This is a genomic window from Phocaeicola dorei (assembly GCF_013009555.1).
Taxonomy (GTDB): domain Bacteria; phylum Bacteroidota; class Bacteroidia; order Bacteroidales; family Bacteroidaceae; genus Phocaeicola; species Phocaeicola dorei.
In genome coordinates this window covers 461,370-519,040 of the sequence record NZ_CP046176.1, presented here as the reverse complement: position 1 = coordinate 519,040, position 57,671 = coordinate 461,370, and the positions used below count along the sequence as shown (strand labels likewise).

Below are 57,671 nucleotides of genomic sequence, written 5' to 3'. Positions count from 1 at the left end.
TGCCCTAAAGCCTTGGTTTTACCACCAATCCCCCATGCTCCATAGGGCCCTGCAGCAACAAGTATATGAGTATTCCGATCCATTGCAAACCGGGCTGCCACCATTACAGGCAATTCCAAATAAGATACATTTACCTTCGCCTGAGCCGAAATTCCATCTGTTTCAACAGCCGTATGATTAGTCCCTTTGGAAACAAACGAGACGCCTGTTTGTAAAGACCAGACCTTATCAAAAGGGCATTCCAGACCAATGCCTAATTTATACGCCAGCTTTACTTTAGGAGATCCCATATTATCACCTATAATATTTGCCATGCCGATACCGGCCTTTATACTCCAATCCACCTGATTCTGAGCCGGAGCCACCGTTCTTACCATCACAAACAGTGCAAAAAGAAGTAGTTTTATCACCCTTACCCTATCTATTAGTGCCATATCCAAAAAGTTTGTGTCCTTAATCATAATCTGCAAATATAGCTTTTATTTTATAAACCACGTTTCATCTAAAAAAAATGGCTGCTTCTTTCTAAAAGAGAAACAGCCGTTCTTTATATATTTATAAGATTATATCTGTGGTCAGAATTTATAACCGATAGTGGCCAATGCAGAAAGATTATAAGCACTAGCACCACTAGCTACTTTAGTAAAACTTGTGCCAGTTTCAACACCTACGACTATTTTGCCAAATTCAAAAGCAACTCCTAAACCCAAACCGGCATCAAATCTTTTTAAACCATCATCACCGAAAGTATCAGCTTTCTCGGATACACCATCTATTTTAGTTTTTCCGCCAACTCCGTAAGCCAAATACGGACCACCTTTGAAAAGAAGGTCAAAATTACTGGCTGTATGTATCCGAGCACCAACCATCAAAGGCAGTTCCAGATAAAGCTGGTTGATTGTCACATCAACCACGTCCCAAGCATCAGTTACTCCATTACCTTTCACACCTTTAGAAATAAAATTCAAACCTGTCTGGAAAGACCATACATTAGTATTAGCAAAAGGTACTTCCAAACCTATACCCACTTTATAAGCAAATTTAGCATCTGTACCATCCGTATCATCACCATACCAGTTTGACATACCAATACCCGCATTCACATTCCACTTCAGATTTGATTGTGCAGAAACACCTAGTGTAACCAATGACAATAAAATAAAAAAGGCTAGTTTTTTCATGACTGTTTGTTTTTAGTTAATAATAAATTTCAGTTCCCAATTCGTTTGTACCGTCGTTACATTCACAAATATAAGCTTTATTTTGGAAACCAGTCCTAATGTGTAAAGAAAATAAGCGGAATCTTTCATGGAATGAAAAATTCCGCTCACCAAACTATTATATAGTTATATGATTCCTGATTATCAGATACACTTATATATGATTAGAATATATAATGAAAGCCAAAGTTTAACTCATCCGTATCAAAATCTATACCAACATTTTCACTCTCATATCCATGATTCTCTTTTTTGGAATATCCAAGGAAACCATACTTGGCAACCAGACAAAAATGATCAGACAATTTGATGGCAATACCCGGTTTAATACCAATATTCCACGAATTCAAAGCGTCATTTCCCTTCGTTTTTGAAGTAGAAAAGCCAAATCCGCCATCGGCAAATAACCGGACCACATTACTACTCAAAAAGAAATAACGTGCATAAGGAACAATAGTGAAAGTATTAGTTTTCACATCACCGCTTTTATTATATTCATAACCGACTACTGTACCGACAGACCAATCTTCACTTAGTTCATAACCGACTTCCGGCAGAATCTTGAAAGTAGTATTCCTTACTTCTGTTCCTTCTGTTTCCACTTTATCAGAACCTACTCCAAATGTTCCACCTACATACACCTGCGCATTTGCAGTAATAGCAATCAATGCTACAATAACAGACAATACAATCTTTTTCATCTCTTTTGTCATTTTTAAATTAAACTTTTTACCTATTGATTCACGCTGAAGAGGTTTGCCTTCTTTGTGTTTTGCATTGTAAAGGTACTGTTTATTTTATATTTTGCAACATATTTTACACAAGAACGAATAATTCCAAAACAAAAGAGAGGATAATTAGTTAATTATTAATAAAATACTGAATATTAAATTCAATCTACATTCCTATTTATTCTTATGTCTGTTAGCACGTTTTTTACGAAACTCAGCTTTCATCTTGGCAGCTCCCGACCCATGCAACCCTGTTATATAACTTTTCTTTTTAGCCTTGGTCTTCACTTTATCTTCTTGTTTACCATTAGGAGATTTACCACCTTTGAATACAATTCCTTCAGTGATTGCTTTTTCTATATCCATCGTCTCATTTTTTAGGCGTTAAATTCTGTTTTACTATCACTCTATTGCCGGTTTTGGCACAAACAATTTCCGTTTTGCGCAAAGTACGACCTTTCATATCAAAAATCAGATTCGGATTAAAATGTTGTCCATCTATCCGGAATTCCAAATGAAGGTGTTCGGTAGTGGCACGTCCGGTTCTGCCTGTCAGCCCTACTGCATCACCGGCCTTCACGATATCTCCGGATTTTACCAAGTTCCGGGAATTATGACTATAAATACTTTCCAATCCATTATCATGACGCACAACAACTACATTTCCATAAGCAGCGTATGTTTTTGCCATACGTACTATTCCATCAAATGCACAGCGGATAGTATCATTGGCCTTAGTCTTTATATCCGTTCCACTGTGCCCCCGGCGAGCTCCGTATGCAGAAATCACTTTACCACCGGGAAGAGGAAAACAATATTCATTCTCTTTTATACTATCCAGATGAATGGAGAAACTTTTGCGCTCATTAAAGAGCCCGGGGGTATTGACTCTGATATGGTTCACTTCCATCGCGGTAAAATTACTCTTAGCCGGTCCCCCAGCCCATGCTACCACACTTATGAACAATAAAAATAGTAATTGTGTGCTTTTCATTATCTTATTTTAAAAATAAATTAATTCTTCATCCTTGGACGCTGCAAACTCTTTCAAGAGCTCCAACATATAATCTGCCGCTTCCTGCAAACCTTCCTTGCCACTATATCCATTAATAATGGTCAGCAGATGCGTAGTTCCCGCCTCCAGTTTAGTACGCTCATTATCACTGGTTGGTGTACCGATTCCGCCCATAGCATCTCTGTAAACAGGCATTCCTTCTATATTCAACTCTCCACGTCCTATCCCTTCATAAGGTTCTCCGGATTTACCGATACCCAGCACCAATGTATCTCCTTGTATTTTATCCGCATCAAAGCCGCCGATGGAATATCCGTAACGAATAGATACCAAGTTAATCAGATCTACCAAAGTATCTATCTGATACAAGGGAATTCCACGCAGGATTCTACGGCAAAGCGCTTCCCCCGAAGGACGATAACGGCTAGGGTCTTTTCCACATTTCTTATAAGCCTCCCGAGTGGCATGAATCGTAACCATATCCTTAATGGAATCCGTAGTGTACATTTCACGATAGCGTACAGTGAACTCGTCTATCTTTTTCCACAAAGATTCGCTATAAGCAGTGTTTTTTACCGTAGCACGGATGGCTATACCGGCAAACTGCGGACAGGCTTTCTTTATTTCTTTCGATACTTTTATTTCCATATTCATTTTTATACTGCGTTATTCCAATGAGTGTGTTCCTCAGACACCTAAAAGAATGCCCGATAATATCCTTCCCGACCGAATTCCTTGCCGGCGAGCCGAAAAGAAATCATCGTTATTATGATACGTACAAATGCCGGATACCTCAATATGTTCAGGTTTCACACCGTATGTCAACAGCTGCTGACGGTTGGCTTTCCACAAATCAATATGCCATTTTGCTTCTTTACGGGCTATCTGATTCATATCAAACCCCGCCTCATAAAAAGCTTGATAAACTTCATCCCCTACTTCAAAAGCCTCCAATGAAATACTGGGACCGATGCAAGCAATGAGATCCTTCCCTTGCGAACCGTATTGATCGCTCATGACCGAAACTGTCTTCTCTACAATCCGGGCCACCGTACCACGCCATCCGGCATGAATGGCAGCCACTACCTTCTTTCGAGTATCGTATAACAAAACAGGAACACAGTCGGCCGTAGATACACACAAGCAATAACCGGGAATGTCTGTTACCAATGCATCCACTCCTTCCAATTCAGTATTTACATGAATAGTATCCACAACTTTCACATGGTCACTATGGGTCTGGTGCGGAATCACGAGTTCTACCGATTCCCCGGGCAGCAAGCTACGCAGCAATTCCCGGTTGCGGTTCACATCTTCTGCCTCGTCCCCGCAATATCCGTTACAATTGAACGAGGTGTAGTTCCCCTTACTACAACCTCCGTGACGGGTGGTAGAAAAACAAGAAATGTTGGGATATGCCTTCATCAGCTCATATCCCAACATTTTATTATCTGATGTCAGCCATTTCATTTCTTTTCCTCTTCTTCGTCCCAATCCTCATCTTCATATTCATAATCGAAGTCATCATCGGCATCTTCTTCATATTTATATTCAAAGTCCTCATCCTCACCCATGTCTTTCAACTCTTCCTGCAGTTTGGCAACATCTTTGGCGCGATGAACAATTGTTTCCGTACGGACACCTTCCAACTTATTGCTGTCTTTATTCAATTCTGTCCATAAAATATCCTTCAGCTGCTGTATCCCCAGACCAGTCACCGATGAGATAAAGATATGCGGAACATTATCCGGCAATGTCGGTTCCAACATGGCAATCAGTTCTTCATCCAACATGTCACTTTTGGTAATGGCAAGCACACGTTGTTTATCCAACATTTCCGGGTTGAAGGTAGCCAACTCATTCAGCAGGATTTCATATTCCTTACGGATATCATCTGTATCACCCGGTACCATAAAGAGTAACAAAGAGTTGCGTTCTATATGGCGCAGGAAACGAAGTCCCAGTCCTTTTCCCTCACTGGCCCCTTCAATAATTCCGGGAATATCCGCCATGACAAAGGATTTTCCTTCACGATAGGACACGATGCCCAAATTCGGCTCCAGCGTAGTAAACGGATAATTGGCTATTTTAGGACGTGCCGCCGATACAGTAGACAATAAAGTGGATTTCCCTGCATTAGGAAAACCTACCAAACCTACATCAGCCAACAGTTTTAATTCTAAAATAACCATCAGTTCCTGCATGGGTTCTCCCGGTTGTGCAAAACGTGGCGCCTGGCGGGTTGCTGTACGGAAGTGCCAGTTTCCCAATCCCCCACGTCCTCCCTTCAACAGAGTTATTTCTTGTCCGTGTTCGGTGATATCACAGATATATTCACCTGTTTCAGCATTATAAACCACTGTACCACAAGGTACTTCAATAACTTTGTCTTCACCATCTTTACCAAAGCTTTTATTCTTTGAGCCATTGCCACCGTGTGTGGCAAACACGTGGCGGTCATACTTCAGATGAAGCAATGTCCAATAATTACGGTTTCCCCGCAAAATAACATGACCTCCTCTACCGCCATCACCACCGTCAGGACCACCATTGGGTACATACTTCTCACGACGCATATGCGCAGAGCCTCGCCCGCCCTTACCCGAGCGGCAATATATCTTCACATAATCAACAAAATTCGATTCAGCCATAATTAATAATTTACTAATTTTCCAACTTACTAATGTGCCAATGAAACTGTACTCCATGTATCATTATGCTGACTGACACTTTGGTGGACTGCTACATCAGCACATTAGCACATTATTATAATTTTTCGACAGTAGCAACAATGTCGGCAAAAATAGCATCCATCGTACCCAAGCCGTGAATATGCTGATATTTACCTTCGTTCTTGTACCAGTCAATCAGCGGAGCCGTCTGCGAGTGATAAACAACCAAACGCTTCTTTATTGTTTCTTCGTTATCATCAGCACGTCCCGATTCCTGTCCACGCTTAATCAGGCGGGTCATCAGTTCTTCTTCGGGTACATCCAAATCCAACATAACAGATACTTCCTGTCCACGTTCGGCCAGCATTTTCTTCAACGCTTCTGCCTGGGCGATGGTTCTGGGGAACCCATCAAAAATAACCCCTTTGCTTTCCTTGAAACTATCCAGCGTGCTTGCCAGAATATCAATAATCAATTCATCAGGCAACAACTGGCCCTGATCAATATATCCTTTGGCTGTCTTTCCCAATTCTGTACCCTTCTTAATCTCAGCACGAAGCACATCCCCTGTTGAAATGTGATTAATACCGAACTTCTCTACAATACGTTCACTCTGAGTACCCTTACCAGAACCCGGAGCTCCAAAAATTACAATGTTCAACATCTTGTTTTATCCTTTATTTTTATATTTAGTTGTACAAATTTCATTCCATTACGGTGTAAATATCCCGATAGTTACGTCCCAAACCATCATAATCCAAACCATACCCCACAATAAAATCATTGGGAATACGCATGGCCACATAATGTATATCCAGTTCCACCTCCAATTTATCAGGTTTCAATAACAAGGTAGCAATACGGATTTCTTTCGGTTTTCCAGCTTGTAATGTTTCCAACAAGTGCTTCATTGTCACCCCGGTATCCACTATATCTTCCACAATCACCACTGTACGACCCTCAATATTATCATTCAAACCTACTAACTCTTTTACCTTTCCGGTAGAAGAAGTTCCTGCATAAGAGGCCAGTTTCACGAAAGAAATTTCACTAGGAATGGTAAGGTTACGCATCAAGTCGGCAGCAAACATGAACGCGCCGTTCAATACACTTAAAAACAAGGGATTAGTTCCTTCTAAATCCCGATTAATCTCACTCGCTACCCGTGCCACTTCTTTTAAGATCCGTTCTTCAGGAATGAAAGGAGTGAAACGTTTATCTTTGATTTGAATGGTATCCATAACCGCTATTTTATTAAATTGCTGCAAAAATAACATTTTTATTCCAAGTATCGAAGTATTCACATAACCTCTTTTTGTAAATAGTGTTATCTTTGTACGTTCAAACAAAAGAGATTGTCATGAAAATTATTTCGAGCACCCAACTAAAAGAGCTGGACAAGTACACGATTGCCAAAGAACCGGTTGCCTCCATTGATTTGATGGAACGGGCAGCCGAAGAGCTGACTCGTGCCATTACCCACCGATGGGATACTTCTTTCCATATTGCAGTATTCGCCGGACCGGGAAATAATGGGGGCGATGCGCTTGCCGTAGCCCGTATGTTGTCTAAACAAAACTATCACGTAGAAGTCTTTCTGTTTAACACCAAAGGAAAACTGTCGGAAGAATGTCAGACTAATCTTGAACGGTTAAAAGAATGCGGCTCGGTCTACTTTACCGAAGTAAGCACACAATTTGATCCCCCAGTCTTGACAGAAAAGCATCTGGTAGTAGACGGATTATTCGGTTCCGGACTCAATAAACCACTGAACGGCGGATTTGCTGCCGTAGTGAAATATATTAATGCATCCAAGGCACAGGTAGTAGCCATTGATGTACCTTCAGGATTAATGTGTGAGGACAACACTTATAACATCCGCCAAAACATGATACGTGCGGATGTCACTCTCAGCATTCAGTTACCTAAGCTATCCTTTCTTTTCCCCGAAAACGAAGACATTGTAGGCGAATGGCAACTATTGGACATCCAACTGAAAAAAGACTTTATTGATACAGCACAAAGTCCCTACTATATCACAGAGGAAGAAGAAATTCGCAGCCTCATCAAACCGCGGAAACGATTTGCCCACAAGGGAGCTTTCGGACATGCACTGCTCATCGCAGGATCTTATGGCATGGCAGGAGCATCCATTTTATCTGCCCGTGCCTGCCTGCGTTCGGGAGTGGGATTACTGACTGTCCATGTACCTATCCACAACCATGATTTACTTCAGACCACTGTCCCCGAAGCCATTGTACAGACAGACATACACGACCATTATTTTGTCGAACCCGTAGATACAGACCGTTATCAAGCCATAGCCATCGGTCCGGGATTGGGACAAGAAGAAGATACAGCGTTAGCCATGATGGAACAAATACAAGGTTGTCCGGTACCTTTAGTATTGGATGCGGATGCCATTAATATTTTCGGCACTCACCGCAACTGGCTCAGCCGGATGCCGAAGCGTTGTATTCTCACCCCCCATCTAAAAGAACTGGAACGACTGATTGGTAAATGCATGGATACTTACGAACGGCTGACAAAGACTAAAGAACTGGCTGCCTATCTGCAAAGTTATATCATTATAAAGGGATCATGGAGCACAGTTGTCACCCCCGAAGGAAATTGTTATTTCAATCCCACCGGGAATCCAGGTATGGCAACTGCCGGCAGCGGTGATGTGCTGACCGGTATTCTGGCAGCCTTATTGGCACAAGGATATACTCAAGAAGACGCATGCCGCCTGGGGGTCTACGTACATGGTCTGGCAGGAGACATTGCGGCGGAAGAAAAAGGAGAAATAGGGACCACCTCAAGTGATCTTATTGACGCATTACCCGCAGCATGGAAGAAATTAACAGAAACAAAAGGCAGATTTACAAAAGAATAGCTATATTTGCTTACATATATGATAGAATATAGAAATATGAAAAAAGGATTAATCGCAGCAGGGTTGCTGGTTTCATTGAGCGGCACCGCACAAGATGTCAGTACATATACTCCCGGAACCATGGGAGAAGGAGTGGTTTATTATTTGCCTAAGACCGAAATAGAATTGCAAGTCATCGCAACCAAAGTTGTCTACACTCCCGGAGAATTCTGCCAATACGCCGACCGCTATCTGCGCCTGACAGGCATATCATCCCAACCGGAAGAACATTGGGAAATAAACAGTATCAAGGTAAATTCCATAGGCATTCCTGATCCGGACAATGCATACGCTGTAAAACTGAAAGACAAAAGTGCCGCCTCACAAGTAGAATTGACTCCTGAAGGAATCATAAAGGCTATCAACACCACCTCTCCTATAGAAAAAGCACCTGTAACAAAGGTTGCCGATACGGCCAAAAAACGTATTGACCCACGCAGTTTTATGACCGAAGAGATTCTGATAGCCGGTTCTACCGCTAAAATGGCTGAATTGGTGGCGAAAGAAATCTACAATATACGAGAAAGCAAAAACAGCCTAACCCGCGGGCAAGCAGATTATATGCCCAAAGACGGAGCTGCTTTAAAACTCATGCTGGACAATCTGGATGAACAGGAACAAGCCATGATGCAAATGTTTGCCGGCACAACAGACCGCACAGAAAAATCGTTTACCATCCGCATAAAGCCAGAAGCAGGCATGAAAGAAAAAGTCGCTTTCCGTTTCTCAAAGAAACTAGGGATGCTGGATGCCGATAATTTATCCGGTGAACCTTATTATATCTCCATCATCAACCAAGAAACACTGCCACCAGTGGATCCGAAAGGCAAAGAAAAAAAGAAAATGGATGGTGTTATTTATAATATTCCGGGAAAAGCTCAGGTTACCGTATTCACTCCAAACAAACGTTATTTTGACGGAGAACTACCTGTTACACAATTTGGAACAACGGAATGTCTGGTAGATAACCTTTTTAATAAAAAAGTAAACACACGAGTGATCTTTAATCCTAATACCGGAGGAATTGTGAAGATTGATAAAGACTAAAACTTCATCTCACCCCTATATAGCAAAATGAGGGTATCCAGTGCATGGATACCCTCATTTTCACTAAAAGACAATCAATTATTTTTTGATATTTGGTTCCTCCAATCCATACCCCTTTTTCTTATTCTCACCTTTCAGCCACAAAGCAAAGAACAACGCAGCCACACCAAAGCCTGCAAATATCCACATGGGAAGTGTATAATCATAAGTCTGCATCCCATCTACTACCGGTCCTTTGCAATACTCATTCAAGACAAAACCAATCAAGGCAGGCACACCCATCAACCCCCAGTTTTGTACCCAGAAGATCAAAGCGTAAGCTGTACCCAACTGCTTTTCCGGAATAATCTTAGGAACAGAGGGCCACATAGCCGATGGCACCAAAGAAAAGCCAATCCCCAATATAATCATAATGATAGTAGCAAACCACCATACATTCAAGATAGGTAACGCAAACATTGTATGAACAAAAATCAACAGCACAGAACCGATGATCATCAGCGTAGCTCCCTTGCCTATCCGATCATACACATTACCGAAAAGCGGAGTAAGGAACAAAGTTCCCAATGGTAACAGACTAGGAATAGTACCTGCCAATTCCGGATCTACATTATATTTCTGCACCATCAGGTCTGTGGCATATTTCAAGAAAGGGAATACGGCAGAATAAAACAACACACACAGCAACGCAATCAGCCAAAATCCTTTATTGGTTACAATCAACCAAATATCTTTCATACGGAAAGGCTCTTCAGGTTCCGCCCCTTCCTCTTCTAAAGAAGCATCCAATTTCTTGTCATAGAAAGTATAAATAAAAAATGCTATCGTACCAATACAAAGCATAGTAAGGCACAGCAACAATGGAGCAGGGATATTAGGATGGAACACACCCTCATCATCAGTAATTCCAAAGAAAGTAGCGATAGGAACCGTAACAGCCAAAGCCAGCATAGTGCCTAAACGAGCTGTCGCCATCTCCATGCCCATGGACAAAGCCATTTCTTTTCCTTTGAACCACTTCACAATAATTTTTGAGACCGTGATACCTGCAATCTCTACACCGACACCAAATATAGCATATCCCAACGCAGCCATTCCTACCTGGGTTTTCATTCCAAGCAAAGTGCTTCCCTCAGCAAATGTAGTAGAAATAGCATAATATTTTAATCCACAGCCCAACACCATCAAAAGGCATGCTCCCATCCCAGTAAAACGCACTCCCATCTTATCCAGAATGATACCACCGATAATAAGCATAAAGGCAAAAACATTGAACCAACCGTATGCACTGGTAAAAATACCATAATCCAGACTATCCCACAGCAGCTCCTTTTCAAGCATCGGTTTTAAGGGGGACATTACATCGGTCAAAAAATAACCGCATAGCATGGTGAAGGCCACCAGCGCCAACACACTCCACCGAAGAGCCTTGGAGTCATTGAGCTTTTTTTGAATTTGTTCTTTCATTCTTTTATAAGATTTTTGATTAATAGTTTTTCATGTTCAGCTTACAAAGATACAGTTTTTTAGGTAGAGAAGCCTCTTTCCATAAAAAAGTTCTATCTTTGCGTGACGATTAAATCGTTTTATTGTAGGAAATCGTCATAAAATTACTTTTTATAAACTTAACTTTATTGATCATGAAAAAAAGCAAAACATTTCTTGTTTGCGCCACGTTGAGTGGCAGCGTCTTATTTTCATCATGCATCGGTTCTTTCGGATTATGGAATAGTTTGAAAGACTGGAATCAGGGAGTAAGCAACAAGTTTGTCAACGAACTTATCTTTCTCGCTTTCCATATTGTCCCTGTTTATGAAATTGCTTATCTGGCGGATGTATTGGTTTTAAATTCCATCGAATTCTGGAGCGGTTCTAACCCTACAGCTTCTATCGGTGAAGTAAAAACAGTGCAAGGAGAAAATGGCGAATACTTGGTTAAAACCAACGAAAACGGTTATACCATTACCAAAAAAGGAGAAGACAAATCTGTAGATTTGGTCTACAACAAAGAAAACAATACATGGAACGCTGTTTCTGGCGAACAGAGCTTCGAACTTGTGAAAATGAACGAAGACGGGACAGCTACTTTGAGCCTGCAAAACGGAACCTCCATGACTGTCACTCCTGATGCACAAGGTATTGCTACCGCAAGAATAGCTATAGGAAACTCTTTGTTTTTTGCAGCAAGATAACAAACACAACATCATTTAAACACAAAGAAAAGAAGTTGTCCATGCAAACAACTTCTTTTCTTTCATAAAACAATACTACTATGAAGAAGCAAATCATGCTAGGCGGCCTGCTCCTATTATTAGGCTCCTGTGCCCCCCAAAACAAGGCAAATGCCCCGAATGCAATTGACATTGCCGCAAGTCTGGAACACCTCACAGAATTAAAGATCTCCCAATTGGGAAAACAGATCCGTTATATCCCTTTAGAAACAACAGACTCATCCCTGATTGGCAACTCTTATTCCATCAAACTATCTAAAGGCCGTATCTTTGTCTCTACCAACGGACGATGCCTGTCATTCGACAAACAAACCGGAAAATATCTTGGCAGCATCGGGCACAAAGGGGAAGATCCAAAAGGATACAGCAATGCCAGCTGCTTTATTCACCCCCATACCAACAATCTCTACTTTTATCGCCAACCCGACAAGTTGGTAAAATACGACACAAAAGGTAATTATCTAGGGCAAGTAAACCTGCCACAAAAGATTTCCCCATCCCTTTACTTCACTTTTTCCGACTCCCTTATTCTTGCTCATTATGGAGAAGGAATAGGACAACCGCAAGCAAGTGCGTTACTTTACTTCAACGAACAGGGAGAAATAAAAGACTCATTGCCGGAATTTGCCAATCCAGGTAACCCTATGGGCATGGATCAGATATCCAGCATCAACGTATTCAAGCAATTACCCGGCAACGCTAACATAGGAGGATTAATATATATAAATTACCAGAATGGAACAATGACCGTTCTTCCTATAGACCAGCCTTCACTTTGGCTGAGTAACGGCAGCATACGTTTCAGAAAAGCGTTCAATGACACAATCTATGACATCAAAGGACACGAAGCTACTGTCCATACCACCTTCCATACCAGACAATGGCATTTCCCAGCTGAGAAAATGGGACAAAAAGAAGATACAGACAAATACATCGTTATAACCAGTATTCTGGAAACTCCCAAACATCTCTTCTTTATATCTCTACAAGGATTATACGATAAGAAAAAACCGTTCTACGGTATTTACGACAAAGAAAAACATATTACTTATATGAATGATGCCACTGTGGGGCTGACAGATGACCTGACGCATTTCATGCCTTTCTATCCCATCACTTGTACAGAAGAAGGAGAGTATGCCGCTTTATTGGAGATAGGGAAAATAGACGAATGGATGGATAAAAATCCGGGAATTGTCCAAGAAGGAAAGCTAAGCTTTTTACAGGAAATCAATGAAGAATCTAATCCGGTTTGTGTTATAGTAGGACCTTGACAACCATAAAAGAACGCTGCTTTCCTCACGGAGAGCAGCGTTCTCTTTCTTCAACACGTTGAAGATAACAGTATGCTAAATTAGTCACGACCTCCACCCAATGCCTGATAGAGATTGATTACGCCTTGCATTTCAGTAAAACGGTTAGCAACCTGAGTTAACTCCGCATTAAGCAGAGTCTGCTGAGCCGTCAAAACTTCCAGATAAGTTGTATTCCCATGTTGCATCAGCAAAGAGGTACTTTCCAAAGCTTTATTTAATGAATTTATTTGTTTATCATAATAAGCTGATTTATCACGGGCCGTCTGATATTTCACCAAAGCCTCGTTCACTTCACTTCCTGCATTCAACAAAGCCTGTTGAAAACTCAGTTTTGCTTCTTCTTGCTGAGCTTTAGCTATCTTTAGCTGTGCTATGTTCGCACCTTTATTAAAAAGTGGCTGGGTTAACGAAGCTACCGCCGTTGCAATGAACTTGCCCGGATTGACAATCATACTTCCTGCAGAATTAGTCCATCCCGCACTTCCACTTAAAACAATAGAAGGATAAAAGGCGGAACGAGCCTGATTTGTGGCATAGAAAGCTGCTTCCAACGAACGCTCCGCACTGCGTACATCGGGACGGTTGGCAAGCATTTGCACAGGGATGCCTACCGGGAAATGTTCCTTCAACATGTAAGAGCTGTCCCATGTGCCCGTCCTCTTAATAGCATGAGGAGGTTCAGCCAACAACAACGACAAACTGTTTTCTACCTGGTTAATTTGTTCTTTCAGATCAAGAACTGAAGTACATATAGTATAGTATGTAGCTTCCATTTGTGAAACGGCAGCTTCATTTGCCAATCCGGCTTCCATCAGAGCACGGGTCGCATCTACGGTTTCTTTCCAAGACTTTTCAGTCCGGACAGAGATGGCCAGCTGATTGTCCAGCATCAGCAAGGTATAGTAAGTATTAGCTATACCGGCTATCAGCTGTGTCCGGACAGCCTGTTTATAGTCACGGCTCTGTTCCAGCAATGCTTTCGCCTGGCGTTTCGCATTACGGATACGGCCGAAAATATCAATTTCCCAACTTGCCGCGACTGGTAAAGTATAAGTTTGTGCAGCTTTTCCTTTGTCAAAACTACTTGCTGTCCCCTGAGGTGACAGAGCGAAAGAAGGCAGATAAGCCAATTTGGCTGACAGCATAGCAGCTTCCGCCTCCTTCACACGCCATTGTGCTGACTGCAAATCCGTATTGTTCCGCAAGCCTTGCTCTATCAATTCCTGAAGCCGCGGATCAGTAAAAATCTCCTGCCAGCTCAGATTGCCGATATTATCCACGGTATCAGCAACCGCCACCTCTTCCCCATACAAATTATCGGGCACTTCGGTTGCAGGTTTATATTTGGTATATATGCCGCAGCTACTCAGTGTGAGTGCTGCGACAGTCAGAGTGATGATCTGTTTTTTCATTTTTTCTCTTCGTTTTTGCTTTCAATGTGGTGTTGTCTTTCTTCTTTTGCTTCTACACATTCCTCTTGAATCTGCCAATCGGCCGCCGGCTGAAACTGAATAGGACGTACCTTTTCCTGTAAATATTGGAATACGATAAACAAAGAAGGTACAATAAACAGCAACGCCAGCGTACCGATCACCATACCACCCACAGTACCTGTTCCCAGTGAACTGTTTCCATTAGCACCTACTCCACTGGCAACCATCAACGGGAACAGACCGAAAATCATTGTTCCAGCCGTCATCAAGATAGGACGCAAACGGGCTTTGGCGGCAGAAAGTGCGGCGGAAGTCAGACTCATACCTGCCTTACGACGCTCGGCGGCGTACTCGGTCAACAAAATGGCAGTCTTAGCAAGCAAACCAATCAACATAATCAAACCAGTCTGCAAATAAATATTGTTCTCCAGTCCCATCATCTTTGCAAACAGGAAGCTACCCATCAACCCAAACGGAACAGACAACAACACTGCAAACGGAATGAGGAAACTTTCATAAAGTGCACTTAAAATCAGGTAAATCATCAAGAAACAGATAGCAAAGATGATAATGGTAGTACCTCCTTGGTCGGTCTCTTCACGAGTAATACCACCAAAATCGTACCCAAAACCTTTGGGAAGTGCCTGTACGGCAGTTTCCTGAACGGCACGGATAGCATCACCGGTACTATACCCTTCGGCAGGCATTGCATTTACAGCAATAGAGTTGAACATATTAAAACGGCTCAACGATTCTGCCCCATAACTGCGGGTCAATGTCACAAACTGGCTGAGAGGAGCCATCTCGCCATTAGACATACGCACAAAGATATTATTCAATGAGCTTTCATCCACACGATATTTCGGATCTGCCTGAATCATAACCTTATACACTTTAGAAAAACGATTAAAATTTGAGACATACTGCCCACCATAATAGCCAGACAATGTGCTTAGCACAGCATCCGGAGTGATACCGGCACGCTTACATTTGGACGCATCCACTTCTACCGTCCATTGCGGATAACGGATATCAAAAGTAGAGTATGCCATCGCGATCTCGGGACGTTGGTTCAGAGCACCCAGATATTGTTGAGTGGTATTGAAGAAAGTGCCCACATCACCACCTTGTTTATCCTGCATATGGAGTTCCAACGCATTACCCATACCATACCCCGGAATCATACCCGGAGAAATAGCAAATATACTGGCATCCTTGATATCCGCCGTACGACCATACACTTGTCCGATTACAGCCTGAACATCATTTTCCTTTCCTTCACGCTCATCCCAAGGTTTCAGCTTCAGAATCAACATACCAAAAGAATTACCCTGTCCGGCTAGCAGACCATAACCTGCCACACGCTGCACATGCAGCACCTGAGGAATATCCATCATGCGCTTTTCAATACGCATCATTACGTCATTAGTCGTTTTTAATGAACTACCTGCCGCCGTGCTGACATTCACAAATACAACCCCCTGGTCTTCATCAGGCACCAAACTGGTTTTAGTTGTATTCATTAAGAAAGCCAATAGTACTACCGAGGCCACAAGAAGTGTCCATACCATCCATTTGCGTTTAATAAAGAACAATACCCCTTTCTTATATCTTTCAATCATTGCATCGAAAGCAGCATTGAACGCTTTACGGAAACGTGCTGCAAAATTATTTTTTTCTGTCCCATCCTCATTGATATACGGTTTCAAGAACAAAGCACACAGCGCCGGACTCAAAGTCAGTGCATTGACGGCAGAGATACCTACGGCAACCGCCATAGTCAAACCAAACTGAGTATAGAAAGTACCGGAAGTTCCACTCATAAACGAAACCGGAATAAACACAGCCATAAATACCAACGAGGAAGAAATGACCGCATTACTAATCCCCTTCATCGCATCAATACTAGCCATATAAGAAGAACGATACCCCACATCAAAACGCGCCTGCACCGCCTCGACGACAACGATAGCATCATCCACCACCGTACCGATCACCAACACCAAAGCAAACAGGGTAATCAGGTTGATACTGAATCCTGCTATGGACATAAAAGCAAATGTACCAATCAAGGATACAATGATCCCCACCAATGGAATAATAGTAGAACGAATATCCTGCAAGAATACATATACAATTAAGATTACCAAAAAAAATGGCCTCAAACAAGGTCTTTATCACCTCATGAATAGATGCATACAAAAAGTCATTGGAGCTCATTACCTGAACCATCTCCACCCCTTTGGGCAGATCTTTCTTTGCTTCTTCCAAAAAGGCATCAATATTATTATTTACTTCTGTTGCATTAGATCCTGCCGTCTGAAAAATCATACAGGAAATACCAGGATGACCATTCATAGCCCCGTGATAGGCATAGCTTTCCTCGCCCATCTCTATATCGGCAATTTCTTTCAGCTTCAACACTTCGCCATTATCCGAAGACCGGATCACAATTTCCCCAAACTCTTCCGGAGTAATCAAACGACCTTTGTACTTCATTGTATATTGATAAGTTTCATCAGAGTTTTCGCCGAATGAGCCGGTAGCCGATTCAATATTCTGTTCAGCCAACACTTGTGTCACATCCGATGGAATCAATTTATACTGGGCCATCACGTCAGGCTTCATCCAGATACGCATACTATAGTCACCACCCATAATCATCATATCACCCACACCCTGGATACGAAGAATTGCAGGTTTCAAATTAATACTGATATAGTTGGACAAGAATTTCTCATCATACGAATCATCCGGACTATATAGTGAGAACATCTGCAAAATACTGGTCTGCCGCTTTGAGGTAGTCACACCCACCTGAGTCACTTCGGCAGGAAGCTGTCCGGTCGCCTTGGATACACGATTTTGCACATTAACAGCCGCCATATCAGGATCTGTTCCTTGTTTAAAATACACAGTAATATCTACAACTCCGGCATTTGAAGCGGTAGAAGTCATATAAGTCATATTTTCCACACCGTTAATCGCTTCCTCCAACGGAGCGATAACACTCTTCTGAAGAGTTTCCGCACTGGCACCGAAATAAGAAGTGCTTACCTGAATGGTAGGCGGAGCTATATCCGGGTATTGCTCGACGGGCAAAGTGAACAACCCGATAATCCCCACTACTACTATCGAAATAGAAATAACAGCCGACAGGATGGGGCGTTCTATAAAGGTTCTTAAATTCATTTTCTTCTTAGTTTTGTTTTACTTTAACCGGAGTACCTTCACGCAGCAAGCCTACGCCTTCTGCAACAATGATATCTCCCTCTTTCAATCCATCGTTCACGATATATTCCTGTCCTCCATTTACACGGGTCACACTAACAGGAGCTGATTGTGCCTTGCCGTCCACGACTTTATATACATATGTAATATCCTGAATTTCAAAAGTTGTAGCCTGAGGAATAACCAAACTTCCTTTCATCGTAACCGGAAGGATCACATTTCCCGATGTTCCGCTATACAGCAACCCATTCTTATTCGGGAATACGGCACGCAGACTCGCGGTACCCGTATTACGGTCTACCACCCCACTGATGGTTTCAATACGCCCCTTTTCGCCATACATAGACTTGTCATTCAATTGCAGTTCCACTTCCGGCATATTTTTCAACGCTTCTGCTTTGGAACCATATTGACGGGTCAGAGCCAACAATTGATTTTCAGTCATCGAAAAATAAACATACATATCCGAATTATCAGAAACCGTAGTCAACGGTTGTGGCAAACTGGCACTAACCAATGCACCTACCCGATAAGGCAATGTACCAATCACTCCATCCGCAGGACTTTTCACTTCTGTATACGAAAGATTATTGCGAGCACTCACCTCCTGCGCTTTCGCCTGGGCCAACTGGGCCTTGGCAGTAAGCCATGAATTTTCTGCCGTCTTCAAATCAAATTCAGAAACTACTTTCTTTGCAAACAATTCTTTCTTGCTATCGTATGTCAACTGTGCTGTTGCCAATCCGGCTTTCGCCGATTCCACATTAGCCACAGCAGTTTCCAATGCCGCCTTATAAGGTACTTGATCAATAATAAATAAGATTTGTCCTTTACGTACTGCCTGTCCTTCCTCCACACAAAGTTGTGTTAGGAAACCGGAAACTTGCGGATAAATATCAATATCCTGACGTCCGCGGATCGTAGCCGAATAAGTAGTAGACAAAACTTTATCCGACGGCGATACTTTCAATACCGCATATTCCGCCTCCATTTGTGCAACAGGCGCCTGTTTACACGACGCTGTCAAAGCAGCACAACCAACTAATACTATTAGTCGCATCCATTTTCTGTTCAATGTCATCATATTCCAATCTTTTAATTTCGGACGCAAAGGTAGATGGAATTTCTCAAGCCGACACATTCAATTATTAGTCACCATTGTTCAAATTCAGAACATATTTCCTATTATAACAAAAATAATAGTTAATTTTGCATCAAAACAAGAATAAACATGGAAATATTGAGTTTACCAGAGAATGAACCGTTTATCACCGGAATAGAAGAAAGTATAGATATATGCTCCAATCAGATTATGAAGTTAGCAGACGCATCTATTTTTCATTGCCGTAGCGGAAAAGCCCACATAGAAATTGATTTGCAGGCGTACGAAGTGACGGAGAACACCCAACTTCTGCTTCTCCCCGGCAGTATCTTCAATTGTACCTGCGCCAGCCATGATTTTACCGTTTCCTATATTGTTTTTTCCGACACCCTTTTCTGGGAGATCACCTCACGTCTGGATCCCTCCTTCTTTCACTTTCTAAAAGAGCATCCATGCATTGTCATCCCTGAAGAACGTGTAAAACCATTCATCGGGCTCAGCTTGGTCATGAAAGATCTTTATGAAGACAGGGATAATAGTTTCCGCATTCAGATCTTCAAAAATTTCATTCAAAACTTCATTCTGGACTTCTATGACAAGACCCAACACCTGTTCCTGCAAAAAAAGACCGAAGGAATAAATCGTCAGGAAGAGATATTCAAACGTTTCATCCAATTGATTCATAAACATTGTACCACCCAACGTGAAGTATCTTTTTATGCAGCCGAACTGTTCATCACTCCCCGTTACCTTTCCACAATCGTACAAAACGTATCCGGCAACACAGCCAAAAGCATTATTGACCGACATGTAATTCTTGAGATTAAAGCATTATTACAATCCACGTCCCTAAGTATTCAAGAGATCTCCAACCGATTATCTTTCCCTGACCAATCTTTTTTTTGGCCGCTATTTCAAGAAACATACAGGCAAATCCCCTCTTCAATACCGAAACCAGTCTTAAAACAAAAAAAGCTGCTTTCTTTATTGAAAGCAGCTTTTTCCTGTTTATATAGGGTGAATTAATTATTCAGCCAATTTATTGTCTGAACCCAGCACGTTAATAATTTTGTGCTTGTACAGTTTTTCCATATTGTCACGAGCCGGACCTAAGTACTTACGAGGGTCAAATTCAGCTGGTTTTTCAGCAAATACTTTGCGAACAGCAGCAGTCATAGCCAGACGAGAGTCTGAGTCAATGTTGATTTTGCAAACAGCAGACTTGGCAGCCTTTCGCAATTCTTCTTCAGGGATACCGATAGCAGCCTTCAATGCACCACCATACTTGTTGATTGTCTCAACTTCTTCCTGAGGAACTGATGAAGAACCATGAAGAACGATGGGGAATCCCGGAAGTTTTTCCATTACAGCATCCAATACTTCGAATGCCAAAGGAGGAGGAACCATACGACCTGTAGCAGGATCAATGTGACACTGTTCCGGAGTAAATTTGTATGCACCGTGAGAAGTACCGATAGAGATAGCCAATGAGTCGCAACCTGTACGAGTTGCAAAATCAATTACTTCTTCAGGGTCAGTATAAGTATGATGATCAGAAGAAACTTCATCTTCCACACCGGCCAATACACCCAATTCACCTTCTACAGTTACATCAAACTGATGAGCGTAGTCAACCACCTTCTTTGTCAAAGCTACGTTTTCTTCATAAGGCAGATGAGAACCGTCGATCATTACAGAAGAGAAACCTGAGTCGATACAGCTCTTGCAAGTTTCGAAAGTATCTCCGTGGTCCAGATGAAGAACGATTTCAGGTTTTGCACAACCTAATTCTTTTGCATATTCTACAGCACCCTGAGCCATGTAACGCAACAAAGTAGCGTTAGCATACTGACGAGCACCTTTTGAAACCTGCAAAATAACCGGAGATTTTGTTTCTACTGCAGCTTTGATGATAGCCTGCATCTGTTCCATATTGTTGAAGTTGAATGCAGGAATTGCATATCCACCTTTGATAGCCTTAGCAAACATATCTCTAGTGTTTACCAGACCTAAATCTTTGTAATTAACCATTGTTCTAATATTTATAATTGTTAGTGAATTAAATTCCACTGCAAAAGTAATCATAAATGCGCTAACTATGGCAAGTTCACACCAAAAATATCTCATAAAAAATGATTTTATTAACTATTTTCTTCGCTTGAACGCATAAACTAATTACATTGTAATGTCTACCTTACAATACTATAAAAGAAGAAAATAAGGGGTTTAGAAGAAAAAATAGCCCGAAGTTTTTTCTATTTCAAAGAAAAGCCGTATCTTTGCGGTCCAAAATGGACCATTACACCCAATTTGTTTACCAAATAAGTAAAATAATAACAATAAAAGAATATACTGAAATGAAAAAAGGTCTTCATCCTGAAAACTATCGTCCGGTTGTATTTAAAGATATGTCAAACGGCGATGTATTTTTGTCACGTTCAACTTGTAGCACAAAAGAAACCATCGAATTCGAAGGTGAAACTTATCCGTTGGTAAAACTGGAAATTTCTAATACATCACACCCGTTCTACACTGGTAAATCTAAATTGGTGGATACAGCAGGTCGTGTTGATAAGTTCATGAGCCGCTACGGTAACCGTATGAAAAAGTAAATTGTAACTTACACATAAGTTTCAATATAAAAAGGCTGCAAACTCATTGAGTTGCAGCCTTTTTATATTGAAACACATTGCACTCCCTTTAGGGGAATGCACTAAACTTTCCTTCTTTCCATTCATATATCACCGGCTCTTTCTTGATATACACTGCCAATTTTTCTCTTTCTGTCTTTGCCAGATATTCCGGAGTAGTATAAGTAAAAGAGATGATTGACTTGTCCTCAGACAAAGTAGCTTTCACCAGTTCCATATCTGCTTTCTCTCTAATCGCAACATAAGCCTCATCAGTCAGCGTATCTACCGGCAGATAAAAAGCCTCGACAGAAGGAAGCCGGATAAAATCACTTTCCGCCAGTTGCTCCCACCGTGTACTATAAAAACGAATTTCACTATCACAAACCGGACCACAAACTGTATTGATCACACAAATCACCTTTACGGAATCATTCAAGGGCAACAGTTTCATTTCCATAGAACTACTTCCCGTGGTCTGCAGAAACAAATAATCGTCAGTCAACTTTTTCAGCTCGGACACCTTTCCAAAACGGTTCTTGACCTCCGCCTTCATATTACTTGCCAGAAAATCCACACAATCCTCGCGATTTACCTTTGTCAATAAAGGAGCTATCGAATCAGGCATAGCGATAAAGAGAGTTTTCATATCCTGAGCGTGCAACGAAAACACGCACAACAACATACCTATTATAAATAAAGTCTTTTTCATCACATTTTTAAATTAAAATCCCCCAAAGATACATATTTTGTCAGCTTATTCCCAACCGCATTATATTTTTTTCTATTTTTGTCGGACTAATAACCAACTAAACAGAAAATGCTATGTATTTACACAAAGAGTTAGAAACTCTGACACGGCCGGAAATAGAGAAATTGCAATTGGAACGCTTGCAAAAGACTGTCCGTCATTGCATGAATTCCCCTTTCTATAAACAACGATTTGCCGAGAGTCATCTGAGCCCGGAAGATATCCGTTCACTGGATGATTTACAAAAAATTCCGTTTACTACCAAACAAGATTTACGTGATACCTATCCCTTCGGACTGGCATCCGTACCTTTGGAAAAAACCGTCCGCCTTCACTCATCCAGTGGAACCACCGGAAACCCCACTGTCATTCTCCATACTCAGAAAGACCTTGACGAATGGGCCAATGCAGTCGCCCGTTGTCTTTATATGGTAGGATTGCGTCCAGGTGATGTTTTCCAAAACTCTTCCGGTTATGGCATGTTCACTGGCGGACTAGGTTTTCAATATGGTGCCGAAAGGCTGGGAATGTTAACCGTACCTGCCGCTGCCGGAAACACCAAGCGCCAGTTAAAGTTTATCTCAGATTTCGGAACCACTGCCCTGCATGCCATTCCCAGCTATGCAGCCCGTATGTATGAGGTAATGCAGGAAATGGGGATTGACCCTCGCCGTGATACCAAACTGAAGACATTGATTATCGGAGCAGAACCTCACTCTGAAGAACAACGCCGCCGCATCGAAGATATGTTAGGCGTAAAAGCTTACAATTCTTTCGGCATGTCCGAAATGTGCGGTCCCGGTGTGGCTTTTGAATGTCAGGAACAGAACGGCCTGCATATATGGGAAGATTATTATATCGTAGAAATAATCAACCCCGACACTTTGGAACCCGTACCCGAAGGGGAAGTGGGTGAGCTGGTGTTGACCACGATCAATCGTGAAGCGATGCCTTTACTGAGATACCGCACCCGTGACCTTACCCGTATTCTGCCGGGCGAATGTCCTTGTGGCCGTCATCACAAACGTCTGGACAGAATGAAAGGACGCAGTGACGATATGATTATCCTGAAAGGGGTCAATATCTTCCCCATTCAGATTGAAACAATTTTGTTACAATTCAAAGAATTGGGCAGTGATTATCTGATTACACTTGAAACTGCCGAATCAAATGATGAGATGACCGTAGAAGTGGAATTAAGCCAACTGTTCACTGACGATTACGGGCGTCTGCAATCATTGACCCGTGAAATCACTCGCCAATTGAAAGATGAAATATTAGTTACCCCACGTGTGAAACTGGTACCCAAAGGAACACTCCCTAAACCAGAAGGCAAAGCTGTCCGCGTGAAAGACTTACGTAAAACCTTTTAAAAAATAAGTTTATGACTATACAACAATTATCCGTCTTCATTGAAAATAAATCGGGGACTCTACAAAGGGTATTGAACTTATTAAAAGAAGCAGGCATACAACTGATTGCCTCCACTATTGCCGATACAGTGGAATATGGCATTTACCGTATCATCTGCTCGGAACCCAAACGCGCATACGAAACACAGAAAGAGGCCGGAATATCTGTGGCGCTCTCTGATGTGTTCGCCATCACACTGGATAATCAGCCGGGACGGGCAGCGGACGCTATCACCATTTTCAGTGAAGCCAAAATAGGAATCACTTATCTGTATTCCTTCTTGTTAGGGAACAAAGGCATATTGATTTTCCGCACAGATAATCCCGACAGAGCAAGAGAAGTGATTATTCTTAATAATCTCTCTTTCGTAGCTGAGAAAGATTTATCAACGCTGATTTAAAATATACATCCCCCGTAGAGCGTAAGCATTACTCCCTACGGGGGATATAGTTCTTATCCTCTGCGTTTCAAGAAGTCCGTAGGACTTTCCCCGAAATAATCCTTGTAACACTTTGTAAAATAAGAAGGAGAAGTAAAACCTACCTCATACGTTATTTCGGATATGGTTTTCTCTGAAGAGGCCAGCAAGGAAGCAGCTTTCTTTAATCTGGCAATACGTACTAATTCATTGGGAGAATAATTGGTAAGCGCCTTAATCTTACGATAAAGCTGCACTCTGCTTAATCCCATCTTACTGCCTAAATCTTCCACACTTAATTCAGAATCCGCCAAGTTTTCTTCTATCAGTTCCCTGAAACGGTCAACAAAGCCTTTATCCACGTCGCTTACCGGTTCTTTAGATAAAGTAGTCTTATCCCCGAAGAATTGTTTCAACCGCTTATGGTTATCCATCAGATTACGAAGACGTACCAGCAACAGTTTGGAATTAAAGGGTTTGGAGATATAAGAATCCGCCCCACACTCAAATCCCTGTATCCGCTGTTCATCCAACGAACAAGCGGTGAGCAACATCACCGGAATATGGGAAGTCTGCAATTCTGTTTTCAACTTTCTGCAACACTCCAATCCATCCATCACCGGCATCATCACATCACAGATTATGGCATCGGGCACATATTTCATGGCTTTCTTTAATCCGGCACGCCCGTCGGGAGCCTCTATCACTGTATATTCTTCTTTTAGTAATGACTTCACATAGTCACGCACATCCGCGTTATCATCTATTATCAAGATACATTCTTTATTCTCATCCGGAATCTGCTCTTCTGTTTCCATATCCTCCAGCTCCTCCACCACCGTCTGTTGTGTAATGCGCGGTTCCTGCACGAGGTCTGCAGACGGCTCTTCCACTACTGTCATAGGGATATCCACTGTAAATACAGTTCCTTTTCCTTCCACACTATCCACCGTTATCTCTCCACCGTGCAGTTCGACAAAAGCCTTTGCCAAGGCAAGGCCGATACCCGAACCCGCATGGTTTACATCAATCTGATAAAAGCGGTCGAAGATATGCCGGATATGTTGGACAGAGATTCCCGAACCAGTGTCAGCAACTACCAGACGGGCATATCTCCCACCTTCCTCCTTCGTCAAAGTAGAAAGTGTAACCGTAATGGTTCCATTCTCCGGTGTGAACTTAAACGCATTGGACAATAAGTTGAAATAGACACGTTCCATTTTCTCGGCATCCACTGCCATCAGATAATCTGCCCGGTCATCATTCACCTCCAATACAAAATGGATATGCTTTTTCAAAGCCAAAGTTTGGAATGAATGACTCCATTCCTGCAACTGCACCCGTAGATTCATATTGGCTCTTACCAATTCCAATTTATCATTTTCATACTTACGAAAATCAAGAATCTGGTTGACAAGCCTCAGCAGGATATGTACATTCTTATGCACCACCTTTAATAAGGATTGTTGTCTGGGAGTCAATGTCTTATCTTCCAATAGTTGCTCCACCGGATCGGCAACCAAAGTGAGTGGAGTACGGAAATCATGAGAGACATTCGTAAAGAAAACCAGTTTGGCATGGGTCGCCTCTTCCAATTGTTTGGAAAGGCTAATCAGCTGGTCACGTTGTTCCTCCAATTTTTTCTTTTGACGGGACAGTTCCATATTCATCCGGTTCTTTGTCCAATAGGCACGGACAATAATCGCCAATAAGGCAGCAAACAATAACAGAATAATCAGACAGGCATACAGAAACATGGTTTGGGCAGAGTATCTGGACAGATATTCGTTCACCTGATTATTCAGCCGTTCTATCTTTCCATCCTGTTCGGTAATGTGGTCTGTCTGCAATTGCATCACCCGGGCATTCGTTTTATCAACCAAAGCTGTTGATAACTTAGTATCTCTCTCATACGGGCGTTTCTCCAAAATATCCATCGCCACCTGTACTACCTTGTCACCTCCGGTCGGATAAATAAATGTAGCATCCAGCACCCCGTTTATGATCTGTTCCACTCCATATTCCTTACCGGGCAGCGCATCAATGCCGACAAACAACATTTCCTTTTCCAACTGTTGCTGACGGGCGGACAAATAGGCCCCGATAGCCATGCGGTCATTCTGGGCAAACACCAAATCTATATTCTTATTAGTTTGAAACACGGAGTCCATTTTCTCACCTGCCACACTTTGCAGCCAGGCTCCATCTACGCTGGCAGTTATTTCAATTCCGGGCTCTTCTTTCAGCACATCCGTCAACCCCTTATGGCGTTCCATAGCAGGCGTGGAGCCTTCAAGCCCTGTTATCTCCAAGACTTTCCCTTTTCCATGCAGGCGGTTGAGAATGTATTGCCCCACATCTTTTCCAATCTCATAATTATCGGCTCCCACAAAAGCCGTGTACTTGTCCGACAGAATCTTACGGTCAATCACCACCACAGGTATTCCCTGCCGATAGGCTTTCTCCACAACGGGAGTAATGGCTGCCGCTTCGTTTGGAGCGACAATAAGCAGGTCCACTTTCTTATCAATAAAATATTTGATATCCGCTATCTGGTTCCGGTTATTGTCTTTTGCCGTACGTATCTCCACCTCTACCCCATCATAGAATAAAGCTTCACGAACTATTTCATTATTCATTTTGTGCCGCCACTCATCATCACTGCATTGCGAAACACCGATGCGATAACGCGTATGCTTCTGAGTGCACGACATCAGAATTCCGGCGAGGCATAAAATGGACAATAAAAGATAGTTTTTCATGTTCCTCAAAATATTTATGGATACACAAAGATAAAAGGTAACCGCTAATGAAACAAACATCTGCTGGAAAAAGAGCACCACACACGTTGGAAAAATCATCGAGGACTCCATTCCTGTTTCTTCGAAAAGTTTCTTCAGACATTTAAAATGGATTTCAGGCATCTATAATATGCCTGAAAATCCTATAGCTTCTTTCATAACGCCCCTTAGCAGGTTTACCCGTTATCAACCAACTGTTCCCTCAAACGGGCAGGCAATTCGGGCATAGCCCCATTTTGTGTACATACATAAGCAGAAACCTCAACCGCCAGTTTATGCGCTTCGGCAACCGATTTTCCTTTCAACACGGCTGCCACAAACGTTGCCGTGAAAGAATCACCGGCTCCCACCGTATCAGCTACTTCCACCTTCGGAGTCTCTACAAATGAAATCTCACCCGGAGTAAAGACATAGCTGCCATTAACACCACAAGTAAGTATCAGCATCTTCAAATTATATTTAGCCAGCAGAATCCAACATTTATCCTGCAAATCAATACCGGGATAACCGAACATGCGGCTCACTGTGACCAGTTCTTCATCATTAATCTTCAGAATATTGCATTTTTTCATGGAGTTGCAAAGAATCTCCTTCGTATAGAATCCCTGACGCAAATTCACATCAAAGATTTTGCACTGTCCCTCGCCGTCGGGCATGGTATCCAAGAAACGGTTGATAGTCTCCCGTGAAACGACACTGCGCTGTGCCAATGAACCGAAACATACCGAACGGGTATTACGGGCCAGTTCCTCCAAAGCGGGAGTGAAAGGAATATTATCCCAGGCAACCCCTTCCTTTATATCATACATAGGTACCCCATTAGGATCCAGTTCCACTTGCACAGTTCCGGTGGGATAAGGAACTTTTTCTATCAGATAATTCAATTTCTTGCTATCAAAGTTCTCAAGTATCTCATTACCCAATTTATCATCACCAATCGCACTGACCACACGGCTGTCGAAACCGAATTGTGATACATGATAAGCGAAGTTTGCCGGAGCACCACCAATTTTCTTTCCTTCGGGCAGCACATCCCATAGTGCCTCACCCATTCCTACAATAATGTTATTCATGGTCATTTCTTTATTTTTAAGGTATATAATAACAAGTAAATCACTCCTACAGTCATTACGGCAACAGCGCCGCTTTGTCCCATCGCGTCACTGGCAACTCCCATAGCCAACGGAAATACCGTACCACCGAACAATCCCATAATCATCAGTCCGGAAACTTCATTTTTCTTATCGGGCATCGCAAACAACGCCTGCGAGAAGATAATGGAAAACACATTGGAGTTACCGAAACCAATCATGGCAATACAAATATAAATAATTGTTTCCGTATGGAAAATAAAAAGTCCCGCCATTGCCAGTAACATAAACACTACACTGAGTGCAAAGAAGGACTTCGCAGAAACCTTTTGCAAAATAAATGCTCCGAGAAAACATCCTACCGTACGGAAAATAAAGTAAAGGCTTGTCGCAAAACCGGCCTCAGCCAATGTCATATCCAAACGCTCCATCAATATTTTGGGAGCAGTCGTATTGGTACCTACATCAATGCCCACATGACACATGATGCCAATGAAGGATAGCAAAATAAACGGTTTACCCAACAGAGCGAAACAGGCTTTGAAACCGGATGCCTTATCGGGCTTCTCCTCCTCGATAGGTGTGGAACCCAACAAGGCAATAGCCAAAACAGCTATAACCATATAGACAGGAAACAGCACCCTCCATCCCAATCCGAAAGAAGGAATGGTCTGAGTAGCTCCCCACATGGCAATATAAGGAGCCAGAAAAGAAGCTATAGCTTTTACAAACTGTCCGAAAGTCAATGTACTTGCCAGCTTGTCCCCGGCAATGATATTACTCAACAACGGATTCAAGGACGTTTGCATCAATGCATTACCAATCCCCAACAAAGAGAAGGAAATAAGCATGAGGGTATAGCCGTCTCCAAAAACAGGAATCAATAAAGAAGCAAAAGTGATTATCAAACTCAAAAGGACTGTCTTTTTGCGCCCTATCTTATTCATCAGAACACCCGTAGGTACGGAGAAAATCAGGAACCAGAAAAAGACCAGTGAGGGGAAGACATTGGCTTGCGAATCTGTGAGATCCAAGTCAGCCTTTACATAGTTCGACGCAATCCCCACCAAGTCAACAAACCCCATGGCGAAGAAACAAAGCATCACCGGAATTAATTTGGCATATAGGTTTTTATTGTTATTCATGGCTTTTATTTTTTCATTTTTTATTTCTTCATCTTATTCACCTGACCTATTTATAGACCTAATTTATATATTGTGAAATCTGAGATTTTCATCTCCCCTCCTTCACTATAAAAACGTAAGGAGTTATAAGGTTCATTCGGGAATACCAGATTAGTCATGGCAATGCGACCGCCGTCAACAAACAGTTCCACACTTCCATTATCCACAAACACTTGAACCTTATGTCCTTTCGCGGTGTTTATCGGAGCCCAAGTACCCAAAGCAAAATCATTTTTATAGTTCACCGTCACTTCTTTATACCGAGCATAACTCTCTTCGGTATCCAAATCATGCGGCTTTACCTTCTTGCCAAAGTCTACAATACCGCTTTCCGCCCGATCCATTACCACACGTCCTTCCGCAGCATCCAGATAAATCCTCACTTTCTCACCCAGACTATTCAGCAATTCAAAACCAGCTTCTTTACCTGCCGATGTTAATTGCAGTTCCAGTTCGAAAGCGCCATCATTATTTTCAAAAAGTGTTTCAAAACGCTTCTCACCATTCACTGTAAAGTCATCCAGTTTTTTAGAATCCTTCCGTAAGTTTTCCATCTCTTTTACCGGTGCGGCACTCAGATAAAGCTGCTTGTCCTCACCTGTATACAGACTCAATTCACGTGGCAAAGCATTGGCACTACGGAACTGCTGTATAGGAGTATAGTTAGCATATTGCCAGTTGCTCATCCAAGGAACAGCAACGATACGGTTGTCTGTATTTGAGAAGCAAACGGTGGCATAATGATCTTTTCCCCAGTCGAGCCACTTCACCACCTCGGGTTTCGTATCGCATACAAACCGATGTCCGTCAAAATCGCCTACAAAATACATAGTACCACTGCCTCCATAAACAAATCCCGGATTGATATTTACAATCATCACCCATTTCATCTTAGACCGGTCACCATCTACAGGCAACTGAATGAAATCCGGACATTCAAACTGATTGGGCTGAGGACCAAATCCTTCTCCAAATTCACTCATGTATTCCCACTGCTTCAAGTTTGCAGATGAATAAAAACGCATATTCTTGTCCGCACTGACAATCATAATCCACTTCTGTTCGGGCTCATACCAGAATACTTTCGGATCACGGAAATTCTGTAGCCCGTCAAACGGAGTAAGGACCGGATTTTGTTCATATTTTGTATAAGTGCGTCCATTGTCCGTGCTGTATGCCATACTTTGCACCTGACTCTGTCCACCGGGTACATTACGGTGCGAAGTATAAAAAGCAATAATTGTATTCTCACCGTAGCCTGCGCTGTTATTTTTATCCACAATAGCACTTCCCGAGAAGATATGCCCCAAAGTATCACGGGCAATCGCCGGGTCGAGGTGTTCCCAATGAACCAAGTCTTTGCTCACGGAATGTCCCCAATGCATATTCCCCCACATAGAGCCGTATGGATTATGCTGGAAATAAAGGTGATATTCACCATCTTTATAAACCAGTCCGTTGGCATCGTTCATCCATCCATAAAGCGGAGTGTGATGGTAAAGAGGACGGAATTTATCTCTGTTTGTTGTATCAAATGTATCCGAGACTTTAATGCTGTCCCAACAAAGAGCATCAGCGGCCACATTGCGGATAGTCACCGTAGCGCCCCCCTCACTTTGAGTCAAAGCGAAAGGTACATAATATTCTACACTGTCGATAGCTAGACGAATATCCATTTCAGTATCAGCCGGACTGCCTGTTTCCAATTTCACCTGTCCTTCCTTACTGCCTTCCTGAATCGGAAGCAACAAATATTTAGCGGAATGAGCAATATGCACGATAGTGACTGTATCCCCCTGATGTTCGAACACCAGATTATTTTTTTGTGACTGACAGGAAACTGTGCCTGCTGTAAAGGCTAAACCTAATACAAGGTTAACAAGATTTGTTTTCATGGAATATATGGTATTAAAAGTTTTATTATTAAAATCAGAATGTTATTTTCGCCGCAAATTCTACGGTGAACGGACGGATATAGCTACCTGCCATCCATGCGCCATTATATGCTGCCGCATTTTCCTTATCAACCAATTCCGCCCCCGAGATGCTGCCCTTAGCACCGGTCTGGTTCAAGAAGTTTATCACAGTTCCGCTTAAGGACAGATGTTTGTTTACATTCCAGTTAATTCCACCGAATGTTTCCCAACGACCGTTGAAGTAATAAGCATTCTTGATATTCGCATACGTTTTGCTGAAATAACGGAAACTTGCCCATACCTTCAAGTCTTTGGTAATGTTGTAACTAGGGTCCAGCTCTATCAGCACCTTCGGAATTTCAGTAACGATATTGCCGGTGGCATTGATACCCGATGTTGTCCCGTCACTAAAAGTCACTCCCGTTTCATACTTTTTATACTTCGGGCTTTGGTAAGTGAACAGGAAATGGAAATCAAATCCTTTGAAAGGTTTCACAACTGCATCCGTCGTCCATCCTATTGTTTCAATATCATAACTCAATGCAGCCGCCTTAATATCCTTATCATTATTCGGATTAATCAGGTTCAAGGTAGAGTTGTTGTTAGTCTTGGCAATGTAACTGAATAATGAGGTCAGGCTAATCCAGTCATTATTGAAATAAATACCCGCACGCCCCAAAGGAATCGTAATCTTATCTACATTCGGCATCTCGGCAGGAGCAAAGTTCGACATATTCGGACGCTGGGTATTGTAGGTAAAATCGGCGGTAAAGCCAAATTGTTTCGTCATTTTATAAGTAGCGGCCGCCGTGAAAGCCATGTTCAACCAATCGTAGCTGAAATGACGGGGAGCTATCTTCGTACCATCGGCCGCAACTGCCCCGATATGATAACCGGCAAAGCGGCCTACCGGATTGCCTTCGGCATTATATACCGCCAGGTTCTTTCCTGCCAGACGCTGGTACTCAAAGCGTGCGCCATAATACACATTCCATTGATCAGTGATATCCCAATCGTGAGTAGCATAAAGAGCCAATTTGTTTTCATGTCCTTTGTAATATTCGGAAGCATTCTGGTTCAGATTATAATAAGGAGTATTTCCGTAATGATGAATATCCTTCGTATCGGCGCTGTACAACATTTGGGGATATTCTTCTACCGTATGGTCGTACATGGTAGTGTTCGAAGCATAGTCCACATCATAATACCATTCGTTCACCCCCACACGCCAAGTCATATAATCATACTTCCGCGACAACTCGGTGGTAAAGAAGAATTCATCTATATTCCCCCGGTTGAAACAGGACATACGGCTCTGTACATATCCTTCATAAGGATTCAAAGCTCCATCCAGTCCTTTGGTGCTATAGCCGTCGGCCAATACTTTCTGCTCCATAGACATCGGAGTCTGGTACAGATAGGAGCCCAAAGCATGGTCATACTTCATATTGATTTTCCACTCCAACCCGTTATCCCACCGGTAACGGTTAAGAACCGTCAACTGATTTCCTTTACTGGCCGTAGCATCATACAGACTGATCTTTTTCATCTCTCCGGTACGCATGTCCATATAAACCATATCCGATACATTAGGCAGATAGGAAGAAGTACCGAGACCGAAACCGGGAATCTCCTTCACACTCCCATCGCCTACATAAATAAATGGTGCACCGGTGGTAGCATTGGACAACCAATGGCTGTTGCTGTAATGGTAGATGGCAGAGAGCTGTCCACGTCCTTCATTGTAGAACTTAGTCAAAGCAAACTTATAGATCTGAGTCCGGTCCTGATATTGTGCAAAACGTAGTTTGAACGAACCCGGATCAAAATTCTGATAGATACTGCCGCTGTAAAACCAATCTTTTCCGATGCTTCCATTCAGATTGAAGTCAAATTGCTGTTTACCGAAATGATTGGTGCCGTAGTTCAGCACGCCATTCATTTTCTTCTCTTTATTCAAGCCGAGTTCCGTAAATGAATTGACAGCATAACCTATATTGCCGGTAGTAATCGCTGTTTCGGAAATCTTCAACAATCCGGTATGTCCCAAGCTGCTGTCTCCGCGCCAATGCGTGTTTACATTATGAGGATTCGAATTATATACTACAGGAAGACCATTTTCGAGTACATTCACATCACCACCGGGCAGACCGATAGAGATTTCACGAGGACCATTGGCACTAGCCGCATTCAACATGACATTGCGATTGCCTTCCTCTTTCGAATTAGAGGCCACTTTGGTAGAATCTTGTTGTGCATAACCATTCAAGCAAGCGGCGGCAAGTAAAATAATGACCGCGCCCATCCGGTTCTTTTGCTGATTTTTGTTCATAGCATTAAATGTTTTTAGAAGTTTTTCTGAGGCAAAGGTAGGGGACAGCCGGCAACCTCTATAAAACATTTGTTACAGCTGCTGGCATTTTTGTTTCATTGCAACAAAAGTGACGGATTATGTAACATTTCTCGTGAACCATAGGCCTTTTCACCTCTAAAAACAAGTTCATCCCAATTTTCCTTCAGCCTTCAGTTTTTGCTGTTTTTTCCCCATTTCATCGAAGAAAACACCTGAAGGATTATCCTTCAGCCTACTATCAGCCCGCCTTTAGGCAAGCAAGAGAAAAAAAATCCCAATTCCTCTTTTTCTATCCGAAGTATGCCGGTAATCAGCATAAAACACTTACCTTTACAACAGCACCAACTGAAAAGAAAGACGCCACAATGAAAGGAAAATCCCTCAAACCTTCAAGGGGAACATCTAATTTGCCCGTACAAGCTCTTTTCTCCTATGAATTAATAGGTTTTTCCAGTATGATTAAGTACTTTTGTCCTGAATACTAAGACAGACTCCGATGGCAGACTGTACAATCCACTATAGCAGACCGTACAGTCCACTACAGTAAACCGTACGGTCCATTGCCTGTGTCTATAGAAGTTAATAGAAAGAATCCCCTTAGCGTTCAGCAAGAAACGACTTAATCTCCCTATTAAAAAGCATTAAACATGGCAGCAAAGTATGATTTCAAAACCTCCCCCGACATACAGGGAGAGAAGGAACAGCCCACCCTGTATCCACAAATTGTAGTATCGGGCACAAAAAGCCTGAAAGACCTGGCTAAAGACATTGCCCGGCGTTCCACCGTCCACGAAGGGACCGTCGTCGGTCTGCTATGTGACCTGGAAAGCATTATCGCCAATTACCTGGCAGACGGTTATAACGTAAAACTGGGAGAACTGGGTACTTTCTCGGCCACACTGACTTGCCGCAAGGTAACGGACAAAAGCGAGATACGAGCCGCATCGGTACATTTTGACAACATAAAGTTCAAACCCACCCGGAAATTTCGTAAGGAGGTACGAAGCAAAGGAAAGCTGGAACGGGCAGAATATGGTTTCCGGACCTCCTCCACCCGATATTCAGCAGAAGAACGCTTTGTACGGCTGACGAATTATCTGAAAGAGCACTCCATTATCACTTGCAAGGAATATTGTGCCTTGACAGGGTTGCTGAAAACAAAAGCCGGCAGCGAACTACGCCAATGGAGCAATGAAAAGAAAATAGAAAGAGACGGACGCGCCCCGCACGTGATATACAGGGCGATGCCGGAAAGCTGAAAAGGCGTCCTTTCATTTGCTCCCCCCCCCTCCCGGAACCTTTATTCTTTCCGGGTACGGCTGGTAGCTATGAGATACGCCCCCAGCAGAATCAGCGGCACACTGAGCCACTGCCCTATATTAAAAGTCATATCCGCCTCTTCGGCAACCTGCGGATTCTTCATAAACTCCAGAGCAAAACGAGTGCCAAAAAATATAAGCAAGCTTACTCCGGTTATTAATCCCACTCTTTTTTGTAAATGGTATGTATGGTACATCACCCAGGCAGTTACACCGGCAACCAGGCAATACAGCATTTCATAAATCTGAGTAGGATGGCAAGGCAAACCTTCATACAGCTGATGCCACTCCCGGGAACGGACAAATTCAAATCCCCAAGGCAACGTGGTGGGATATCCGAATATCTCGGAATTCATTAAATTACCCAAACGGATACAGAAGCAGACAATCGCCACAGCAGGTATCATGCGGTCAAACAACCACCACACACTTTTCCGGGTTACTTTTTTTGAATACCACATCAGAGCCAGAATGATGGCAAACACCCCTCCATGACTTGCCAACCCACCTTTCCAAATCTTGAATATTTCAACAGGATGGGCGCTATAATAGTCCCATTCATAAAATAAACAATGCCCCAGACGGGCGCCAATGACCGTACTGACTATGCAATAGACGAAAAGCTTGTCCACCCAGTCTTCCGGATACTTCTCTTTTTTGAATAAACGGCTTACTATTTCATAAGCTAATATGAAACCAAGGCCCCACATCAGCCCATACCAACGCACTTCCCAACTACCTACTTTAAATAAGATAGGATCCACATCCCATACAATACTTGCTATCATTGTTCTATTTCTTTGTTTATGAGCACAAAGGAAATAAAAAAAACTCTTCTCCGAAATAAAACGGAGAAGAGATTTTCAGAATATCGTTCTTTTTGAGGAAACCTCTTTATACCAAATGCGCAATCAGTTCCTCACGGTCGCCGCACAGCAGATCAATTACAGGAACTTCAATCATGGTATAACATCCGGGCTGCTGTTTCATGGAGGCACGTGCCACGCAAACCAGCACCTGTGCGGTAAGAGCCGGATTATTAATCTTCATGTCAAACTCGAACAACTGATTATGGGTCTTGCCCGATACCCCTTTACGAACCAGGTTAACGCCATGACCCACGTCATTCAAATCGTCCACACATGGAACTTGTTTTACATGTGTCTCGTCATTTACAAAATAAGGATCCGACTTGATGGCGGCTTCCACAGTCTTGAAGTCCGCACCTTCCTCCAGTTCCACATACACCATACGGCGATGGATACCGGTACCCACAGGAATAGTCATGGACAAAGCATCCTTCACTCCATCAATGGCACGGACTGCTACGGAATGCCCCATGCTGCGTCCCGGACCGAAATTGGTATAAGTAATGCCCTTCGGAGCGATGGCTTCCAACAGTGTACGAACTACAGAATCGCTTCCCGGATCCCATCCGGCAGAAATAATAGCGACAGCCTTACCGGCCTTTGCCGACTCATCCAATGAACGGCGGAGAGAAGTGATTTGTGTATGAATGTCGAAACTATCTACCGTATTGATACCCATTGCCAGAATCTCTTTAGCATATTTTTCCACGCTACGGGTCGGAGTAGCCAGCACAGCCACATCCACATCTTTCAATTCCTTTATATCTTTCACCACAGCGTATGCTTCCAACTCGGCAGGCTTGTTTTCCGCACCGCTACGACGGACGATACCTGCAATCTCAAAATCGGGAGCAGCTTCCAAAGCCTCCACTACATACTGACCAATGTTACCGTATCCAACCACGGCCGCTCTTATTTTTCTCATCTTTTATTGGGTTTAGTTTACTATTATCTGTTAATTCGCTGCAAAAATAAACATTTTGCCTCATTTTTTTGTTCACTACGACCTAATAATTTAAAAATATTCTTGCCGAACTTATAATTTAAAAGATAGATGTCCTATTTTTGCAAAGAACTGTAAATTTTCAAATGAAACAACCATGATAGAATATATTAAAGGAGACATTGCGGAGATTACTCCGGCAACGGTAGTTTTAGACTGTAACGGGATGGGATATGGCATCAATATCTCATTGAATACGTATTCGGCCATTCAGAATCAGAGCAATACGAAATTATATATTTATGAAGCGATCCGGGAAGACGCCTACGTACTCTACGGATTCTCGACCAAGCAGGAACGGGAGTTATTTTTGTTACTGATTTCCGTATCGGGCATCGGCGGCAACACGGCACGTATGATTCTGTCGGCTTTATCCCCTTCCGAACTGTGCGGAGTAATCAGTTCCGGTAATGACAAGTTATTGAAAACGGTGAAAGGCATCGGCCTGAAAACTGCCCAACGCATCATAGTGGACTTAAAGGACAAGATCGCCACTTCGGGCGTGGAAACAGTGAACAGTGAAATGTTTGCCAATCCGGCCAATACAGAAATTCATGACGAGGCTATCTCCGCACTCACCATGCTGGGATTCGCACAAGCCGCATCACAAAAGGTAGTGGCTGCCATACTGAAAGAGGAGCCTGCCGCCCCGGTAGAGAAAGTGATCAAGCTGGCCTTGAAGCGATTGTAAGGGCTATACATGAAACAAGGGACACGGACAATGCGGACTTTGGGGAATCTTTTCAAAATCCGCTTTGTTTGTGTTCCGATTCACATCACTTCTCTTCCTCCTGTTCCTGCATTTTGCGGGTTACAAACTCTATTTTCAAGTTCGCTTCTTTCTTATCTTTACGGATTTGTTCCATGCCGGACAGGATGCGCGCCAATTCTGTTAATTCTGCAATCGCCTTACGGTCATTGGGTTGCATAGCCGTTTTATAAGTACGGTCTCCGATAAACTGAAGTTGAATATTCTTATCTTTGTTCGCTACAATAAAAGCGATAACGCCGCCGTCTTCCCCCATCTTATAATCGGCCTTCTCGATTGCACGGCCCAAGTCAGTGGTTTCATAGCTGTCTTTCGAGGCGGGAGTTTCGGCAAAGGTATCCCCCACACTCACTTTCACCGCCGTGTGATGCAACGTGCCTCCTGCACAATAAATAGAGGTAAGGGACATTTCCCCCTGCTCGTTCACTTGTCCGCGCAAGAATGAACGGCCTATATTCTTTTCTACCGTCTGGGTAGGATAAAAATAGTTACCCACCTCCTGATATGCAGTATCTTTCTCAAGAACAAAATTACCTTTGACGGAATCCAGCTGAGCTTGTCTCACCACCATCATGCTATCCAGGTAAATCAGACTTTTCTGCTGTTCTTTCAAATCCACCTGCTGCATCAGCTTGACTCCCTGTTTTCTGGCTTCAAACGCTTTCGGATAAAGGATGCGGATACTGTCTATCTGCAATTTGGCCTCATTAAAGTTCTCTTTTTCCAAAGCCGCTTCAGCCTTACGCAAATTTTCTTGCGCTTTCTTCTCGCCGCCATCATCACAACCGGCCAGCAACAAGGCAAATAATGCTACTAATCCTATCTTTTTCATGTACTTGATCGTTTTATATGCAGGCAAAAATACAATTTAATTGCGTGATTTCTCCTTATCCTGCGCAAAAAATCGTAAATTTGCCCCTCTTTAAGATGAATATGGAACTAAAAGAACATTTTAATAATAAGATATTCAAGTTAATCTCCGAAACGGCAGACGAACTGGGATTGGAATGTTACGTTGTAGGAGGTTATGTACGAGATATATTTTTGGCACGTCCCTCTAAGGATATAGACGTTGTAGTAGTAGGAAGCGGAATTGAAATGGCACAAGCCCTCGGCAAGAAGCTGGGACGCGGAGCACACGTTTCTGTTTTTAAGAATTTCGGCACGGCACAAGTTAAATACCATGACACGGAAGTGGAGTTTGTCGGTGCCCGTAAAGAGTCGTACAGCCATGACAGCCGTAAGCCCGTAGTAGAGGACGGCACCTTGGAGGACGACCAAAACCGGCGCGATTTTACGATCAATGCCATGGCAGTGTGCCTGAACAAAGCACGTTTCGGTGAATTGGTAGATCCTTTTAATGGACTGGACGATTTGAAAGAGAGAACTATCCGTACGCCGCTGGACCCGGACATCACTTTCAGTGACGATCCGCTCCGCATGATGCGTTGTGTCCGGTTTGCCACACAACTGAATTTCTATATTGATGACACCACTTTCGAAGCACTGTCACGTAACAAGGAACGCATTCATATTATCTCCAAAGAGCGCATCGCCGACGAGTTGAACAAGATCTTGCTCGCCCCCATACCGTCCAAAGGCTTTATAGAACTGGACCGCTGCGGACTGTTACCTTTGATTTTTCCTGAACTGGTAGCGTTGCAAGGAGTGGAAACCCGGAACGGCCGTGCCCATAAAGATAACTTCTACCATACCTTGGAAGTTGTGGACAATATTTCCAAACATACCGACAACCTATGGCTACGTTGGGCCACTCTGTTGCATGATATAGGCAAGCCACGTACCAAACGCTGGGAACCACGTATAGGATGGACTTTCCATAATCATAACTTTATCGGTGAGAAAATGATTCCGGACCTCTTCCGCAAGATGAAACTGCCCATGAATGAGAAGATGAAATATGTCCAAAAGTTAGTCAGCCTGCACATGCGTCCCATTGTTATCGCAGATGATGTAGTAACTGATTCCGCCGTGCGACGTCTGCTTTTTGAAGCCGGAGATGATATTGACGACTTGATGATGCTGTGCGAAGCGGACATCACTTCAAAAAATGAAGCACGAAAACAAAAATTCCTGGATAACTTCAAACTGGTACGCCAGAAACTGAAAGACCTGGAAGAAAAAGACTGGATACGCAATTTCCAACCTCCGGTAGACGGAGAAGAAATTATGCGGATATTCGACCTGCAGCCCTGCCGTGAAATAGGCAGTCTGAAAAGTTCTATCAAGGATGCCATACTGGATGGAATCATCCCTAATGAACATGATGCTGCTTTAGAACACATGTTGAAGAAAGCAAAAAGCATGGGATTAACACCCAAAAACTTATAAGAAATTGACCATACACTATACCAAAGGAGAAGAGTGGGCCAATACCCTGTCACATGGTGTTGGTATCCTGATAGGTATCGCCGGCGGCGGTTATCTGTTGCTTACTGCCATGAAAAGTGGCAATCCGTGGGCAACAGGTGGCATGTGGCTCTATCTATTCGGTATGCTGTCTTCCTATATCAGCTCCACCTGGTATCATGCCAGCAAACCATCTCCTCACCGCGAAGTGTTGCGCAAATTCGATCATGCTTCGATTTATCTGCATATCGCAGGAAGCTATTCCCCCATCATGCTGATAGCCTTGCGGGAAGCAGATTATTGGGGATGGGGAATTCTTAGTTTCGTATGGCTATGCGCCCTCGCCGGGATCATTCTATGTTTTTGTAACCTGAAAGAACATAGCAACCTGGAAACAATTTGCTATATAGCCATGGGATGCAGCATTTTTGTAGGTTTCAAGCCGCTCTGCCAACATGTACCTCCTGTTTTTATTTATTGGTTAATCGGCGAAGGAGTGTCTTACATCACCGGAGCTGTCTTTTATTCCTTCCCCCAATTGCCCTATATGCACTCTGTTTTCCATCTGTTTGTATTAGGAGGAACAATCTGCCATATGATGGCATTGTGGTACATTTTATAACCCTCCCATCTTCAATAAGTTATCCGTTTTGGAAAACTTTTATTTATTTTTTAAACAGAAAGTTTCCCAAAATGTTATACCTTTGTAGCCGTCCGACAAGGTGAAGTTAACCCCTTCTAAGAGGGAATGCCGTGAAAATCAGCAACAGTACCCGCTGCTGTAATTCTCGTTGAACTGAAACAATATGCCACTACAAAACTATTTGCGGGAAGGCGTTTTAAGGGAGAGATAAGTCAGAAAACCTGCCTGGAAGGACAGCCAAGTTTTTTAAATTAACAATTAATTTTTCCAACAATGAATTACGCTGAGATTTGTATTATTAAGCGTGATGGAAAGCGGGAAGACTTTTCCATCAGTAAAATTAAAAATGCAATCGGCAAGGCATTCCATGCCTCCGGAATTGACAATGAAGACAAACTGATTGCTGAAATTACCATGCGGGTTATCAGCAATTTTGTATCTCCAACCATCAGTGTGGAAGAGATTCAGGATCTGGTAGAAAAGGAACTGATGAAAGTACGTCCCGAAGTGGCTAAGAAATACATTATTTATCGCGAATGGCGGAATACGGAACGCGACCGTAAAACGCAAATGAAGCACATCATGGACGGCATTGTAGCCATCGACAAAAATGATGTCAACCTGAGTAATGCCAACATGTCCAGCCATACTCCCGCCGGACAGATGATGACTTTTGCCTCGGAAGTTACTAAAGACTATACCTATAAATATTTGTTGCCTAAAAAATATGCCGAAGCGCATCAGTTGGGCGACATACATATACATGATTTGGATTACTATCCCACCAAGACTACCACTTGTATCCAATATGACCTGGATGACTTGTTCGAACGCGGCTTCCGCACTAAAAACGGAAGTATCCGTACTCCACAGTCCATTCAAAGTTATGCCACTCTGGCCACCATCATATTCCAGACAAACCAGAACGAGCAACATGGCGGACAGGCTATCCCCGCCTTCGACTTCTTTATGGCGGAAGGGGTACGGAAGACATTTCGCAAACATCTGAAAACTTTAACCGAGTTTTATATAGAAGTAGAAGGAAAAGAACCCGGAACAGAGGCTCTCAAGAAAATTGAAGAGAAAGCATACGCCATGACGCGCAAAGATACACATCAGGCAATGGAAGGATTCATCCACAACCTGAACACCATGCATTCGCGAGGGGGAAATCAAGTCGTATTCAGTTCCATCAATTATGGAACAGACACTTCTCCCGAAGGCCGCATGGTCATAGAGGAACTGCTGAAAGCTACCATCGAAGGCCTGGGTACCCGTGGCGAAGTACCAGTCTTCCCCATACAGATATTCAAGGTTAAAGACGGAGTATCTTATTCCGAAGAGGACTATAAGAAAGCCATGGAAAATTTCGAAGCGGCACTGGAAGGCAACATGGAATTCCAAGCTCCCAATTTCGACTTGTTTCTGAAAGCTTGCCGTACCACCGCAAAAGCCTTGTTCCCTAATTTTATGTTTTTGGATACTCCTTATAACAAAAATGAGAAATGGGATATCAAGGACCCTAAACGTTACCGCTATGAACTGGCAACTATGGGATGCCGTACCCGCGTATACGAAAATGTAGCGGGTGAAAAAAGTTCATTAGGACGTGGCAACCTGTCATTCACCACTATGAATATGCCCCGGCTGGCCATCGAAGCACGCATCAAGGCAGAAAGTCTGGAAGAATCAGGCAAAAAAGAGGCCATAGAAAGAAAAGCAAAAGAAATATTCATAGAAAGTGTACATGCTTTGTCCGAACTAATCGCCGAACAATTGTATGCACGCTACCAGTATCAACGTACAGCCTTGGCACGCCAGTTCCCGTTCATGATGGGGAATGATGTGTGGAAAGGCGGAGGAAAACTTTCGCCCAACGACCAGGTGGGGGATGTATTGCGTCAAGGCACATTGGGGATAGGCTTTATCGGCGGGCACAATGCCATGATGGCTCTTTATGGAGAAGGTCACGCACATAGCCAGAAAGCATGGGATACATTATTCGAAGCCGTTACGGAAATGAATAAAGTGGCAGACGAATACAAACAGAAATATCAGTTGAATTTCTCCGTACTTGCCACGCCTGCCGAAGGACTTTCCGGACGATTCACCCGTATGGACCGCCGCAAATACGGCATCATTCCCGGCGTGACGGATAATGACTATTATGTAAACTCTTTCCACGTAGATGTAAAAGAGCCCATCACCATCACCGAGAAGATAAAACGGGAAGCTCCTTTCCACGCCATTACCCGCGGAGGACATATCACTTACGTAGAACTGGACGGAGAAGCTCAGAAAAATGTAAAAGCCATAGCCAAGATTGTAAAAGTAATGCATGACGAAGGCATTGGATACGGTTCCATCAATCATCCTGTTGATACTTGTCAGGCTTGCGGTTACAAAGGGGTCATTTACGACAAGTGCCCTGTTTGCCAGAGCGAGAATATAATGCGAATGCGTCGCATTACCGGGTATTTGACAGGCGACCTCAGCACTTGGAATTCAGCCAAGCGTGCCGAAGAGCGTGACCGGGTAAAGCATGGATAATCAGCATGAACTTGTTATTTACCTATCCTGAAACAATAGTCGACGGTGAAGGCATCCGCTATTCTATCTATCTAGCCGGATGCCGTCACCATTGTCGCGGTTGCCAGAATCCCGAATCCTGGAACCCATCGGCAGGCACTCCGCTCACACCGGAAAAAATAGAAAAAATTATCTGCGAAATAAATGCTAATCCATTATTGGACGGAATCACCTTTTCCGGTGGAGATCCACTTTATCATCCTCAAGAATTCCTGGCTCTAGTCAAACAGATCAAAGAAGCTACCGGACAAAACATCTGGTGTTATACAGGATATACATTTGAACAAATACAAAACGATGAAATGTTAAAACCGGTACTGGATTATGTGGATGTTATAGTAGACGGACGATTCGAGCCGGATTTGTACTCTCCTTACTTGGAATTTAGGGGAAGCAGTAACCAACGCATCATCCGTGTGCGATAACGCTAAAAGAAATAAAAAAAGGGTGTTTTCTTGATATATATCATGAATTCACCCTTTTTTATGTTTTTCAGCATCTATTTACTTGCTAATATCAAGAAAAGCCGTACCTTTGCAATGTGGTTGTGAAACCAAATATTAAGTTAATAAAGAAAAGAACAAAATTAGGTATTAAGTATTAAGGTAAAGATTTTAATTTAAGGTATTAGATTTAGGTAAAGAAAGATTGATTTAGAAAGGTATTAGCAGCAAGATTTAAGGTAATTAGAAAAAGAAAGTTTTCAGGAAATTAGTTTTATAGGTATTAAAAGAGCTGTTTTTTTAGGTACAAGAGAGAGGATAACGCAACTGAGACGAGAAAGATGAAAAGAACCCCATTATGGAGGGGGGTTCTTCAGGATGTGAGCGGGTTTGATAAGAACTTTCGCTCTTTTTTTATGTCTTTTTTTCACCACGGGAGAAAAACAATATAAAAAACGCAGATTTCCGCAAAGATGATTGATTCAATCTTTGCGGAAATCCGTGCCTATCGGCATTGTTATAAAAATGCCGTGTCCTTTTCTGTCATGCAAACTTAGAACAAGAATCGCATGATATCATTAAAGTTCGCCCAAATGAGCAAGGCAAACAATAGAAACATACCTACCATCTGCGCATATTCCATAAATTTGTCACTCGGCTTACGACGGGCAATGATTTCATAAAGCAGGAATAATACATGTCCGCCATCCAATGCCGGAATAGGCAGAATATTCATAAACGCAAGGATGATTGACAGAAAAGCAGTCATTTCCCAAAAACGATGCCAATCCCATACTTTCGGAAAAATACTTCCTATCGTTCCAAAACCACCTACACTCTTGGCTCCTTCTTTGGTGAACACATATTTCATATCGTTCACATATCCTTTTAATGTATTTACTCCTAATTGTACCCCTGCAGGAAAAGATTCAAAGAATCCATATTCACGGGTAGTTTCTTTATAATCGGCCAATGAAAGAAATGTTGCCCCCACTCTAAACAGTGAGTCCGTATGCACGGTAACCGTATCACGCAATCCTCCACGAGAATAAACCATTTGCATAGCAACTCCTTTATCTCCGGTAGTTTCCGCATCAGCCTGCATATTATCTAGTTTTTCCACCAATGCATTCCATGAGTTCAACATTTCACCGTTGACCGCAATCAAACTATCTCCCTTCTGTATACCGGCCTTATCCAAGCCACCGCCCGGTATCACCGAGTCAACAACATTAGGAACTAACGCCGTAACAAACATCGGATCATCCTTTGCTATATCCAACAAGCTGATCTCAGGCATATATACTTCGGTTTCCTTTCCATCGCGCGATACAGTCACTGTACGTGCCTCAGCAATATCACGAAGCATATCCATCCCGAAACGCTCCAATGGTTTTTCATCTGCGCGAAGGAGAATATCACCGTCACGGAAGCCTATTTCCCGAGCACGCTCATTAAATTTCATACCATGAGTCATGTCTTGCAGCGACACAAAAGAATCTCCCCAATGGAATAAAATCATGGAATAGATGAAGATAGCCAGCAAGAAATTCATCAAGACACCACCCACCATGATAAGCAGACGCTGCCAAGCCGGTTTTGAACGAAATTCCCATGGTTTAGCAGGCTGTTTCATCTGCTCGGTATCCATAGACTCGTCTATCATACCCGAAATTTTCACATATCCCCCCAAAGGCACCCAGCCAATACCATATTCCGTATCACTGTTCTTCGGTTTGAATTTGAACAAAGAAAACCACGGATCAAAAAATATGTAGAACTTCTCTACTCTTACTTTAAAAAGACGTGAAAAAAGAAAATGTCCTCCCTCATGAATAATGACCAATAATGAAAGGCTCATTATCAATTGAAGGGCACGAATCAAAAATGTTTCCATCTAGCTATTTACTATTTTATAATTTATAATTAACATAATTCTCTGTCAACTACCATTTAAGATGACAAAAGGGATAACGCTACCCGACGTGCCTCAGTATCAGTAGCCACATAGTCTTCATAAGTCGGTTCCTTGATATAAGCAACTTTACCCATAGTCCGTTCTATGACATCACTCATACCCAGGAAAGATATTTTGTCTTTCAGGAAAGCATCCACCACCACTTCATTAGCTGCATTCACTATACAGGGCATATTTCCGGCCCGATACAAAGCCTCGTATGCCAATGCCAAATTACGAAAACGTTTAGTATCAGGCTGTTCAAAAGTCAGGTCTGTTATACGGGCAAAATCCAACCGTTCGAAAGAAGATTTCACACGCTCCGGATACGAAAAAGCATATTGAATAGGCAAACGCATATCGGGCATGCCCAATTGCGCTTTCACGGCCCCATCCTCAAACTGCACCATAGAATGAATGACAGATTGTGGATGAACTACCACTTCAATTTGCTCCGGACGCATTCCGAATAACCATTTAGCCTCAATCACTTCAAACCCCTTGTTCATCATGGAAGCCGAATCAATGGTTATCTTCGCTCCCATCTCCCAATTGGGGTGCTTCAAAGCTTGTGCTTTGGTCACTGTTTGCAACTGCTCCATAGTATAAGTACGAAACGGCCCTCCTGAAGCTGTCAAGATCACTTTCTCCAACCGGTTATTTATTTCCAGGCACTGGAAGATAGCCGAATGTTCCGAATCCACGGGAAGTACAGATGTATGGTACTGATTTGCCAGTGCATTAATCAACTCTCCGGCCACAACCAGCGTTTCTTTATTAGCCAAAGCAATAGCTTTACCTGCCTTTATCGCATTTATAGTAGGACGCAATCCGGCATAACCTACCATAGAAGCCAGTACAATGTCAATAGGCTGTGATTCCACAATTTGAGAGAGCGCATCCGCTCCTGCATATACTTTGATAGGCAGATCACTCAACGCCTCTTTCAATTGAAGGTATTTTTCCTCATTGGCTATCACTACCGCCTCGGGCATGAACTTACGGGCTTGTTCTATCAATAAATCGACCCTGTTATTGGCTGTCAGCGCATAGGCCTCATATAAATCAGGATGTTCCTCTATTACCTGTAAAGCCTGTGTACCGATAGAGCCGGTAGAACCTAATATCGCTATTTGTTTTTTCATAATGTTGTTAAAATACAATGTATTTTGAGGGATCAATCGCACGTCCCTTGTGCCACAATTCGAAATGCAGATGCGGTCCGGTAGTTTTTTCACCGGTATTTCCTACCAATGCAATAGCTTCACCACCTTTCACCGGATCGCCTTCTTTCTTTAATAACGAACCACAATGTTTATATACCGACACAAAATCCTGTCCGTGCTGTATCTGAATAACATAACCGGTTTCTGCTGTATAAGTAGACAAAATCACTGTTCCATCCAATGTTGCCAACACACTTTCATTTGGATTAGCGGCAATATCCACTCCGTAATGCCTGTTCTCCAAGTCAAAATTAGAAGACATCATGCCACGTGTAGGACGATAAAAAATCAATCCGGAAGCGGCATTATTATCATCAACAGCCGTCAGATTATATCGTTCTGATTCTTCATATTGCTTGCGAAACTCTTCTTCCTGCCTGGTACGTTCCATCAAAGAATCAGAACGAAGAATGGTCAGAGAGTCGATAGATTGGACTGTATCAGCTTTTACTTTCCCGCTAAATATATCCTGAATATTCATGATATACATATTCTGCCTCGTCACCACTTGTTGCAATGAATCGGCCCGCAAGGCATTGGTCACCACCTGCGCACGTACCTCACTGTTCATATATCCCGGCAAATAATTACGTAAAGGAGTAAAAACAATGATAGTTGCCGAAATCAGGAAAATTACCGTTACGGCAGACAGCAATACAGACACACCATTGAGTTTGGAAACGTGTAGTCCCACAATCTCCTCCAACGTATTTTCATTGGTAATGGTCAGTTTATACTTAAACTTGAAATTATGCCAAAATGCTTTCCTTCCTTTTTTCTTCATCGTGCGCACCTTCTATATTTATATCAAGCCATCAGGTACTTCGACCGTCAGCAAACGCTTTTTCTTATCCAATTTGGTGATAAATTCCTCGTGGGCAGGCAGCAAAAGTTCCTCACCACCTTTCTCAATGGCAAAAAGGACATTCATCGTACTGTCATCCACCGCCACAATCTCACCCAACTCACCATGATTCACATCTTCTACCTTAAAACCAATAAAATAGTTCCAAGTAGGTATATCATCCGAATCTTCCTCCTCACCGACATATTTCTTCGGGAAATAAACCTCTACATTCGTAAACATACGGGCCTTTTCCGAGGTATCCACCCCTTCCAGTTTGACTAAAGCAGTGGTATCTGAACGAAAACGATACTCTTCAATAAAGAAAGGCACGAAGATACCGTCTAACAAACAGACCAAATACTCACATTCCACACGGTCAAAAATATCATCCGTAAAAGTGAATGAGATTTCTCCTTTTACTCCATGCGGCTTGTTGAATATACCAATCTTGAAAACTTCATCTTTTTTAATCATGATTGATTTCTCTAAATTCTAGTAATACGTGCGCCAAGCGCATTCAAACGCTGGTCTATATTCTGATATCCCCGGTCTATCTGCTCTATATTGTGTATGCGACTGGTACCGTCGGCACTCATTGCCGCTATCAGCAAAGCGATACCGGCACGAATATCGGGTGAAGTCATATTTCCGGCACGAAGCTGGAAATTACGGTCATGCCCTATTACAACGGCACGATGAGGGTCACATAATATAATCTGTGCTCCCATATCTATGAGCTTGTCCACAAAGAACAGGCGGCTTTCAAACATTTTCTGATGAATCAGTACACTGCCTTTCGCCTGTGTAGCCACCACCAGTACCACACTGAGCAGGTCGGGAGTCAACCCCGGCCAGGGAGCATCTGCTATGGTCATAATAGAGCCATCAATAAACGATTCTATCTGATAATGTTCCTGCTCGGGGATAAATAGATCATCCCCCCGCTGTTCCACTCTAATACCTAAACGACGAAAACTTTCTGGAATAATGCCCAAATTTTCATGTGATACATTCTTAATGGTAAGCTCACTTCCTGTCATAGCTGCCATTCCGATAAAACTACCTACTTCAATCATATCAGGCAACACCCGATGAGTACAGCCATGCAGACTTTCCACTCCTTCAATAGTCAGCAAATTAGATGCAATACCGGAAATCTTCGCCCCCATGCTGTTCAACATACGACAAAGTTGCTGCAGATAAGGTTCACAAGCTGCGTTATAAATGGTCGTTTTGCCCTTCGCCAGGACAGAAGCCATCACAATATTAGCCGTACCGGTAACCGAAGCTTCATCCAGCAACATATAAGTACCTTCCAAATGCTTTGCGCAAATACTGAAAACACTTCGTTCCTCATCATAATTAAAACAGGCTCCCAACTTCTGAATACCGATAAAGTGAGTGTCCAAACGCCGACGGCCAATCTTGTCACCGCCCGGCTTTGAAATCAAAGCCTTTCCAAAACGGGCAACCAACGGACCAACCAACATGACTGATCCACGCAGACTGGAACATTTCTTTAAGAATTCATCACTCTCCAAGTAGTTCAAATCCACAGTGTCAGCTTTAAATGTATACGAATCAATTCCTGTTTTTGATACCTTGACGCCCATATCACGTAACAACTGAATCAGGTTGTTCACATCCAGAATGTCCGGAATATTAGTCACTGTCACTTCTTCCGAGGTCAACAGAGTGGCACAAAGGATCTGTAACACTTCATTTTTAGCACCTTGCGGGTGTATTTCGCCGTGCAATTTATGTCCTCCTTCAATTACAAACGAAGCCATGGTATCATTTTTTAGGAATTAATATTTCTTTCTTTGATTGTTGTTTTGTTGCGGTCTGCGCTGATTGTTATTCTGTTGTGGCCTGCGTGGAACATAAACACGTTGCTGCTCATTCAAATGCAAGTCTTCAGGGGTCAGATTAATCACTCCCTTAGAGTAATCGCGAAGATCATCCAAGATTTTCTGATCCTCCACCCCGTCTTTGTTCCAGTTCAGGAAGCATTTCTTCATGTGGTTTGCAATCAGGCTGATCAGCTGCTTTTTCTCCTCACCTTCCGGATAGTCCACTGCCTTTTTAATCATGTTCTCCAAAATACGTCCATAATGACGGTAACGGATTCCATTATGCGGATAAGGCAACATATCGGGTTTCACCTCCAGGCTTTCTTTCTTCACAATTTCATACGGATAATCAATATCCAGCTTAAAATCGGCCATAATAGCCAAATGATCCCATAATTTATGTTTGAAATCGGGCACATCCCGCAAATGCGGAAACATACCGCCCATAATGTTGATAATCGTGTTCGCACAACGTTGGCGCTCAGCTCTGTCCTCGATGGTCAAGGCGTGATCTACCATGTTCTGTACACTTCTGCCATATTCAGGAAGGGGTAAAGTTCGTTGTTGAGTATTATACTCCATATATTTAAAATTTATGATTTATGCACTAATTTGTTCATCGGCTGTTACAAAAGCTTTTTGGGTTTGGAAGCTACAAACTCTTTCAAATAGAAAGGCTCAAAATAAGCCACATCCTTAAAGTTCTGTCTTACCATTTCCTTTTCTGCCAATGGAAACATCCATTTACCTAACGGACGGATGTCATCAATAAAATGAGCATTGGGATGAGTAATCTGCCCACGGCATTTGGCTGCACCGTTACCAAAAAAATAGACCGGATGTTCATTCAGAAACTCCAAATAGGAATGCTCATCAACAATATCGGCAGCTATTTCCCTTTTTACGCTCAATGCGCGGTCATAAACAGCTGCATAGACTTCCATGCGACGTGCATCTATCATAGGACAGAGCAAGGCATCCTCAGGCAAATCGTGATGTAACAACACCGGCACACACAATACCTCCAATGTCGGCAGACCGATAAGTGGCAAATTACGTCCATAGCAAATACCCTTCGCCATAGAGACACCAATACGCAACCCTGTGTACGAGCCGGGCCCGCAACTCACAGCCACTGCATCCAACGGCATACCATGACTGTCGACAAACGACAAAGCCTCATCTACAAATACGCCCAGCTGCACGGCGTGTGAAGGTCCTTTCAAATCCTCTTTGGAGAACACCGCCAATCCATCCTCACTGACGGCAACAGAGCAGGCCTCTGTTGAAGTTTCAATATGCAAAATACACGACATAATGCTCTACTTATATAATATAATCTGCAAATATACACTTTTATTTATACTTCATTTCCATAAAAAGATTACTTTTGCAAAAAAACATATTAGTTATGATACAGTCAATGACCGGATACGGTAAAGCAACCGCTATATTCGGAGAAAAAAAAATTAACGTAGAGATCAAGTCTTTAAATAGTAAAGCAATGGACTTGTCTACACGGATCGCTCCTTTATACCGTGAAAAAGAAATGGAAATCCGCAATATGATTTCCAAATCATTGGAACGCGGTAAAGTTGATTTCAGCCTGTGGATAGAGAAAGACGTTTCGGATACAGCCACTCCCATTAACGCCGCCCTTGTAGAAAACTACTACAATCAGATAAAATCTATTTCCGAAATGACCCATATACCAATGCCCGAAGATTGGTTTGCAACCCTTCTACGAATGCCCGACGTACTAACCAAGGCCGATGTACAAGAACTTTCGGAAGAAGAATGGGAGGTAGTCCGCCAGGTAGTGGAAGAGGCTATCAACCATTTGGTAGATTTCCGCAAACAGGAAGGAACCGCTTTGGAAAAGAAATTCAACGAAAAGATTGATAACATCGAGAGTTTGTTAAAGTCCATCGAGCCCTACGAAACAGAACGTGTAGCCAAGATACGTGAACGCATTACAGATGCTTTGGAAAAGACCATCAGTGTGGATTATGATAAAAACCGCTTGGAACAAGAATTGATTTATTACATTGAAAAATTAGATATTAACGAAGAAAAACAACGACTGAGCAATCACTTGAGATATTTCCGTGAAACCATGGCAGGCGGTCATGGGCAAGGGAAAAAACTTGGTTTCATAGCACAGGAGATGGGACGCGAAATCAATACGACCGGCAGCAAATCCAATCATGCCGAGATGCAAAACATCGTAGTGCAGATGAAGGACGAACTGGAACAAATCAAAGAACAGGTATTAAATGTAATGTAACCGGTTCATATACCGGACCCCATTCTCATAAGCAAAGAATCAAGATATGGCAACAGGAAAACTTATCATTTTTTCAGCCCCCTCAGGTTCGGGCAAATCAACCATTATCAACTATCTGCTGACACAAAACCTGAACCTGTCTTTCTCTATTTCTGCCACCAGCCGCCCTCCTCGCGGAAAAGAACGGCATGGTGTGGAATATTTCTTCCTATCTCCTGAGGAATTCAAACAACGCATTGCCAATGATGAATTTCTGGAATACGAAGAAGTATACGAAAACCGTTTCTACGGAACCTTGAAAGCACAAGTGGAAAAACAATTGGAAGCCGGACAAAATGTGATTTTTGACGTAGATGTAGTAGGCGGATGTAATATCAAAAAATATTATGGCAGCCGCGCATTGTCTGTTTTCATTCAACCACCCAGTGTAAAAGAACTCCGTAAACGCCTGAAAGGCCGTGGTACTGATGCCCCCGAAGTAATTGAAAGCCGAATCGCAAAAGCAGAATTTGAATTGGGGTTCGCCGATAAATTCGACACCGTGATAGTAAATGACGATTTGGAGAAAGCAAAAGCGGAAGCACTGAAAGTTATTAAAAATTTTATTGAAAAATAAGACGATGATCAAAGATCCGAAAAAACTGGCCCAAAGAATGTCGATACTTTGTATCCTCATTGGTTTTATAGCTTTGGCTGTGGGCATCATTGCAATGGCAATGGAGCAATACATTATTGCCATAGCAATGGGTATTGTCACTGTGGGACAAGTATGGAATTACAATAAATGGAAAAGAGTAAGATAAAGACTGGTATTTTCGGCGGCTCATTCAATCCTATTCACATTGGTCATCTGGCACTTGCTAATTATTTATGTGAATATAATGGATTGGATGAAATATGGTTTCTCGTCTCTCCTCACAATCCATTAAAGCAACAAACGGATTTATGGGATGATAATCTGCGATTGGAACTGGTAAAACTGGCCATTGTGGATTATCCCAAATTCCGAGCTTCCGATTTCGAGTTCTACCTTCCTCGTCCTTCCTATACTATACACACATTGGACGCTTTACACAAAGCCTATCCCAACCGAGAATTTACTCTTATCATTGGGGCGGACAACTGGCTTCTATTCCCCCGTTGGTACAAAGCAAAGGAGATTTTAAAGAATCATCATGTAATGATCTATCCCCGTCCGAATTTCACTATTGATCCAACAACTCTTCCTCCTTCCGTGCAATTAGCAGATACTCCGTTATTGGAAATCAGTTCTACTTTTATCAGACAGGCACTAGCGGAAGGACGAGATATACGATATTTCCTGCATCCGGCAGTATATGAACGGCTAAAAAAATAAAAATCCCCGGGAGGACACAATCCAAATTTCCCGGGGAAAAACACATCAATTATTTAATCTAAAATTCAAAGGACGCACTCCATTAACGCTTTGCCAGCAGTACTTCATTATTTATTAATCCGTCCAACTCCCAGCCTGTCGCATCTTTTTTATATGAGTGCCACGTCAAAAACTTCCCAGCTTCATCTAACGTATATACATATTTCTGCGTAGGGATAAACGCTTTTTTATTCTTGTTCCACAAAGAATAATCAATATGCGCTTCTGTGTCTGTGTACGTAACTTCCATACAATAATAATTTATCCAAGTCGTGCCATTCCATTTCATACTTTTCTTCTCTATAATTTGTCCCTTATCGTTGTATCTGAACTCAAAACGATACTCCGGAGTAAGGAAAGTACCCTCTTGTTCATAAACGACCTTAGCCGACACCCGACCATTTTCCACCTCTTCATTTGTAATCTTCACAGGCTCGACTGCATTCAGCGTTAATACACTTGTCATTGCAAAAAGAACTGCCATCATGGCTTTAGTGATCATTGTAGTTTTCATAATGTCTTATTTTTAATGTTTATAATTCGGGTTTATTTGTGTCTCTATTTATAAGACGCAAATGACTCTAAAAACGTTGCAACATGATCCGTTTTTTTTCTTGAGCCGCTTCACTTTATAAAGTGCAAAGCACATGCCACGAAATTAATCCACTAAGTATCAATAAGTAAACATAAAAAAGGGTGTCCGATTATGGACACCCTGTACGTTATTAACGGACAAACAGTCTATTCTTTCTGCTTTTCAACACGATGCAAGACTACCAGAACAACTTCGCTGGGAGTAAATAAGCGGACGTCAACGCGCGAAGTACCCAATCCATTGGTAATAATAATCGGAGTACCTTTACTATTCTCTTTCCAACCAGTCAGAAAACGGTTTCCATAAATGGAGTGCTTTACCGGAGAATATTTTTTAAACAAGCTCACCTGCCCGCCATGAGTATACCCCGCTAACACCAAATTGGCATTCGATACATCTGTATCTTCTGCATAGTCGGGAGTATGCGTGAGCAATATAATAAAATCATCCGCTGGAAAATGCTGGGATGGAGAGTCACCATTCCTTTTTAAATCAAACGGATTGCGTACACCGCTTACTATAATATGCTGACCATCTTTCATCAACTTATAGCTTTTATGTTCCATCAACCGCACATGATTCTTTTGCATGGCCTCCACCACTTCGGAATAACAATAACCATAATCATGATTCCCCATCACAGCAAATGTTCCGTAAGGTGTATAAACTCTGCTCAAGGCGGTGAACAAAGTGTCTAGATTTCCACCTTTCTTGCTACGATAATCTCCACCCAACAACAGAACATCGGCATGCATTGATTTTAATGCTCGTACCGCACTGTTCAATTCACTCCTCTTAAAACGACTCTCATAATGAAAATCCGAAGCAAATCCTATCCGAAAACCATCAAAAGCGGGTGGAATATCATAACTATAAAAATCATATTGCTTCACACGTCCTACTCCCGGAAACTCGGACAAAGTAGCTGTGGCGCAAGAAGACAAAAAAATAACCGCTAAAAGTAAAAAAAGAAACTGTTTCTTCATAATCCTTTCTATTTGGAGACAAAGATACAGAATTAATTGTTTTATCTTTGCACAACCTTAATTATAAATAGAAATGGAAATTGTTCAAGTTAACTCAATAAAAGCATGGCTTCTAGCCGCCCGTCCTAAAACATTGGCAGGAGCCGCCACTCCGGTTTTACTGGGATGTGCCTTGGCCTATGCAGACAGCTGCTTCCAAATGACACCAGCATTGCTTTGCTTTCTCTTCGCTTTTCTGATGCAGATAGATGCCAACTTCATTAATGATTACTTTGATTATCTGAAAGGCAGTGACCGTGAAGACCGCTTGGGTCCTGAACGTGCCTGCGCACAAGGATGGATCACACTGAACGCCATGAGGAAAGGAATCGCCCTGACCACAGCGACAGCTTGTTTAGCAGGGTTATGCCTATTAGCTTATGGAGGGATTGAAATGATTCCAGTGGGAATTTTATGTATTTTATTCGCTTTTCTTTATACAGCAGGACCTTATCCGCTAGCTTATCACGGATGGGGAGACATACTTGTCATTGTCTTTTTCGGGTTTGTACCGGTAGGCTGCACTTACTATGTGATGTGTCGTAGCTGGACTTGGAATGTAACACTCGCCTCTCTAGCTTGCGGACTGATTATAGATACCTTGTTGATGGTGAATAATTACCGTGACCGCGATCAAGATGCAAAAAGCGGAAAGAAAACAATCGTAGTACGCTGGGGAGCCAATGCAGGGCAACAATTATACCTATTTTTGGGATTGGCTGCCGCATGGCTTTGTTTATTGTTTATTCCGACCGGACACATTTGGGCTGCATTATTACCCCAACTTTATCTGTTACCTCACTTCATGGCATGGCAAAGAATGGTAAAAATCAAAAAGGGAAAAGAATTAAACAGCATATTGGGAGAAACCTCCCGTAATATGCTACTATTCGGAGTATTACTAGCATTCGGCCTTATTCTATAATCTTCTGGCAAAATCTTGCCAGAAGATTATAGAATAAAGCACAACAAATCATTCCGCTTTCTCTATTAATACAGTGGCGTAAGCAGAAATACCTTCCTCCCTGCCCGTGAATCCCAGCTTCTCTGTAGTGGTAGCCTTTACGGAAACATCATCCACATCAATCCTCATCAAATGAGCAAGCACCAACTGCATTTCCGGAATCCGCGCCTTCAATTTAGGACGTTCAGCGCAAATCGTTGCGTCCACGTTACCTACTTTATACCCTTTTGCAGCAATCAGGTCCACCGTTTCAGCCAATAAAATCTTGCTATCAATATTCTTGAATTCGCCTGCAGTATCAGGAAAATGATAACCTATATCACGCATATTGGCCGCTCCCAGCAAAGCGTCACAAATAGCATGAATCAATACATCGGCATCCGAGTGTCCCAATAGCCCCAATTCATGTTCAAATTTTATTCCTCCAAGCCATAATTCACGACCGCTTACCAGTTGGTGCACATCAAATCCAAATCCTACTCTTATTTTCATCTTACATAAAAATCTAATAATTTTTCACCTTCCAAATACCCCTGCAAATGCTGTCCTATACTGACTGGCCCTACTCCCACGGGAGTCCCTGTATAAAGCAAATCCCCAATCTTTAATGTAAAAAACCGGCTAACGTATGCGATTATCTCATCCACCTTAAACAACATATCTGCAGTGTTACCTCTCTGCACCGTTTTTCCATCTATATCCAAATGAAAGTTCAAATTCTGTATATCCTTAAATCTGTCTACCGACACAAAATCACCTATGGCAGCCGAGCTATCAAACCCTTTACACAGCTCCCAAGGCTTACCTTCCTCCCGAAACTGCCGCTGAAGGTCACGTGCCGTAAAATCTATTCCTACCGTCACCGCATCATAATACCGACTGGCAAAACGCGGAGCAATATTCTTTCCCAAACGATTAATACGTACTACCAATTCTGTCTCATAATCCACCTGCTGAGAAAAATCAGGAATAAAAAACGGCTTGCTGTCTTTCAGCAGAGCCGAATCCGGTTTCATAAAAATAACCGGTTCTTCCGGCAAATTCTCATCAGCATGCAACTCGTGGCAATGTGCAACGTAGTTCATTCCTACGGCTATAATCTTCATGTTATTATTCTTGAATTACATTTAATCTGTTAAACATTACAGCCAGATGGGCATAAAGTGATGTATTCTGCACCACAATATTTTCCGGTACACGAATACGGAACGGTGTAAAGTTCCAAACTGCCTTAATGCCACCCGCTATCATCTTATCTGTTATCTCCTGTGCTATATTAATAGGCACAGTCAACACCCCGATATTGACATCACAGGATTTCATTTTTACCTCAAATTCATCCGAATGATAAATAGGAATTCCATTTATTTCCTTTCCCACCAGTTCGGGGTTAATATCAAACGCACCTACTATCTCTAATCCAAAATGATGCAGGCCCGAGTCGCGCAACAAAGCACCTCCCAAACTACCAACACCAAACAAAAAAGCTTTATGCATCTTGGTAAATCCCAAGAAACGCTCCAGCACCTCTATCAACGCATCAATCTCATATCCCACACGTGTACGGCCGGATATATTTACATAAGAAAGATCTTTCGCTATTTGGGAAGCATCCACATTGATTTGCTTGGATATTTGGGTAGAAGACACGTACGTTTCTCCCTGTTCTTTCATCAGTTTCACATTCGAAAGATACCACGGAAGTCTGCGCAAAGTCGGCTCAGGCACTTTATCCGAGAATTTATGCATACGTATATCCATCTTTTTCTTTAGGTATTATCATTAGGTAATTTGCAAAAGTACACTTTTATTTGTTACATTGACGGATAGAGTATAAAAAAAGTCTTATCTTTGAGTATTCATTTAAGCAAAATTCACATGAAAAATAACGATTGGAAAGAACGTCTGAATGTGGTTTATTCCACAAATCCTGATTTCAAGTATGAAAACGTTGAAAAGGAAGAGACTAAAACATTAGATAAAAAACAACAAAAGCTCCGTGTCAATATAGAAAAAAAAGGACGGA

General features: G+C 42.5%; 54 protein-coding genes, 2 pseudogenes and 1 riboswitch (2 of these 57 cut by a window edge). Of the genes and pseudogenes, 20 read left to right on the top strand and 36 right to left on the bottom strand.

Annotation, left to right across the window (positions count from 1 at the left end; genetic code table 11):
• The 10 genes from GKD17_RS02175 to hpt form a co-directional block, all read right to left on the bottom strand.
• Window positions 1–434 carry the 5' portion of a porin family protein gene (locus GKD17_RS02175; RefSeq protein ID WP_032935419.1) on the bottom strand. 238 nt of this gene lie to the left of the window's left edge, so the window shows 434 of its 672 coding nt (coding positions 1–434); the start codon lies at window positions 432–434; its stop codon lies beyond the left edge, outside the window.
• 141 nt (window positions 435–575) lie between these two features.
• Window positions 576–1,181 (bottom strand): porin family protein, encoded by a 606-nt coding sequence (locus tag GKD17_RS02170; protein ID WP_007831415.1) that lies wholly within the window; start codon window positions 1,179–1,181, stop codon window positions 576–578.
• 203 nt (window positions 1,182–1,384) lie between these two features.
• Window positions 1,385–1,921 carry an outer membrane beta-barrel protein gene (locus GKD17_RS02165; protein WP_007842229.1) on the bottom strand — a complete coding sequence of 179 codons (537 nt, stop codon included), beginning with the start codon at window positions 1,919–1,921 and terminating at the stop codon, window positions 1,385–1,387.
• Window positions 1,922–2,125: 204 nt separating this feature from the next.
• A complete protein-coding gene (locus tag GKD17_RS02160; protein WP_007831411.1) occupies window positions 2,126–2,317 on the bottom strand; it encodes a hypothetical protein in 192 nt (63 codons plus the stop codon).
• 4 nt (window positions 2,318–2,321) lie between these two features.
• A complete protein-coding gene (locus GKD17_RS02155; RefSeq protein ID WP_007831408.1) occupies window positions 2,322–2,945 on the bottom strand; it encodes a M23 family metallopeptidase in 624 nt (207 codons plus the stop codon).
• 9 nt (window positions 2,946–2,954) lie between these two features.
• Window positions 2,955–3,614 carry a B3/B4 domain-containing protein gene (locus GKD17_RS02150; protein ID WP_032935416.1) on the bottom strand — a complete coding sequence of 220 codons (660 nt, stop codon included), beginning with the start codon at window positions 3,612–3,614 and terminating at the stop codon, window positions 2,955–2,957.
• Between the two features lie 39 nt (window positions 3,615–3,653).
• Entirely contained in the window at window positions 3,654–4,436 is a 783-nt protein-coding gene (gene pgeF / locus GKD17_RS02145) for a peptidoglycan editing factor PgeF (RefSeq protein ID WP_007831406.1), read from the bottom strand.
• Window positions 4,433–5,617: a GTPase ObgE gene (obgE, locus tag GKD17_RS02140; RefSeq protein WP_007842224.1), complete on the bottom strand. Its 1,185-nt coding sequence runs from the start codon at window positions 5,615–5,617 to the stop codon at window positions 4,433–4,435. The genes pgeF and obgE overlap by 4 nt, the downstream gene beginning before the upstream one ends.
• Window positions 5,618–5,732: 115 nt before the next feature.
• Entirely contained in the window at window positions 5,733–6,302 is a 570-nt protein-coding gene (locus GKD17_RS02135; protein ID WP_007831404.1) for an adenylate kinase, read from the bottom strand.
• Between the two features lie 40 nt (window positions 6,303–6,342).
• Window positions 6,343–6,879 carry a hypoxanthine phosphoribosyltransferase gene (gene hpt / locus GKD17_RS02130; RefSeq protein ID WP_007842222.1) on the bottom strand — a complete coding sequence of 179 codons (537 nt, stop codon included), beginning with the start codon at window positions 6,877–6,879 and terminating at the stop codon, window positions 6,343–6,345.
• A 119-nt stretch (window positions 6,880–6,998) separates the two neighbouring features.
• Between hpt and GKD17_RS02125 the strand changes: the two genes are divergently transcribed.
• Both GKD17_RS02125 and GKD17_RS02120 read left to right on the top strand, forming a co-directional pair.
• Window positions 6,999–8,534 carry an NAD(P)H-hydrate dehydratase gene (locus GKD17_RS02125; RefSeq protein WP_170272823.1) on the top strand — a complete coding sequence of 512 codons (1,536 nt, stop codon included), beginning with the start codon at window positions 6,999–7,001 and terminating at the stop codon, window positions 8,532–8,534.
• Window positions 8,535–8,570: 36 nt separating this feature from the next.
• The gene (locus tag GKD17_RS02120; RefSeq protein ID WP_007851113.1) at window positions 8,571–9,620 is read left to right on the top strand and encodes a DUF4831 family protein; all 1,050 of its coding nucleotides are present in this window, start codon (window positions 8,571–8,573) and stop codon (window positions 9,618–9,620) included.
• 78 nt (window positions 9,621–9,698) lie between these two features.
• Here the strand turns inward: GKD17_RS02120 and GKD17_RS02115 are convergent, their stop codons facing one another.
• Window positions 9,699–11,087: an MFS transporter gene (locus GKD17_RS02115; RefSeq protein ID WP_007831393.1), complete on the bottom strand. Its 1,389-nt coding sequence runs from the start codon at window positions 11,085–11,087 to the stop codon at window positions 9,699–9,701.
• Between the two features lie 173 nt (window positions 11,088–11,260).
• Here GKD17_RS02115 and GKD17_RS02110 point away from each other — a divergent pair, with 173 nt between their 5' ends.
• Complete coding sequence (locus GKD17_RS02110) at window positions 11,261–11,812, top strand: DUF3332 domain-containing protein (protein WP_007831390.1); 552 nt, start codon at window positions 11,261–11,263, stop codon at window positions 11,810–11,812.
• A gap of 80 nt (window positions 11,813–11,892) precedes the next feature.
• Window positions 11,893–13,125 carry a DUF4934 domain-containing protein gene (locus tag GKD17_RS02105; protein WP_007831389.1) on the top strand — a complete coding sequence of 411 codons (1,233 nt, stop codon included), beginning with the start codon at window positions 11,893–11,895 and terminating at the stop codon, window positions 13,123–13,125.
• 80 nt (window positions 13,126–13,205) lie between these two features.
• Here GKD17_RS02105 and GKD17_RS02100 read toward each other — a convergent pair whose 3' ends face one another.
• The 3 genes and pseudogenes from GKD17_RS02100 to GKD17_RS02090 form a co-directional block, all read right to left on the bottom strand.
• The gene (locus tag GKD17_RS02100; protein WP_007831388.1) at window positions 13,206–14,579 is read right to left on the bottom strand and encodes a TolC family protein; all 1,374 of its coding nucleotides are present in this window, start codon (window positions 14,577–14,579) and stop codon (window positions 13,206–13,208) included.
• Window positions 14,576–17,792: pseudogene (locus GKD17_RS02095) on the bottom strand (efflux RND transporter permease subunit). Before GKD17_RS02095 ends, GKD17_RS02100 begins: the two are co-directional and overlap by 4 nt.
• Window positions 17,793–17,799: 7 nt before the next feature.
• Window positions 17,800–18,915 carry an efflux RND transporter periplasmic adaptor subunit gene (locus GKD17_RS02090; protein WP_048919107.1) on the bottom strand — a complete coding sequence of 372 codons (1,116 nt, stop codon included), beginning with the start codon at window positions 18,913–18,915 and terminating at the stop codon, window positions 17,800–17,802.
• 147 nt (window positions 18,916–19,062) lie between these two features.
• On the opposite strand from GKD17_RS02090, the pseudogene GKD17_RS02085 reads away from it, so the two are divergent.
• Window positions 19,063–19,897: pseudogene (locus GKD17_RS02085) on the top strand (AraC family transcriptional regulator).
• Window positions 19,898–19,959: 62 nt separating this feature from the next.
• Here the strand turns inward: GKD17_RS02085 and GKD17_RS02080 are convergent.
• Window positions 19,960–20,964: a class II fructose-bisphosphate aldolase gene (locus GKD17_RS02080; protein ID WP_008656740.1), complete on the bottom strand. Its 1,005-nt coding sequence runs from the start codon at window positions 20,962–20,964 to the stop codon at window positions 19,960–19,962.
• Between the two features lie 326 nt (window positions 20,965–21,290).
• On the opposite strand from GKD17_RS02080, the gene GKD17_RS02075 reads away from it, so the two are divergent.
• Complete coding sequence (locus GKD17_RS02075) at window positions 21,291–21,545, top strand: type B 50S ribosomal protein L31 (RefSeq protein ID WP_007842212.1); 255 nt, start codon at window positions 21,291–21,293, stop codon at window positions 21,543–21,545.
• Between the two features lie 88 nt (window positions 21,546–21,633).
• Here GKD17_RS02075 and GKD17_RS02070 read toward each other — a convergent pair whose 3' ends face one another.
• Window positions 21,634–22,275: a DUF3256 family protein gene (locus GKD17_RS02070; RefSeq protein ID WP_007831381.1), complete on the bottom strand. Its 642-nt coding sequence runs from the start codon at window positions 22,273–22,275 to the stop codon at window positions 21,634–21,636.
• 113 nt (window positions 22,276–22,388) lie between these two features.
• On the opposite strand from GKD17_RS02070, the gene GKD17_RS02065 reads away from it, so the two are divergent.
• Window positions 22,389–23,687, top strand: a complete 1,299-nt coding sequence (locus GKD17_RS02065) for a phenylacetate--CoA ligase family protein (RefSeq protein WP_007831380.1) — start codon at window positions 22,389–22,391, stop codon at window positions 23,685–23,687.
• 11 nt (window positions 23,688–23,698) lie between these two features.
• Window positions 23,699–24,127, top strand: coding sequence for a hypothetical protein (locus tag GKD17_RS02060; protein ID WP_007831379.1), 429 nt, complete (start codon window positions 23,699–23,701; stop codon window positions 24,125–24,127).
• A 53-nt stretch (window positions 24,128–24,180) separates the two neighbouring features.
• Here GKD17_RS02060 and GKD17_RS02055 read toward each other — a convergent pair whose 3' ends face one another.
• From GKD17_RS02055 to GKD17_RS02035, 5 genes are all read right to left on the bottom strand, one after another.
• Window positions 24,181–26,907, bottom strand: coding sequence for a hybrid sensor histidine kinase/response regulator transcription factor (locus GKD17_RS02055; RefSeq protein ID WP_007851133.1), 2,727 nt, complete (start codon window positions 26,905–26,907; stop codon window positions 24,181–24,183).
• Window positions 26,908–27,122: 215 nt separating this feature from the next.
• Window positions 27,123–28,019: a carbohydrate kinase family protein gene (locus GKD17_RS02050; RefSeq protein ID WP_007842209.1), complete on the bottom strand. Its 897-nt coding sequence runs from the start codon at window positions 28,017–28,019 to the stop codon at window positions 27,123–27,125.
• A gap of 2 nt (window positions 28,020–28,021) precedes the next feature.
• Window positions 28,022–29,182, bottom strand: a complete 1,161-nt coding sequence (locus GKD17_RS02045; RefSeq protein ID WP_007831372.1) for an MFS transporter — start codon at window positions 29,180–29,182, stop codon at window positions 28,022–28,024.
• Window positions 29,183–29,232: 50 nt separating this feature from the next.
• The gene (locus tag GKD17_RS02040; RefSeq protein WP_007831370.1) at window positions 29,233–31,116 is read right to left on the bottom strand and encodes a DUF4980 domain-containing protein; all 1,884 of its coding nucleotides are present in this window, start codon (window positions 31,114–31,116) and stop codon (window positions 29,233–29,235) included.
• Between the two features lie 34 nt (window positions 31,117–31,150).
• Complete coding sequence (locus GKD17_RS02035; RefSeq protein ID WP_007842207.1) at window positions 31,151–33,469, bottom strand: TonB-dependent receptor; 2,319 nt, start codon at window positions 33,467–33,469, stop codon at window positions 31,151–31,153.
• A gap of 668 nt (window positions 33,470–34,137) precedes the next feature.
• Between GKD17_RS02035 and GKD17_RS02030 the strand changes: the two genes are divergently transcribed.
• Window positions 34,138–34,749, top strand: a complete 612-nt coding sequence (locus GKD17_RS02030; RefSeq protein ID WP_007831355.1) for an HU family DNA-binding protein — start codon at window positions 34,138–34,140, stop codon at window positions 34,747–34,749.
• Between the two features lie 41 nt (window positions 34,750–34,790).
• Here the strand turns inward: GKD17_RS02030 and lgt are convergent, their stop codons facing one another.
• The gene (lgt, locus tag GKD17_RS02025; protein WP_007831353.1) at window positions 34,791–35,597 is read right to left on the bottom strand and encodes a prolipoprotein diacylglyceryl transferase; all 807 of its coding nucleotides are present in this window, start codon (window positions 35,595–35,597) and stop codon (window positions 34,791–34,793) included.
• A gap of 106 nt (window positions 35,598–35,703) precedes the next feature.
• Window positions 35,704–36,603 carry a diaminopimelate dehydrogenase gene (locus tag GKD17_RS02020; protein WP_007831351.1) on the bottom strand — a complete coding sequence of 300 codons (900 nt, stop codon included), beginning with the start codon at window positions 36,601–36,603 and terminating at the stop codon, window positions 35,704–35,706.
• A 175-nt stretch (window positions 36,604–36,778) separates the two neighbouring features.
• Here GKD17_RS02020 and ruvA point away from each other — a divergent pair, with 175 nt between their 5' ends.
• A complete protein-coding gene (ruvA, locus tag GKD17_RS02015; RefSeq protein WP_007831349.1) occupies window positions 36,779–37,372 on the top strand; it encodes a Holliday junction branch migration protein RuvA in 594 nt (197 codons plus the stop codon).
• An 85-nt stretch (window positions 37,373–37,457) separates the two neighbouring features.
• Here the strand turns inward: ruvA and GKD17_RS02010 are convergent, their stop codons facing one another.
• Window positions 37,458–38,282 carry a hypothetical protein gene (locus tag GKD17_RS02010; RefSeq protein ID WP_007831347.1) on the bottom strand — a complete coding sequence of 275 codons (825 nt, stop codon included), beginning with the start codon at window positions 38,280–38,282 and terminating at the stop codon, window positions 37,458–37,460.
• Window positions 38,283–38,299: 17 nt separating this feature from the next.
• Here GKD17_RS02010 and GKD17_RS02005 point away from each other — a divergent pair, with 17 nt between their 5' ends.
• The 4 genes from GKD17_RS02005 to nrdG all read left to right on the top strand — a co-directional run bounded on the left by GKD17_RS02005 (window position 38,300) and on the right by nrdG (window position 43,477).
• The gene (locus GKD17_RS02005) at window positions 38,300–39,802 is read left to right on the top strand and encodes a CCA tRNA nucleotidyltransferase (protein WP_007831345.1); all 1,503 of its coding nucleotides are present in this window, start codon (window positions 38,300–38,302) and stop codon (window positions 39,800–39,802) included.
• Between the two features lie 4 nt (window positions 39,803–39,806).
• Window positions 39,807–40,442: a PAQR family membrane homeostasis protein TrhA gene (gene trhA, locus GKD17_RS02000; RefSeq protein WP_007831343.1), complete on the top strand. Its 636-nt coding sequence runs from the start codon at window positions 39,807–39,809 to the stop codon at window positions 40,440–40,442.
• 81 nt (window positions 40,443–40,523) lie between these two features.
• Window positions 40,524–40,706, top strand: a riboswitch (cobalamin riboswitch).
• A 30-nt stretch (window positions 40,707–40,736) separates the two neighbouring features.
• Window positions 40,737–43,013: an anaerobic ribonucleoside triphosphate reductase gene (locus GKD17_RS01995; protein WP_007831341.1), complete on the top strand. Its 2,277-nt coding sequence runs from the start codon at window positions 40,737–40,739 to the stop codon at window positions 43,011–43,013.
• Between the two features lie 5 nt (window positions 43,014–43,018).
• Window positions 43,019–43,477: an anaerobic ribonucleoside-triphosphate reductase activating protein gene (gene nrdG, locus GKD17_RS01990; RefSeq protein ID WP_007831339.1), complete on the top strand. Its 459-nt coding sequence runs from the start codon at window positions 43,019–43,021 to the stop codon at window positions 43,475–43,477.
• 571 nt (window positions 43,478–44,048) lie between these two features.
• Here nrdG and rseP read toward each other — a convergent pair.
• Genes rseP through tsaB form a run of 7 tightly spaced genes read right to left on the bottom strand, consistent with a single transcriptional unit; the run spans window position 44,049 to window position 50,694 of the window.
• Window positions 44,049–45,392 carry an RIP metalloprotease RseP gene (rseP, locus tag GKD17_RS01985; protein WP_007831337.1) on the bottom strand — a complete coding sequence of 448 codons (1,344 nt, stop codon included), beginning with the start codon at window positions 45,390–45,392 and terminating at the stop codon, window positions 44,049–44,051.
• Between the two features lie 56 nt (window positions 45,393–45,448).
• A complete protein-coding gene (locus tag GKD17_RS01980) occupies window positions 45,449–46,597 on the bottom strand; it encodes a 1-deoxy-D-xylulose-5-phosphate reductoisomerase (protein WP_007831332.1) in 1,149 nt (382 codons plus the stop codon).
• A gap of 7 nt (window positions 46,598–46,604) precedes the next feature.
• On the bottom strand, window positions 46,605–47,462 hold the full coding sequence (locus tag GKD17_RS01975; RefSeq protein WP_005839236.1) for a M23 family metallopeptidase: 858 nt from the start codon (window positions 47,460–47,462) through the stop codon (window positions 46,605–46,607).
• A gap of 18 nt (window positions 47,463–47,480) precedes the next feature.
• Complete coding sequence (gene rimM / locus GKD17_RS01970; RefSeq protein ID WP_007831330.1) at window positions 47,481–47,999, bottom strand: ribosome maturation factor RimM; 519 nt, start codon at window positions 47,997–47,999, stop codon at window positions 47,481–47,483.
• Window positions 48,000–48,010: 11 nt separating this feature from the next.
• A complete protein-coding gene (gene murA, locus GKD17_RS01965) occupies window positions 48,011–49,315 on the bottom strand; it encodes a UDP-N-acetylglucosamine 1-carboxyvinyltransferase (RefSeq protein ID WP_007831327.1) in 1,305 nt (434 codons plus the stop codon).
• Between the two features lie 18 nt (window positions 49,316–49,333).
• On the bottom strand, window positions 49,334–49,960 hold the full coding sequence (locus tag GKD17_RS01960) for a DUF4290 domain-containing protein (protein WP_007831325.1): 627 nt from the start codon (window positions 49,958–49,960) through the stop codon (window positions 49,334–49,336).
• A 44-nt stretch (window positions 49,961–50,004) separates the two neighbouring features.
• Window positions 50,005–50,694 (bottom strand): tRNA (adenosine(37)-N6)-threonylcarbamoyltransferase complex dimerization subunit type 1 TsaB, encoded by a 690-nt coding sequence (gene tsaB, locus GKD17_RS01955; RefSeq protein WP_007831323.1) that lies wholly within the window; start codon window positions 50,692–50,694, stop codon window positions 50,005–50,007.
• Between the two features lie 95 nt (window positions 50,695–50,789).
• Between tsaB and GKD17_RS01950 the strand changes: the two genes are divergently transcribed.
• The 4 genes from GKD17_RS01950 to nadD are packed head-to-tail and all read left to right on the top strand — an operon-like array spanning window position 50,790 to window position 53,022.
• Entirely contained in the window at window positions 50,790–51,665 is an 876-nt protein-coding gene (locus GKD17_RS01950; protein ID WP_007831319.1) for a YicC/YloC family endoribonuclease, read from the top strand.
• Window positions 51,666–51,711: 46 nt separating this feature from the next.
• Entirely contained in the window at window positions 51,712–52,281 is a 570-nt protein-coding gene (gene gmk / locus GKD17_RS01945) for a guanylate kinase (protein ID WP_007831318.1), read from the top strand.
• Window positions 52,282–52,285: 4 nt separating this feature from the next.
• On the top strand, window positions 52,286–52,468 hold the full coding sequence (locus GKD17_RS01940) for a hypothetical protein (RefSeq protein WP_005839218.1): 183 nt from the start codon (window positions 52,286–52,288) through the stop codon (window positions 52,466–52,468).
• Window positions 52,450–53,022 (top strand): nicotinate (nicotinamide) nucleotide adenylyltransferase, encoded by a 573-nt coding sequence (nadD, locus tag GKD17_RS01935; protein ID WP_007831316.1) that lies wholly within the window; start codon window positions 52,450–52,452, stop codon window positions 53,020–53,022. The genes GKD17_RS01940 and nadD overlap by 19 nt, the downstream gene beginning before the upstream one ends.
• A gap of 82 nt (window positions 53,023–53,104) precedes the next feature.
• On the opposite strand, the gene GKD17_RS01930 is transcribed toward nadD, so the two are convergent.
• Window positions 53,105–53,575 carry a DUF3836 domain-containing protein gene (locus GKD17_RS01930; protein WP_007831308.1) on the bottom strand — a complete coding sequence of 157 codons (471 nt, stop codon included), beginning with the start codon at window positions 53,573–53,575 and terminating at the stop codon, window positions 53,105–53,107.
• Window positions 53,576–53,802: 227 nt separating this feature from the next.
• On the bottom strand, window positions 53,803–54,642 hold the full coding sequence (locus tag GKD17_RS01925; RefSeq protein ID WP_007831307.1) for a metallophosphoesterase: 840 nt from the start codon (window positions 54,640–54,642) through the stop codon (window positions 53,803–53,805).
• Window positions 54,643–54,715: 73 nt separating this feature from the next.
• Here GKD17_RS01925 and GKD17_RS01920 point away from each other — a divergent pair, with 73 nt between their 5' ends.
• Window positions 54,716–55,606, top strand: coding sequence for a 1,4-dihydroxy-2-naphthoate polyprenyltransferase (locus GKD17_RS01920; protein ID WP_007831306.1), 891 nt, complete (start codon window positions 54,716–54,718; stop codon window positions 55,604–55,606).
• A 48-nt stretch (window positions 55,607–55,654) separates the two neighbouring features.
• Here the strand turns inward: GKD17_RS01920 and ispF are convergent, their stop codons facing one another.
• Genes ispF through GKD17_RS01905 form a run of 3 tightly spaced genes read right to left on the bottom strand, consistent with a single transcriptional unit; the run spans window position 55,655 to window position 57,406 of the window.
• The gene (gene ispF / locus GKD17_RS01915; RefSeq protein WP_007831305.1) at window positions 55,655–56,137 is read right to left on the bottom strand and encodes a 2-C-methyl-D-erythritol 2,4-cyclodiphosphate synthase; all 483 of its coding nucleotides are present in this window, start codon (window positions 56,135–56,137) and stop codon (window positions 55,655–55,657) included.
• Window positions 56,134–56,751 (bottom strand): fumarylacetoacetate hydrolase family protein, encoded by a 618-nt coding sequence (locus tag GKD17_RS01910; RefSeq protein WP_007831304.1) that lies wholly within the window; start codon window positions 56,749–56,751, stop codon window positions 56,134–56,136. Before GKD17_RS01910 ends, ispF begins: the two co-directional genes overlap by 4 nt.
• 4 nt (window positions 56,752–56,755) lie before the next feature.
• A complete protein-coding gene (locus GKD17_RS01905; protein ID WP_007831303.1) occupies window positions 56,756–57,406 on the bottom strand; it encodes a redox-sensing transcriptional repressor Rex in 651 nt (216 codons plus the stop codon).
• A 117-nt stretch (window positions 57,407–57,523) separates the two neighbouring features.
• Between GKD17_RS01905 and GKD17_RS01900 the strand changes: the two genes are divergently transcribed.
• A protein-coding gene (locus GKD17_RS01900) for a translation initiation factor (protein ID WP_007831301.1) crosses the window boundary here: on the top strand, window positions 57,524–57,671 show its 5' end (the start). 191 nt of this gene lie beyond the right edge of the window; 148 of the gene's 339 nt are visible here — the first part of the coding sequence; its start codon is at window positions 57,524–57,526; its stop codon lies beyond the right edge, outside the window.

Bases quoted from the DNA above. Each gene is read 5' to 3' on its own strand.
- GKD17_RS02170 (WP_007831415.1), bottom strand. From the start codon at position 1,181: ATGAAAAAACTAGCCTTTTTTATTTTATTGTCATTGGTTACACTAGGT.
- GKD17_RS02165 (WP_007842229.1), bottom strand. From the start codon at position 1,921: ATGAAAAAGATTGTATTGTCTGTTATTGTAGCATTGATTGCTATTACT.
- GKD17_RS02160 (WP_007831411.1), bottom strand. From the start codon at position 2,317: ATGGATATAGAAAAAGCAATCACTGAAGGAATTGTATTCAAAGGTGGT.
- GKD17_RS02155 (WP_007831408.1), bottom strand. From the start codon at position 2,945: ATGAAAAGCACACAATTACTATTTTTATTGTTCATAAGTGTGGTAGCA.
- GKD17_RS02150 (WP_032935416.1), bottom strand. From the start codon at position 3,614: ATGGAAATAAAAGTATCGAAAGAAATAAAGAAAGCCTGTCCGCAGTTT.
- pgeF (WP_007831406.1), bottom strand. From the start codon at position 4,436: ATGAAATGGCTGACATCAGATAATAAAATGTTGGGATATGAGCTGATG.
- obgE (WP_007842224.1), bottom strand. From the start codon at position 5,617: ATGGCTGAATCGAATTTTGTTGATTATGTGAAGATATATTGCCGCTCG.
- GKD17_RS02135 (WP_007831404.1), bottom strand. From the start codon at position 6,302: ATGTTGAACATTGTAATTTTTGGAGCTCCGGGTTCTGGTAAGGGTACT.
- hpt (WP_007842222.1), bottom strand. From the start codon at position 6,879: ATGGATACCATTCAAATCAAAGATAAACGTTTCACTCCTTTCATTCCT.
- GKD17_RS02125 (WP_170272823.1), top strand. From the start codon at position 6,999: ATGAAAATTATTTCGAGCACCCAACTAAAAGAGCTGGACAAGTACACG.
- GKD17_RS02120 (WP_007851113.1), top strand. From the start codon at position 8,571: ATGAAAAAAGGATTAATCGCAGCAGGGTTGCTGGTTTCATTGAGCGGC.
- GKD17_RS02115 (WP_007831393.1), bottom strand. From the start codon at position 11,087: ATGAAAGAACAAATTCAAAAAAAGCTCAATGACTCCAAGGCTCTTCGG.
- GKD17_RS02110 (WP_007831390.1), top strand. From the start codon at position 11,261: ATGAAAAAAAGCAAAACATTTCTTGTTTGCGCCACGTTGAGTGGCAGC.
- GKD17_RS02105 (WP_007831389.1), top strand. From the start codon at position 11,893: ATGAAGAAGCAAATCATGCTAGGCGGCCTGCTCCTATTATTAGGCTCC.
- GKD17_RS02100 (WP_007831388.1), bottom strand. From the start codon at position 14,579: ATGAAAAAACAGATCATCACTCTGACTGTCGCAGCACTCACACTGAGT.
- GKD17_RS02090 (WP_048919107.1), bottom strand. From the start codon at position 18,915: ATGATGACATTGAACAGAAAATGGATGCGACTAATAGTATTAGTTGGT.
- GKD17_RS02080 (WP_008656740.1), bottom strand. From the start codon at position 20,964: ATGGTTAATTACAAAGATTTAGGTCTGGTAAACACTAGAGATATGTTT.
- GKD17_RS02075 (WP_007842212.1), top strand. From the start codon at position 21,291: ATGAAAAAAGGTCTTCATCCTGAAAACTATCGTCCGGTTGTATTTAAA.
- GKD17_RS02070 (WP_007831381.1), bottom strand. From the start codon at position 22,275: ATGAAAAAGACTTTATTTATAATAGGTATGTTGTTGTGCGTGTTTTCG.
- GKD17_RS02065 (WP_007831380.1), top strand. From the start codon at position 22,389: ATGTATTTACACAAAGAGTTAGAAACTCTGACACGGCCGGAAATAGAG.
- GKD17_RS02060 (WP_007831379.1), top strand. From the start codon at position 23,699: ATGACTATACAACAATTATCCGTCTTCATTGAAAATAAATCGGGGACT.
- GKD17_RS02055 (WP_007851133.1), bottom strand. From the start codon at position 26,907: ATGAAAAACTATCTTTTATTGTCCATTTTATGCCTCGCCGGAATTCTG.
- GKD17_RS02050 (WP_007842209.1), bottom strand. From the start codon at position 28,019: ATGAATAACATTATTGTAGGAATGGGTGAGGCACTATGGGATGTGCTG.
- GKD17_RS02045 (WP_007831372.1), bottom strand. From the start codon at position 29,182: ATGAATAACAATAAAAACCTATATGCCAAATTAATTCCGGTGATGCTT.
- GKD17_RS02040 (WP_007831370.1), bottom strand. From the start codon at position 31,116: ATGAAAACAAATCTTGTTAACCTTGTATTAGGTTTAGCCTTTACAGCA.
- GKD17_RS02035 (WP_007842207.1), bottom strand. From the start codon at position 33,469: ATGAACAAAAATCAGCAAAAGAACCGGATGGGCGCGGTCATTATTTTA.
- GKD17_RS02030 (WP_007831355.1), top strand. From the start codon at position 34,138: ATGGCAGCAAAGTATGATTTCAAAACCTCCCCCGACATACAGGGAGAG.
- lgt (WP_007831353.1), bottom strand. From the start codon at position 35,597: ATGATAGCAAGTATTGTATGGGATGTGGATCCTATCTTATTTAAAGTA.
- GKD17_RS02020 (WP_007831351.1), bottom strand. From the start codon at position 36,603: ATGAGAAAAATAAGAGCGGCCGTGGTTGGATACGGTAACATTGGTCAG.
- ruvA (WP_007831349.1), top strand. From the start codon at position 36,779: ATGATAGAATATATTAAAGGAGACATTGCGGAGATTACTCCGGCAACG.
- GKD17_RS02010 (WP_007831347.1), bottom strand. From the start codon at position 38,282: ATGAAAAAGATAGGATTAGTAGCATTATTTGCCTTGTTGCTGGCCGGT.
- GKD17_RS02005 (WP_007831345.1), top strand. From the start codon at position 38,300: ATGCAGGCAAAAATACAATTTAATTGCGTGATTTCTCCTTATCCTGCG.
- GKD17_RS01995 (WP_007831341.1), top strand. From the start codon at position 40,737: ATGAATTACGCTGAGATTTGTATTATTAAGCGTGATGGAAAGCGGGAA.
- nrdG (WP_007831339.1), top strand. From the start codon at position 43,019: ATGAACTTGTTATTTACCTATCCTGAAACAATAGTCGACGGTGAAGGC.
- rseP (WP_007831337.1), bottom strand. From the start codon at position 45,392: ATGGAAACATTTTTGATTCGTGCCCTTCAATTGATAATGAGCCTTTCA.
- GKD17_RS01980 (WP_007831332.1), bottom strand. From the start codon at position 46,597: ATGAAAAAACAAATAGCGATATTAGGTTCTACCGGCTCTATCGGTACA.
- GKD17_RS01975 (WP_005839236.1), bottom strand. From the start codon at position 47,462: ATGAAGAAAAAAGGAAGGAAAGCATTTTGGCATAATTTCAAGTTTAAG.
- rimM (WP_007831330.1), bottom strand. From the start codon at position 47,999: ATGATTAAAAAAGATGAAGTTTTCAAGATTGGTATATTCAACAAGCCG.
- murA (WP_007831327.1), bottom strand. From the start codon at position 49,315: ATGGCTTCGTTTGTAATTGAAGGAGGACATAAATTGCACGGCGAAATA.
- GKD17_RS01960 (WP_007831325.1), bottom strand. From the start codon at position 49,960: ATGGAGTATAATACTCAACAACGAACTTTACCCCTTCCTGAATATGGC.
- tsaB (WP_007831323.1), bottom strand. From the start codon at position 50,694: ATGTCGTGTATTTTGCATATTGAAACTTCAACAGAGGCCTGCTCTGTT.
- GKD17_RS01950 (WP_007831319.1), top strand. From the start codon at position 50,790: ATGATACAGTCAATGACCGGATACGGTAAAGCAACCGCTATATTCGGA.
- gmk (WP_007831318.1), top strand. From the start codon at position 51,712: ATGGCAACAGGAAAACTTATCATTTTTTCAGCCCCCTCAGGTTCGGGC.
- GKD17_RS01940 (WP_005839218.1), top strand. From the start codon at position 52,286: ATGATCAAAGATCCGAAAAAACTGGCCCAAAGAATGTCGATACTTTGT.
- nadD (WP_007831316.1), top strand. From the start codon at position 52,450: ATGGAAAAGAGTAAGATAAAGACTGGTATTTTCGGCGGCTCATTCAAT.
- GKD17_RS01930 (WP_007831308.1), bottom strand. From the start codon at position 53,575: ATGAAAACTACAATGATCACTAAAGCCATGATGGCAGTTCTTTTTGCA.
- GKD17_RS01925 (WP_007831307.1), bottom strand. From the start codon at position 54,642: ATGAAGAAACAGTTTCTTTTTTTACTTTTAGCGGTTATTTTTTTGTCT.
- GKD17_RS01920 (WP_007831306.1), top strand. From the start codon at position 54,716: ATGGAAATTGTTCAAGTTAACTCAATAAAAGCATGGCTTCTAGCCGCC.
- ispF (WP_007831305.1), bottom strand. From the start codon at position 56,137: ATGAAAATAAGAGTAGGATTTGGATTTGATGTGCACCAACTGGTAAGC.
- GKD17_RS01910 (WP_007831304.1), bottom strand. From the start codon at position 56,751: ATGAAGATTATAGCCGTAGGAATGAACTACGTTGCACATTGCCACGAG.
- GKD17_RS01905 (WP_007831303.1), bottom strand. From the start codon at position 57,406: ATGGATATACGTATGCATAAATTCTCGGATAAAGTGCCTGAGCCGACT.